The sequence below is a fragment of the Streptomyces sp. GbtcB7 genome (assembly GCF_019091445.1).
Taxonomy (GTDB): Bacteria; Actinomycetota; Actinomycetes; order Streptomycetales; family Streptomycetaceae; genus Streptomyces; species Streptomyces mirabilis.
In genome coordinates this window covers 1-54,852 of the sequence record NZ_JAGXJM010000041.1, presented here as the reverse complement: position 1 = coordinate 54,852, position 54,852 = coordinate 1, and the positions used below count along the sequence as shown (strand labels likewise).

General features: G+C 73.7%; 52 protein-coding genes and 2 pseudogenes. 16 read left to right on the top strand and 38 right to left on the bottom strand.

The genetic code is table 11. From position 1 onward, the window contains the following. Window positions 1-197 precede the first annotated feature (197 nt). Window positions 198-1,541 (bottom strand): aminotransferase class V-fold PLP-dependent enzyme, encoded by a 1,344-nt coding sequence (locus tag KVT44_RS60285; RefSeq protein ID WP_302832186.1) that lies wholly within the window; start codon window positions 1,539-1,541, stop codon window positions 198-200. A 334-nt stretch (window positions 1,542-1,875) separates the two neighbouring features. Between KVT44_RS60285 and KVT44_RS45025 the strand changes: the two genes are divergently transcribed. Further along, on the top strand, window positions 1,876-2,373 hold the full coding sequence (locus KVT44_RS45025) for a hypothetical protein (RefSeq protein WP_217573860.1): 498 nt from the start codon (window positions 1,876-1,878) through the stop codon (window positions 2,371-2,373). A gap of 267 nt (window positions 2,374-2,640) precedes the next feature. Then, a complete protein-coding gene (locus KVT44_RS45020; protein WP_254650762.1) occupies window positions 2,641-2,964 on the top strand; it encodes an acyl carrier protein in 324 nt (107 codons plus the stop codon). 57 nt (window positions 2,965-3,021) lie between these two features. Here the strand turns inward: KVT44_RS45020 and KVT44_RS45015 are convergent, their stop codons facing one another. After that, window positions 3,022-3,690, bottom strand: a complete 669-nt coding sequence (locus KVT44_RS45015; RefSeq protein WP_217573858.1) for a nitroreductase — start codon at window positions 3,688-3,690, stop codon at window positions 3,022-3,024. Between the two features lie 140 nt (window positions 3,691-3,830). Between KVT44_RS45015 and KVT44_RS45010 the strand changes: the two genes are divergently transcribed. Next, the gene (locus tag KVT44_RS45010) at window positions 3,831-4,280 is read left to right on the top strand and encodes an NAD(P)H-dependent oxidoreductase (RefSeq protein ID WP_217573911.1); all 450 of its coding nucleotides are present in this window, start codon (window positions 3,831-3,833) and stop codon (window positions 4,278-4,280) included. Between the two features lie 162 nt (window positions 4,281-4,442). Here KVT44_RS45010 and KVT44_RS45005 read toward each other — a convergent pair whose 3' ends face one another. Next, window positions 4,443-4,889, bottom strand: coding sequence for a MarR family transcriptional regulator (locus tag KVT44_RS45005; protein ID WP_308314287.1), 447 nt, complete (start codon window positions 4,887-4,889; stop codon window positions 4,443-4,445). A gap of 260 nt (window positions 4,890-5,149) precedes the next feature. On the opposite strand from KVT44_RS45005, the gene KVT44_RS45000 reads away from it, so the two are divergent. After that, on the top strand, window positions 5,150-6,682 hold the full coding sequence (locus KVT44_RS45000) for a condensation domain-containing protein (RefSeq protein WP_217573856.1): 1,533 nt from the start codon (window positions 5,150-5,152) through the stop codon (window positions 6,680-6,682). Window positions 6,683-6,798: 116 nt separating this feature from the next. Here KVT44_RS45000 and KVT44_RS44995 read toward each other — a convergent pair whose 3' ends face one another. The 3 genes from KVT44_RS44995 to KVT44_RS44985 are packed head-to-tail and all read right to left on the bottom strand — an operon-like array spanning window position 6,799 to window position 9,186. Then, window positions 6,799-7,677 carry an ABC transporter substrate-binding protein gene (locus tag KVT44_RS44995; protein ID WP_217573854.1) on the bottom strand — a complete coding sequence of 293 codons (879 nt, stop codon included), beginning with the start codon at window positions 7,675-7,677 and terminating at the stop codon, window positions 6,799-6,801. A gap of 58 nt (window positions 7,678-7,735) precedes the next feature. Continuing rightward, a complete protein-coding gene (locus tag KVT44_RS44990; protein WP_308314286.1) occupies window positions 7,736-8,470 on the bottom strand; it encodes an SDR family oxidoreductase in 735 nt (244 codons plus the stop codon). 26 nt (window positions 8,471-8,496) lie between these two features. Then, a complete protein-coding gene (locus tag KVT44_RS44985; RefSeq protein ID WP_217573850.1) occupies window positions 8,497-9,186 on the bottom strand; it encodes a TetR/AcrR family transcriptional regulator in 690 nt (229 codons plus the stop codon). A gap of 159 nt (window positions 9,187-9,345) precedes the next feature. Here KVT44_RS44985 and KVT44_RS44980 point away from each other — a divergent pair. After that, a pseudogene (locus tag KVT44_RS44980) lies at window positions 9,346-10,041 on the top strand (RNA-guided endonuclease TnpB family protein); the annotation flags it as partial. A gap of 29 nt (window positions 10,042-10,070) precedes the next feature. Here KVT44_RS44980 and KVT44_RS44975 read toward each other — a convergent pair. Then, complete coding sequence (locus KVT44_RS44975) at window positions 10,071-10,208, bottom strand: hypothetical protein (RefSeq protein ID WP_159055364.1); 138 nt, start codon at window positions 10,206-10,208, stop codon at window positions 10,071-10,073. Window positions 10,209-10,419: 211 nt separating this feature from the next. Here KVT44_RS44975 and KVT44_RS44970 point away from each other — a divergent pair, with 211 nt between their 5' ends. Further along, window positions 10,420-10,881, top strand: coding sequence for a DUF2871 domain-containing protein (locus tag KVT44_RS44970; protein ID WP_217573848.1), 462 nt, complete (start codon window positions 10,420-10,422; stop codon window positions 10,879-10,881). A 171-nt stretch (window positions 10,882-11,052) separates the two neighbouring features. Here the strand turns inward: KVT44_RS44970 and KVT44_RS44965 are convergent, their stop codons facing one another. Further along, window positions 11,053-11,658, bottom strand: a complete 606-nt coding sequence (locus tag KVT44_RS44965) for a TetR/AcrR family transcriptional regulator (RefSeq protein ID WP_217573846.1) — start codon at window positions 11,656-11,658, stop codon at window positions 11,053-11,055. A 173-nt stretch (window positions 11,659-11,831) separates the two neighbouring features. On the opposite strand from KVT44_RS44965, the gene KVT44_RS44960 reads away from it, so the two are divergent. Beyond that, window positions 11,832-13,451, top strand: coding sequence for a condensation domain-containing protein (locus tag KVT44_RS44960; protein ID WP_217573844.1), 1,620 nt, complete (start codon window positions 11,832-11,834; stop codon window positions 13,449-13,451). Window positions 13,452-14,049: 598 nt separating this feature from the next. Here the strand turns inward: KVT44_RS44960 and KVT44_RS44955 are convergent. Continuing rightward, window positions 14,050-15,234, bottom strand: a complete 1,185-nt coding sequence (locus KVT44_RS44955) for a glycosyltransferase (protein WP_217573842.1) — start codon at window positions 15,232-15,234, stop codon at window positions 14,050-14,052. A 194-nt stretch (window positions 15,235-15,428) separates the two neighbouring features. Between KVT44_RS44955 and KVT44_RS44950 the strand changes: the two genes are divergently transcribed. After that, window positions 15,429-16,829 (top strand): NDP-hexose 2,3-dehydratase family protein, encoded by a 1,401-nt coding sequence (locus KVT44_RS44950; RefSeq protein ID WP_217573840.1) that lies wholly within the window; start codon window positions 15,429-15,431, stop codon window positions 16,827-16,829. Between the two features lie 29 nt (window positions 16,830-16,858). Then, window positions 16,859-17,824 (top strand): Gfo/Idh/MocA family protein, encoded by a 966-nt coding sequence (locus KVT44_RS44945; RefSeq protein WP_217573838.1) that lies wholly within the window; start codon window positions 16,859-16,861, stop codon window positions 17,822-17,824. A gap of 109 nt (window positions 17,825-17,933) precedes the next feature. On the opposite strand, the gene KVT44_RS44940 is transcribed toward KVT44_RS44945, so the two are convergent. After that, window positions 17,934-18,356, bottom strand: coding sequence for an ester cyclase (locus tag KVT44_RS44940; protein ID WP_067383410.1), 423 nt, complete (start codon window positions 18,354-18,356; stop codon window positions 17,934-17,936). A gap of 166 nt (window positions 18,357-18,522) precedes the next feature. Between KVT44_RS44940 and KVT44_RS44935 the strand changes: the two genes are divergently transcribed. From KVT44_RS44935 to KVT44_RS44925, 3 genes are all read left to right on the top strand, one after another. After that, window positions 18,523-19,590 carry a glucose-1-phosphate thymidylyltransferase gene (locus tag KVT44_RS44935; RefSeq protein ID WP_190173745.1) on the top strand — a complete coding sequence of 356 codons (1,068 nt, stop codon included), beginning with the start codon at window positions 18,523-18,525 and terminating at the stop codon, window positions 19,588-19,590. Between the two features lie 236 nt (window positions 19,591-19,826). Next, complete coding sequence (rfbB, locus tag KVT44_RS44930) at window positions 19,827-20,819, top strand: dTDP-glucose 4,6-dehydratase (RefSeq protein ID WP_217573836.1); 993 nt, start codon at window positions 19,827-19,829, stop codon at window positions 20,817-20,819. 127 nt (window positions 20,820-20,946) lie between these two features. Further along, window positions 20,947-21,420, top strand: a complete 474-nt coding sequence (locus KVT44_RS44925; RefSeq protein ID WP_217573834.1) for a carboxymuconolactone decarboxylase family protein — start codon at window positions 20,947-20,949, stop codon at window positions 21,418-21,420. 27 nt (window positions 21,421-21,447) lie between these two features. On the opposite strand, the gene KVT44_RS44920 is transcribed toward KVT44_RS44925, so the two are convergent. Further along, complete coding sequence (locus KVT44_RS44920) at window positions 21,448-22,680, bottom strand: hypothetical protein (protein WP_217573832.1); 1,233 nt, start codon at window positions 22,678-22,680, stop codon at window positions 21,448-21,450. A 277-nt stretch (window positions 22,681-22,957) separates the two neighbouring features. On the opposite strand from KVT44_RS44920, the gene KVT44_RS44915 reads away from it, so the two are divergent. Further along, window positions 22,958-23,611 carry a hypothetical protein gene (locus KVT44_RS44915; protein WP_217573830.1) on the top strand — a complete coding sequence of 218 codons (654 nt, stop codon included), beginning with the start codon at window positions 22,958-22,960 and terminating at the stop codon, window positions 23,609-23,611. A gap of 270 nt (window positions 23,612-23,881) precedes the next feature. Here KVT44_RS44915 and KVT44_RS44910 read toward each other — a convergent pair whose 3' ends face one another. The 21 genes from KVT44_RS44910 to fabD all read right to left on the bottom strand — a co-directional run bounded on the left by KVT44_RS44910 (window position 23,882) and on the right by fabD (window position 45,961). After that, complete coding sequence (locus tag KVT44_RS44910) at window positions 23,882-24,328, bottom strand: NUDIX domain-containing protein (protein WP_217573828.1); 447 nt, start codon at window positions 24,326-24,328, stop codon at window positions 23,882-23,884. Between the two features lie 32 nt (window positions 24,329-24,360). Next, complete coding sequence (locus KVT44_RS44905) at window positions 24,361-24,975, bottom strand: dTDP-4-dehydrorhamnose 3,5-epimerase family protein (protein WP_217573826.1); 615 nt, start codon at window positions 24,973-24,975, stop codon at window positions 24,361-24,363. Between the two features lie 94 nt (window positions 24,976-25,069). Further along, window positions 25,070-26,533, bottom strand: a complete 1,464-nt coding sequence (locus tag KVT44_RS44900; RefSeq protein ID WP_217573824.1) for a DHA2 family efflux MFS transporter permease subunit — start codon at window positions 26,531-26,533, stop codon at window positions 25,070-25,072. Window positions 26,534-26,763: 230 nt separating this feature from the next. Beyond that, window positions 26,764-27,234, bottom strand: a complete 471-nt coding sequence (locus tag KVT44_RS44895) for a nuclear transport factor 2 family protein (RefSeq protein ID WP_190173736.1) — start codon at window positions 27,232-27,234, stop codon at window positions 26,764-26,766. 106 nt (window positions 27,235-27,340) lie between these two features. Further along, window positions 27,341-27,910, bottom strand: a complete 570-nt coding sequence (locus KVT44_RS44890) for a cupin domain-containing protein (protein WP_190173735.1) — start codon at window positions 27,908-27,910, stop codon at window positions 27,341-27,343. A gap of 44 nt (window positions 27,911-27,954) precedes the next feature. Continuing rightward, window positions 27,955-29,436, bottom strand: a complete 1,482-nt coding sequence (locus KVT44_RS44885; RefSeq protein WP_217573823.1) for an MFS transporter — start codon at window positions 29,434-29,436, stop codon at window positions 27,955-27,957. Window positions 29,437-29,541: 105 nt separating this feature from the next. After that, window positions 29,542-30,450, bottom strand: a complete 909-nt coding sequence (locus tag KVT44_RS44880; protein ID WP_217573821.1) for a TauD/TfdA family dioxygenase — start codon at window positions 30,448-30,450, stop codon at window positions 29,542-29,544. Window positions 30,451-30,778: 328 nt separating this feature from the next. Beyond that, complete coding sequence (locus KVT44_RS44875; RefSeq protein WP_217573819.1) at window positions 30,779-32,404, bottom strand: AMP-binding protein; 1,626 nt, start codon at window positions 32,402-32,404, stop codon at window positions 30,779-30,781. Next, on the bottom strand, window positions 32,394-33,047 hold the full coding sequence (locus KVT44_RS44870) for a thermostable hemolysin (RefSeq protein ID WP_075032267.1): 654 nt from the start codon (window positions 33,045-33,047) through the stop codon (window positions 32,394-32,396). The genes KVT44_RS44875 and KVT44_RS44870 overlap by 11 nt, the downstream gene beginning before the upstream one ends. A 44-nt stretch (window positions 33,048-33,091) precedes the next feature. Continuing rightward, the gene (locus KVT44_RS44865) at window positions 33,092-34,327 is read right to left on the bottom strand and encodes an FAD-dependent oxidoreductase (RefSeq protein ID WP_302832187.1); all 1,236 of its coding nucleotides are present in this window, start codon (window positions 34,325-34,327) and stop codon (window positions 33,092-33,094) included. Beyond that, window positions 34,324-35,316, bottom strand: coding sequence for an aldo/keto reductase (locus tag KVT44_RS44860; protein ID WP_217573909.1), 993 nt, complete (start codon window positions 35,314-35,316; stop codon window positions 34,324-34,326). Before KVT44_RS44860 ends, KVT44_RS44865 begins: the two co-directional genes overlap by 4 nt. A gap of 127 nt (window positions 35,317-35,443) precedes the next feature. Beyond that, complete coding sequence (locus tag KVT44_RS44855; RefSeq protein WP_217573815.1) at window positions 35,444-36,310, bottom strand: ester cyclase; 867 nt, start codon at window positions 36,308-36,310, stop codon at window positions 35,444-35,446. Window positions 36,311-36,388: 78 nt separating this feature from the next. Further along, window positions 36,389-37,522, bottom strand: coding sequence for a 3-oxoacyl-ACP synthase III family protein (locus KVT44_RS60280; RefSeq protein ID WP_217573814.1), 1,134 nt, complete (start codon window positions 37,520-37,522; stop codon window positions 36,389-36,391). A 2-nt stretch (window positions 37,523-37,524) separates the two neighbouring features. Then, window positions 37,525-39,894 (bottom strand): beta-ketoacyl-[acyl-carrier-protein] synthase family protein, encoded by a 2,370-nt coding sequence (locus tag KVT44_RS44845; RefSeq protein WP_217573813.1) that lies wholly within the window; start codon window positions 39,892-39,894, stop codon window positions 37,525-37,527. Between the two features lie 44 nt (window positions 39,895-39,938). Next, complete coding sequence (locus tag KVT44_RS44840) at window positions 39,939-41,228, bottom strand: beta-ketoacyl synthase (protein WP_217573812.1); 1,290 nt, start codon at window positions 41,226-41,228, stop codon at window positions 39,939-39,941. Next, window positions 41,225-41,713 carry a 3-hydroxyacyl-ACP dehydratase FabZ family protein gene (locus tag KVT44_RS44835; RefSeq protein ID WP_217573811.1) on the bottom strand — a complete coding sequence of 163 codons (489 nt, stop codon included), beginning with the start codon at window positions 41,711-41,713 and terminating at the stop codon, window positions 41,225-41,227. The genes KVT44_RS44840 and KVT44_RS44835 overlap by 4 nt, the downstream gene beginning before the upstream one ends. After that, window positions 41,710-42,987 (bottom strand): beta-ketoacyl synthase, encoded by a 1,278-nt coding sequence (locus KVT44_RS44830; protein ID WP_099918206.1) that lies wholly within the window; start codon window positions 42,985-42,987, stop codon window positions 41,710-41,712. Before KVT44_RS44830 ends, KVT44_RS44835 begins: the two co-directional genes overlap by 4 nt. After that, complete coding sequence (locus tag KVT44_RS44825) at window positions 42,984-43,436, bottom strand: 3-hydroxylacyl-ACP dehydratase (protein WP_075032274.1); 453 nt, start codon at window positions 43,434-43,436, stop codon at window positions 42,984-42,986. The genes KVT44_RS44830 and KVT44_RS44825 overlap by 4 nt, the downstream gene beginning before the upstream one ends. Before the next feature lie 33 nt (window positions 43,437-43,469). Further along, window positions 43,470-44,237, bottom strand: coding sequence for an SDR family NAD(P)-dependent oxidoreductase (locus tag KVT44_RS44820; RefSeq protein WP_075032275.1), 768 nt, complete (start codon window positions 44,235-44,237; stop codon window positions 43,470-43,472). Window positions 44,238-44,367: 130 nt separating this feature from the next. After that, a complete protein-coding gene (locus tag KVT44_RS44815) occupies window positions 44,368-44,790 on the bottom strand; it encodes an acyl carrier protein (protein ID WP_225900738.1) in 423 nt (140 codons plus the stop codon). Between the two features lie 202 nt (window positions 44,791-44,992). Next, window positions 44,993-45,961 carry an ACP S-malonyltransferase gene (gene fabD / locus KVT44_RS44810; RefSeq protein WP_217573810.1) on the bottom strand — a complete coding sequence of 323 codons (969 nt, stop codon included), beginning with the start codon at window positions 45,959-45,961 and terminating at the stop codon, window positions 44,993-44,995. Window positions 45,962-46,196: 235 nt separating this feature from the next. Between fabD and KVT44_RS44805 the strand changes: the two genes are divergently transcribed. Next, a complete protein-coding gene (locus KVT44_RS44805; RefSeq protein WP_179436231.1) occupies window positions 46,197-46,793 on the top strand; it encodes a TetR/AcrR family transcriptional regulator in 597 nt (198 codons plus the stop codon). 531 nt (window positions 46,794-47,324) lie between these two features. Here the strand turns inward: KVT44_RS44805 and KVT44_RS44800 are convergent. Next, entirely contained in the window at window positions 47,325-48,536 is a 1,212-nt protein-coding gene (locus KVT44_RS44800) for an FAD-dependent monooxygenase (protein WP_217573809.1), read from the bottom strand. Between the two features lie 232 nt (window positions 48,537-48,768). On the opposite strand from KVT44_RS44800, the gene KVT44_RS44795 reads away from it, so the two are divergent. Next, the gene (locus KVT44_RS44795; RefSeq protein WP_097281949.1) at window positions 48,769-49,242 is read left to right on the top strand and encodes a DUF1772 domain-containing protein; all 474 of its coding nucleotides are present in this window, start codon (window positions 48,769-48,771) and stop codon (window positions 49,240-49,242) included. A gap of 138 nt (window positions 49,243-49,380) precedes the next feature. Here the strand turns inward: KVT44_RS44795 and KVT44_RS60275 are convergent, their stop codons facing one another. Beyond that, a complete protein-coding gene (locus tag KVT44_RS60275) occupies window positions 49,381-49,509 on the bottom strand; it encodes a hypothetical protein (protein WP_257040037.1) in 129 nt (42 codons plus the stop codon). A gap of 305 nt (window positions 49,510-49,814) precedes the next feature. After that, window positions 49,815-51,041, bottom strand: a complete 1,227-nt coding sequence (locus KVT44_RS44790) for a helix-turn-helix transcriptional regulator (protein ID WP_099918212.1) — start codon at window positions 51,039-51,041, stop codon at window positions 49,815-49,817. Between the two features lie 256 nt (window positions 51,042-51,297). Here KVT44_RS44790 and KVT44_RS44785 point away from each other — a divergent pair, with 256 nt between their 5' ends. Beyond that, on the top strand, window positions 51,298-51,468 hold the full coding sequence (locus tag KVT44_RS44785; protein ID WP_164405877.1) for a hypothetical protein: 171 nt from the start codon (window positions 51,298-51,300) through the stop codon (window positions 51,466-51,468). Between the two features lie 130 nt (window positions 51,469-51,598). Here KVT44_RS44785 and KVT44_RS44780 read toward each other — a convergent pair whose 3' ends face one another. The 3 genes and pseudogenes from KVT44_RS44780 to KVT44_RS44770 all read right to left on the bottom strand — a co-directional run. Beyond that, window positions 51,599-52,384, bottom strand: coding sequence for a response regulator transcription factor (locus KVT44_RS44780; RefSeq protein WP_217573808.1), 786 nt, complete (start codon window positions 52,382-52,384; stop codon window positions 51,599-51,601). Window positions 52,385-52,636: 252 nt separating this feature from the next. Further along, window positions 52,637-54,271 carry a fatty acid--CoA ligase family protein gene (locus KVT44_RS44775; RefSeq protein WP_217573807.1) on the bottom strand — a complete coding sequence of 545 codons (1,635 nt, stop codon included), beginning with the start codon at window positions 54,269-54,271 and terminating at the stop codon, window positions 52,637-52,639. A 313-nt stretch (window positions 54,272-54,584) separates the two neighbouring features. Further along, a pseudogene (locus tag KVT44_RS44770) lies at window positions 54,585-54,852 on the bottom strand (hypothetical protein); the annotation flags it as partial.

Genomic DNA, 54,852 nt, shown 5'->3' with positions numbered 1-54,852 from the left:
CCGCCGGAACCGACTCCCGGAGCGGGTCCCGGCGCAGCCGTGTGGACGGGCCGCTCACCCATGCCCGAATTCTATCCAGCGCTTTCTCCGGGCGCTTGATCACGCCCGTCCGCGGACGGGCGTCCCGGACGCATCCTTCGGATTCGGATTCGGGGTCGGGGTCGGGGTCAGGGTCAGGGCGGGGGTCAGGGTGGGGGTCAGGGCGTGGGGCACAGGGTCAGGTGGCGGCGGGCGGACGGCCGGGGCCGGGGCCCCGCGGGCGGGACCGGGGCCGGGGCAGAGGCAAGGGCCGGAGTGGGGGCGAGGGCGGGAGGGAGGGTGCGGGCGGGGCGGGGGCGTTGCGCGGCGGTCTCCTCGCGGACGACTTCCCGCAGGGCGTGGCCGAAGCGGGCGATGTCCTGGGGGGTGGTGTCGGGACCGAGGGAGGCGCGCAGGGCGGTGGTGGCGCCGGAGCGGGGCAGGTGGAGCGGGGTTTCCTGCGCGACCGTCTTCCATACGACGACACCTCGGGCCGCCAGCCGGCGGCGGACGAGCGCGGCGGGCAGGTCGCGGTGGCGGAAGGCGAGGATGGCGGACTGGACCCGGCCGGGGGCGATCAGTTCGGTGCCGGGGCACTCCTCGACGGCGGCGCGCAGGGCGGGCAGGAGCCCCTGCCCGGCCAGGCCGGCGGGCCCGTCGGTGGTGGCCGTGGCGGTGGTGGCGGTGTGGTGGGCCAGGGCGGCGTTCAGGCCCGCGACGGCCGCGTTCGGCGGCAGGGGGCGGTGGGCGGCGGCGTCCTCGAACGCGGCACGCAGCCGGGGCGCCAGGAAGGCGAACCCGACGGCGTAGGGGCCGCGCAGGAACCGCCAGCCGTCCCCCGTCAGCAGCTGGCAGCCGATGCGGCCGGCATCCACGGGGAGCTGGCCGACGGAGTAGGAGGCGTCGACGGCGTACACGCACCGGTACGGGGCGAGGATCTGCCCGATCTCCTCGACCGGGTTGACGATTCCGCAGCCGGAGGGGACGTGGACGACCGAGACGAGGGCGACGTCGTCGTCGATGTGCCGGGCCATCCACTCCAGGTCCAGGTCCCCGTCCTCGCGCAGCGGGACGACCTCCACCGTGCAGCGGGTGCGGTCGCGCAGGGCGTAGAGGGCGGTCAGGCGGGCGGCGCTCTCGTAGGGGGTCGTCCAGACGCGCTCGCCGCGGCCGGGGGCGAGGCGGGAGACCAGCGCGTCGAAGGCGCCGGCGGCGTCCGTGACGACGGCGGTGTCGGCGGCCGGGACGCCGAGCAGGGCGCCGAGGCGCTCGTGGACCTCGGTGCGCAGGATGTCCTCGAGGTCCTCCTCGAGTTCGTGCGGGCCGTAGCGGTCCTCGCGGCTCGCGCAGTCGGCGACGAGTGCGCGGACGGGGGCGGGCATGGTGCCCCAGCCCGCCGTGTCCAGGTGGACCGTCCGGCCCTCCTGGTCCGCGGGCTCCATGCCGTCCGTGGCCGTGCCGTACGCGTGGTCCGTGCCGTACGTGTGGTCCCTGTGGTCCGTGGATGACGGCGTCGCGTTCATTTCCGGGGCCTCCCCCCGCTGTCGCCAAATATTGCCAACTCGCTTGGCAATACATTGCCTAGCGTGAGGCCGTGATGGCAACGGGGGCTCCGGCGGCGCTCTAGCGGAGGGGCCGCGAAAGTGCTGTTCAACCCCCTCGGGTCCGGCTCCGTACGGCCCTCGGAGCGGGGTGTTTGACAAACATTGCCAGGCATCCGCGCAGGCGGTACGGCGTCTCTCGCCGGCCTCCAGCCCATCTCCAGCGAATACCGAGCAGATCCCGAGGAGGCGTTGCCAAGCTTCTTGGCAAGAAGTTACCAACGCAGATTCGCTTCATTGCCACGGAGGAGCTGTCATGAAGAACCTCGTCGCCCGCCTCGCCGTCACCGCCGCCGTCGCCTCCGCCGTACTCACCGCCGGCGGCATCAGCACCGCCGCGGACGGCATCGGCTGGCCCAAGGCGGCGAGCACCACGACCGCCTCCTCCTCCATCGGCTGGCCCAGGACGGCCGGCACCGTCTCCGCCGCCTCCGCGGAGGGCAACATCGGCTGGCCCAAGGCCACCACCACCGTCTCTGCCACCGACGACATCGGCTGGCCGAAGGTCACCGTCGTCTCGGCGAACGGCGACATCGGCTGGCCCAAGGCCACCGCCACCACCGTCTCCGCCACCGACGACATCGGCTGGCCCAAGGCCACCACCACCGTCTCTGCCACCGACGACATCGGCTGGCCGAAGGTCACCGTCGTCTCGGCGAACGGCGACATCGGCTGGCCCAAGGCCACCGCCACCACCGTCTCCGCCACGGACGACATCGGGTGGCCGGTCGCGGGCGGCAGCGCGGCCGTCTGAGGATGCCGCCCGCCCTCGTGCGGCCGCCCCGTCCCCGCGCGTGCGGAACGCTTCTCCGCCGCCGCTCCCCGTACGACGTCCACCGGACGACCACCCGCCGAACCCGTGAGGCCCCCGCCGGCAGCAGCACCGTGGCGGGGGCTTCGGTCATGTCCCGGGGCGGGCATGCGGCCTGAGCGGGCGTCCACGGCAACTCGAGCGGGATGCGGCACGGTGCTGCCCGGAGCACCGCTTCGCCTCTCCCGTGTCCCGGAAGGAAGTCGCCCAATGGCCCACGCACCGTGGAACGCGAAATTCGAGGACGTCCTGCGCCAGGGCCTGCCGGGACTCGGCAAGGACAAGGAGCCCGCCGCCGACGTCCCGATGGAGGCCTACGGGCTGGACTCCATGGCGCTCATCGGCATCGTCAGCGCGCTGGAGTCCGCGTTCCGCATCAGCCTCGCCGGCCAGATCGTCGTCCCGGTGCACGCCCTGACCGCCGGCCAGCTCTGGGGCATCCTCTCCGCCGCGCTGGCCCCGGCATGGGACGAGAGCCGGCCCGCCGCGGCCGCCCGCCGCACACGCGACCTGGGCCCCTGGGCCGTGGCCTGAGCGCCGACGGCATACCGGCCCGCACGTGGCGGGAAACGGCGCCTTGCCCGGCCGGTGTCAGTGATCACCGACGAACGTGACCGTCTCGTCGAGCGGCGCGCGGCCCGTACGGGCGTAACCCGCCGTGACGTCCTCGAACCCGATCGACATGCCGCAGAAGAGGATGAGCTCGTCCGGGGGTGACAGGACCTCCGCGACGGTCTTGCGGTACTTCGCCCATGCCATCTGCGGGCAGCTGTGCAGCCCTTCGGCGCGCAGCAGCAGCATGACGGTCTGCAGATACATGCCGGCGTCGGACCATTGGGCCGGGCCCAGGTCGCGGTCGATGTAGCAGAACAGGGCGGCGGGGGCGCCGAAGCAGTCCCAGTTCGCGGAAGCGGCCCTCTGGCGTGCCTCCAGGTCCTCGCGCGGAATGCCGAGTGCGCCGTAGCGCTGCTCGCCGAAGGCGGATCGGCGTTCGCGGTACGGGGACTTCAGTGCGGGCGGGTACTGCTCGTACTCCGGCTCGTCCCAGGGGTCGCCCGCGGCCAGGCGCTCGCCGGCGCGCTTCTTGAGTTCGGCCAGCGGTCCGCCGGTCAGCACGTAGGTGTGCCACGGCTGGAGGTTCGATCCGGACGGTGCCCAGGCCGCGCCGGACAGCACCCGCTCCAGCACCTCCCTCGGGACGGGCCGGTCGGTGAATCCGCGCACCGCCCGCCGGCTCGTGACCGCCTCGTAGACGTCCACGATCGCCCACCTCCCTCCGCTCGACGCGGCACTTTCGTTTCACTCAATATGGTATCACTCAATACCATCTCGCGTTTAACTATCATCGCGTACAAATCCCCCTGGTTCCCCGCCGCGGACACCGCTCCTGGAGAAAGCCCCTGGCCACGCTGCTGCACATCGACTCGTCCGTGTTCCCCGGCGAGGCGTCCTCGTCCCGTTCGGTCGCGGACGCCTTCCGCAGGGGGCCTGGGAGGAGCAGCACCCGGAGGGCACCGGGCACCGTCATCTACCGCGACCTCGCCGCCGCCCCTGTCCCGCACATCACCGCCGACGCCTGGTCCGCCGGATACGCCGCCCCGTGCGAGCACACCCCGGAGCAGTCCGCCGCGTTCGCCGCGCGCGTGAAGCTCATCGAGGAGCTGGAGCGGGCGGACGCCGTCAAGGACACCCTCGGCCTGGGCCTCGACTTCATCGTCCCCGAACTCGCCATGGCCCCCCGCAGACCGGCCATGTCCGAGCTGGTCCCCCTCTACGAGGCCTCCCGCAAGCGCGCCTTCGAGGACACGACCGCCAAGGCCAGACAACTCGCCGAGCACCTCGCCGCGTAACCCCCGGTCCATGGACGCCGCGTGACGCCTCACCCCGGGACGTCACGTGGCGTTCTCGTCGCCTGCGCCCTGTCCGGCGGTGACGGCGGCGATGCGTGCAGGAGTGAAGAGCACACCGCCGGCCAGGTATGCGGCGCAAGAGCCGTGCGGATGCGGGCGTGCTTACGCCTCGTCGCCTGCGGGGTGGGCAAACCGGGTCAGCAGATCCGTCAGCTGCTCGGGCTCGCCGGGCGCCAGGTCGGCAACCAGACGCTCAGCCAGCGGGGCCGCCGCCACATGGGCCGCGTCGAAAAGCTCGAGGCCCTCAGGCGTGATCTCCACCGCCCGCACCCGCCGGTCCCCCGGAACGTTCCTGCGTACGGCCAGCCCTCTGCGCTCCAGGTCGTCCACGACCCGCATGATTCCCGCCTTGTCCGACCCCGTCGCCGCCGCCAAGTCCCGCTGCACCGTGGGCCCGCGGTCGACCAGCACGATCAGCACGGCAAAATGCCGCAGCTCGATGCCGAGCGGCCGAAGCGCCTCCTCCATCACCGCGGCCGCGTGCCAGTGCGCCCGGCGCAGCAGCAGGCCGAGAGCGAAAGGCGAGGCATCCCCGGGGCGGTCGGTCACACGTGAGGGGGTGGTTCGGTGAGGAACGTCGGCGTTCATGGGGCCACATTACAGCCATGGATTCGTTCGATACGGTCTCATTTGAAACTAAATGCGGTTCCGTCTGCCGCGGCCCTGTCGCCTCACGCCGGTACGGCGGGGCAGGGGCTCGAGTGGTGCTCCAGTGGTTCGAGACGGCCCCTCAGGATCCCGTTGCCAGGATCTTGGCAAGGTTTTGCCAAGCCTTCCTTCTGTAGCCGCTGTCGAAGGAGCGAGCCGCGATGTCACTCTCCGGTCAGAAGCCGCCCGACCGCCTGGTCCCCTCCGCACGGACGGCGCTCACGGCGCTGCCGGCGCTGCCGCGGGGCGCGGGCGGCAGCGGCGACGGCGGCGCCGAGCACGCCGCGCCGCCCGCGTCCGGCGCCGAACCGCCCGGCACTCCCCTGCAGGAGATCGTCCGCGACCTGTTCGCCGAGGCGATCGGCGTGCCGCGGCGCACCGTCCACGCCGACTCCGACTTCTTCCGCCTCGGCGGGCATCCCGCGGCCGCGGCCCGGCTGCTGGCCCGGACCCGCCGGGTGCTGGGCGCCGGCCTGGACGACCGCGCCCTGCACGAGGCGCCCACCCCGGCCCGTTTCGCCGCGGCGGCCGGCGAGCGGCCGGCCGCCGCCACCGGGCCCGCCGGGGCGCTCGACGGGACACTCGACGGTGAGGGCAGCGCGGTCCTGCCGCTGCGGCTGCGCGGGGCGCTGAACGCAGGGGCGCTGCAGGAGGCGCTGGGAGATGTGGGGCGCCGTCACGGGGCGTTGCGCAACAGCCGGCTGGGCTCGGCCGGCACCCGGCTGCGCGCCCTGGCCGCCGGGGACCACCTGCTGGAGCTCACCCTCCCGGCCGACCTGGTCGACCTGTGGTCGCACACTCCGCTGGCCGCCGAACTCGCCCTGGCCTACCGGGCACGGGCCGCGGGCCGGGCGCCGCGCTGGGAGGGTCCGGTGCCCGAGGCGGCGCCCCGGGCGAGGGCCGGCGACCTGGCGCCCACCGTGCCGCCGGGCAGCCGGCCCGCCCCGGCCGACGCCCGCGTCGGCCGCCTCGCCCTCGACTGGGACGCCGGCCTGCACCAGCGGCTGGCCCACCTGGCCGCCGCGCAGGGCGCCACCCTGTTCATGGTGGTGCACGCCGCGCTCGCGGCCCTGCTCACCCGGCTCGGCGCGGGCCCCGCCATCACCGTGGCCGCGCCGGTGCCGGCCCGTGACAGCGCCGCCCTGCGCCGGGCCGTGGGCCCCTACGGGCGGGTGCTGGCCCTGTCCGTGGACACCTCCGGCGACCCGGCCTTCACCGCGCTGCTGCGCCGGGTACGCGCCGCGGACCTCGCCGCCTACCGCGCCGGCACCGCGGCGCTGGCCCGGCCCGGCGGCATCGCGCTGAGCGTCCTGGCGGACAGCGGCGAGGCGTACGAGGCGGCCGGGCTCACCGTGCGGGCGGCCCCGCCCCTGCTCCCCCTGCGGGCCGCGGCCCTCGGCCTGATCCTGACCGAACGGCACACGCCGGCCGGCGCGCCCGCGGGCATCGCCGTCACCGCCGCCTACCAGTACGACGCCGTCGGCGAGACGGCCGCCGCCCACCTGACCGGGCAGCTGACCGCCCTGCTCGATGCCGCCCTTGACACCCCCGCCGCCGCGCTGAGCCGGCTGGGCGGCGGGGCGAGGCCGCCGCTCGCCCCGGCCGGGACCGGGGAACACACCGCCCCCTCCCCCTCCCCCGCCCGCCGGCCCGCACCCGCACCCGCGGCGGTGCCGGTGCCGGTGGCCGGGTGAGCCCGGGCGGCTCTCCGGCCTGCGGTTCCGGGGCGGGCCGAGCCCGGTCCTCCGGGTGCTCGAGAAGCCTTGCCGGGCATCCCACGCGCTGGGGCAGCGCCAGTGCCACCGGCCTCCTAGGGTGCGGTGGCTGCGGTGCGGTAGAACTCGGCCGCGGTGACGGTGGCGGGAACGCCGAGTTCGGTGGCGACCGCGGTGATCGCGCCGGCGCCGACGGCGGGGTCGGCCTGGCCGCCGGTGGTGAAATACGGCGCGACGAACGTCTCGTAGTGGGCCCGGACTTCGTCCGCGGTGTGCCGGCCGAGGAACGTCTGCATGTGCCGCACCGTGGTGTCGGGCTCGTCGTGGATCACCCGCAGGGCGCGCCGGTGGGCCCGTACGACGGCCTGGACCGCGGGGTCGTCCGGGTGGATGCAGGTGGGGTCGACGGCCACGCCCACGGTGGGGATCCGGAAGTGGTCGCCGACCCAGGCCAACACTTGCCAGCCGTGCTCGGCGGCAATCGCCTCCGGCGCCATGGTGCTGCCCACCAGGGCGGCGTCGATGCTGCCGTCGTGCAGCCGGCGCAGGTCCATGCCGTAGTCGCCGGGCGGGCGGACGACGGTGAGGATGTCGCGGTCCGGGTCGAGGCCGGCCCGGCGCAGCACGATCCGGGTGAAGCACCCGGGTGCGGTACGGGGGGCGTGTACCGCCAGCCGCCGGCCGGCCAGGTCGGCCAGCGAGGCCAGGCCGGGACGGGCGAGGAACCAGAACAGCGGGCGGACGGTGTTGACCTGGAGCGCGACCCAGGGGATGCCGTCGGTCAGCCGGGACAGCAGTGCCCGGCCGAGCCCGATGGTGGCGCCGCGGCGCAGCCGCTCCTCGTCCCAGGAGCAGCCGTCGCGCAGCGCGACGTGGACGCCCTCGTCGGCGTAGTAGCCCTGCTGGTCGGCGATGTGGGCGACCAGTTCCTCGTGCAGGCCCCGCCCGACGTAGGCGAGATCGACCGTGTACATGAACGTGTCCCTTGATCGTGTCCAGGGCAGCAGGGCATCAGTACATGGAAGCGGGGCGTCAGTACATGGACATGCCGCCGTTGACCGCGGCCGTGGTGCCGGTCATGAAGGCGTTGTCCTCGCCGGCGTAGAAGGCGACGGCCTGGGCGACGTCGTCCGGGTGTGCCAGACGGCCCAGCGGGGTGGCGGCCACCTGGCGCTGCTTGTGCTCGTTGTCGAACACATCCGTCATGTGGGCCATGCGGGTGTCCTCCACCGGGCCGGGCGCGACGATGTTGACCGTGATGCCCTGCGGGCCCAGTTCCTGGGCGAGGTAGCGGGCGAACTGCTCCAGTGCGGCCTTGGCGGTGCCCAGCGCGATCATGTGCTCCCGGGGCCGGCGGCTGAGGCCGGTGCCGATGTAGATGATGCGTCCCCAGCCCTGTTCGGTCATGGCGGGCAGGACGGCTTTGGTGACCGCGAACGCCGCACGCATCTCGGCGTCGAGTTTGCCGCCCAGTTCTTCCCACGTCATGTCCTGGAACGACTTGACCGCATACGGGATGAGCGCGTTGTGCACGAGCACGTCGATGCCGCCCCATGCCGCCTGGACGTGCCCGACCATGTTCTCGACCGCCGCCGCCTCGCGCACGTCGGCCTGCACGGCCATGGCCTGGCCGCCCGCGGCCTCGATGCCGGCCACGATCTCCCCGGCCGCCGTGCCGCTGCGGAGGTAGTTGACCACCACGCGCATCCCCCGGGCGGCCAGAAGGCGCGCGGTGGCCGCACCGATTCCGCTGCTGGCCCCTGTCACCAAGGCCACCCTGCCGCCTGTCCCGGTCACGGGCCCACCTCCTGTTCCTCGTCGCGGGCCGTCGGAATGACCGCCTCGAGTTGTTCATCGCCGATGCCGGGGTGTCCGGAGTGTGCCGGGCGGATCGCCCCGTAGAGCACGGTGTCGACGCTCGCCCGCAGCAGATCGGCCGCGGTCCGGTCGAGTTCGCGCGGCAGCCGCGAGGTGAGCAGCCGCTCCAGCGCGCCGCGGGTGATCTCACTCAGCAGCTCGGGCGGCGCCGACAGCAGTCCCTGCCGGTGGCCGTCCCGGAACAGTTCGTCGAGCCGCCGGTAGACCACCGCGTCCACGCGCTGCTCCACGTACTGGCGCAGCACCGCATCGCCCCGCCCCACCGCGAGCCGGGCCGCGCCGATCCGCCCGAGCTCACTGCCCGCCGCGAGCAGAAACCGCTGGACCCGCACACCGAACGGCTGCCCCTGCGCGTCCTGGGCGGCCGCCGCCAGCGTGCGCTCCACCGCCGCGAACTGCCGGTCCAGCACCGCGGCCAGCAGGCTGCGCTTGTCCGGGAAATGACGGTAGATCGTCTTCTTGCTCATCCCGAGCTCACGGGCGAGATCGTCCATGCTCACCCGCACGGAACCCGGCGCGAAGAACAGCCGGCCGGCCGCCTCCACGATCACGTCAGCACGCTGCCCGCCGTACTCGGAAACCTGGGAAACTGATTCGGTTTCCATAGTTTCCAGGGTGGCTCTCCGCCTTTGCGCTGTCAAAGCGCGCCTTTCGGACACGCAGAAAGCCGGCTCGCAGGGCGGCGCACACCTCGACGGCCACTCGTCCCGGCCCGGACGACGACCGGCATCACCGGCCGCCGTTCCGGCACGTCACCAGGCGAAGTGTTCCTGCTGTGCGACGACCCCGGCGTCAAGCCGCTGTCCGCGAACGCGGATGCGGTCGGCATCGACGCCGGGCTGGACCGTCTTCTGACCCTCTCGACCGGGGAGAAGATCACCAATCCCCGGCACGAGCGCCGTGACCGTGCCGCTCTGGCCAGGGAGCAGCGTCGTCTTGCGAAGAAGGAGAAGGGCTCGGCGAACCGGGCCAAAGCCCGACTGAAGGCCGCGAAGGTCCACGCGCGGATCGCTGACCGGCGCCGCGACACGCTGCACAAGATCACCACTCGGCTCGTCCGTGAAAACCAAACGATCGTGATCGAGGACCTGATCGTGCGCAACATGGTCAAGAACCGGAAACTGGCCCGCGCCATCAGTGACGCGGCGTGGAGCGAGTTCCGGAGCATGCTGGAGTACAAGGCCGTCTGGTACGGGCGCGAGGTGATCGCCGTGGACCGGTGGTTCCCCTCCTCCAGGCTGTGCTCCGCCTGCGGCACCCTGCAGGACAGGATGCCGCTGAACGTCCGCACCTGGACGTGCGACTGCGCAACGACCCACGACCGCGACGTGAACGCGGCGCACAACCTTCTGGCCGCCGGGCCGGCGGTGACAGTCTGCGGAGCCGGCGTAAGACCTCAACGGAGTACTCCGGACAGGCAGTCGGCGACGAAGCAGAAACCCTCACGGCGCGAGCCGTAAGAATCCCCCTCCTTCAGGAAGGGGAGAAGTCAAACGGCCTCTTCCGGGTCCTTGGGGGACGGCGGGGTGACGGGTCCGGGTGTGACCTGTGCGCTCGCCGCGCCCGCAGCGGCCAGGAAGAGTCCGGTGACCGCGGCGACGGCCGCGACCGTACGGGAGTGCCTCATGGGGGGGGTGCCTTTCGTCTGCGTGGGCTTTGCCGTGGACGAACCTCGACGCCCCAGCCTGGCCCGGGGCGTCGCAGGGGTCCTCGAGTCCTGCTCGAGAAGGGCTCGAACGATCTCCCGAATCGGGCGAAGCGTTCGTTCCGGAGTGCTTCAATGGCCCCCGGCAGAGCCTGAATTGACCAGCACTGACCGGCAGGGAGCGAGCACGGGGATGCGGAAGTCGTACTACGCGGCACACGTCTACATGATCCTGGGAGTGGTCTCCGGGCTGTATTACCGGGAGTTCACCAAAGCCAACGATTTCACCGGCGACACCCAGCTGGCACTCATGCACACCCATCTCCTCGCGCTGGGCATGATGGGTTTCCTCATCGTCCTCGCCCTGGACAAGCAGTTCACCCTGTCCGGGACGAAACTGTTCACGTACTTCTTCTGGTTCTACAACGTGGGCATCGCGATCACCGTCGCCATGATGTTCGTCCACGGCACCGAGACCGTGCTCGGCGACCATGTCCCCGAGGCGGTGCCGCTGACCGCGGGCCTCGGGCACATCCTGCTCACGGTGGGGCTCATCCTGCTGTTCGTGCTGCTCGGCAAGCGGCTGAACGAGTCCGCCGGGGCGGGCCCCGCCGAGCCGGAGCAGGAGAAGGAGACGGCCAAGAGCCCCGTCTGAGAGCCCCGTCTGAGAGCCCCGTCGACAGTCCGGTCCGGGAGTCCGGACCGGCTGCGGCCCCGGCGCATCCGGCTCGTCCCGGCGGACGGAGGGGCCGCTGTCCCAGGCTGGGCGGGCCGGGCGGCTGTTCGGGGCTGGACGGAGCGGTCCCGCCGGGTTGGTCCCGCCGGGTCAGACGGGCTGGGCCGCCGGGCCCAGCAGCGTGTCGGTCAGGGCGGCCAGCCGCTGGCGCGCCGGATCCGGGCTCAGGCGGCCCGCCCGGGTGAGGGCGGCCAGGCCGTGCCAGGCGCTCCACAGGACCTCCGCGAGCAGCCCGCCGTCGCGGCCGGCCGCGAGGGGCTCGACGGCCTGTCTGATCTCGGCGAGGACGTCCGCGAGCGGCGCCGGCGTGCCGGCCGCCCCGGTGGTGTCCTCGCCGGTGTCCTCGCCCGGGTCGAGGGTGAGCATGGCCTCGTAGAGGACCGGTCCGTGCTCGGCGAAGTCGGCGTAGGCGCGGGCGACCGCGCCCAGTGCCTCCTGCGGGTCACCGGCTTCCTCGCGGGCGGTGCGCAGCGCGGCGGCGAGTTCGGCGAAGCCTTCCAGGGCGACCGCGTGGACGATGGCGTCCTTGTTCTTGAAGTGCTGGTAGAGCACCGGCTGGCTGTATTCGATACGGTCCGCCAGGCGCCGTGTGGTGACGTAGTCCCAGCCTTCGGACTCGGCCATCTCACGGGCTGTGGTGAGGATCAGCCGGTGGCGCTGGGCCTGCTCTCGAAGGCGTCGCTCTCGGGGCGTCATGGACCGAACTTTAGCACTTTCGGCGAAAATCCAGCTGTCAGTGATAGAGTCCCTGTCTTTGAAATCGGCTGCCGTCGTACGGGAACGGCGGCTCTGTGCGGGGCGGGTTCGAGCGGTCTTCGAGGCACGGGCGCCAGCATCGGGGCACGACTGCCCACAGAGAGGGCCACCCCATGCTGACCCCGACTCCCCTGGAGGAGCTGCTCGACCTGGCCGCGGACGTCATCGGCTGCGACCGGCGCACCCTGCCGGCCGGGGCCGCGGGTTCCCCCTTCATCACGCTGGGCGGCGGCCTCGCGCAGGCCGTGCGGCTGCAGGCGCGCGCCGGCCGGCAGCTGGGCCTGGCCGTGGACCTGGCGCAGCTGCTGGGCCCCGCCCCGCTGGCGGACGTACTGGCCCGGGCCGTGCCCGTCCCGGCCGCGGTGCCCGGACCGCCCGCGGGCGCGGGCGCGGTGCGGGCGTTGCTGCCCGGGCAGCGGGCGGCGCTGGCCGCCGAGCGGGCGGCGGGTGCCGGTGCGGTGTGCCGGGTGCTCAGTGCCGAGCTGGCCGGGCCGCTCGACGCGGGCGCGCTGCGCCGTGTGCTCGCCGCTCTCGGTGCGCGGCACGAGGGCCTGCGGACCGTGTTCGCGGATGCGCCGCACGGCCCGGTGCGGCGGGTTCTCGCCGCCTGCGCCCCGCCGCTGGTCACTCTGGAGGCGGCGGGAGCGGGCGCGGGCGGGGACCCGGTGGCGGCGGTGCACGGGTATCTGGCCGCGCGGGCGGGGCAGTTGGTCGGCCGGCCGGGCCGGCCGCCGCTCGTCTTCGCCCTGGGCCGTCTGGCCGGGGGTGCGCATCTGCTGTCGTTCGTGTACCACGACGCGGTGGCCGACAGCTGGTCGGCGGCGCTGCTGTGGCAGGAACTGCTCGCCGACTACGACCGTGCCGTGCACCGGCGCCCGCTGGTGCGGGGGTTGCGTCCCGGGCCGGATACGGCGGGGCGCGCCGCGGTGGCCGGGCGGGCGGGCGGGCTGCGGGCGGCGGGCGAGCGGGCCGAGCGGCTGCGCGGTTTTCCCGCCGTCGTGGACCTGGCGGAGGGTGCGCCGCGGCCCGCCGTGTTCGATGTCCGCGGCGAGCGGCTGCACGTCGGCCTCGACGTGCGGCTGCGGGACGCGGCCGATGCGACGGCCCGGCGGGCCGGTGTGCCGCACGGCACGGTGCTGCTGGCGGCGTGGGCGCTGGCCGTGGGCCGGCGCGCGGGCCTGGAGCGGCTGCTGGTGGGCTGCGAGGTGCCGCGCCGTGCCACGGCGGCGCTGCTGGGCACCCTCGCGCCGTGCTCGGCGACGGTGCCGGTGGGCTGTGAACTGGAGGGCGGCGTCGACTACTTCCTGCGCGGGGTCGCCTGCGCGTTCAGCGAGGCCCTCGGCTGCGCGGACCTCGACACCGCCGAGCTGGCGCGCGAGCTCGGGGTGCGTCCGGACCGTTCCCGGCCCGTCCTGACACCGGTGACGTTCGCGGCCCGCGACGAGCTGCTGCCCGCGCGCGTGCGGGCGGGCGACTTGAGCGCGCGTTTCCACCACGGGCACGCGGGCGCCGTCACGGCGGACGCCGCGCTGACCGTGCTGCGCTGGCGCGAAGACCCGCTGCTGCGCCTGGAGTTCGCCCCCGCGGTGCTCTCCCGCACGCGGGCCGTGCGGCTGGCCCGCGAGCTGCGCGGCGCGCTGGCCGCGCTGACGGCGGCGCCCCCGCACACCCCGGTCGACGACCTGCTGCCCGCCCCGGCCGGCGCGCGCGACCTTGCCCTGCCGCTCCCCTAGGGGGTGTCCGTACGGCGACGGGGGCGTCCGGTGCGCGCGTGCCGGGGGAATGCACGCGCGCACCGGAGCCGGTGCCCGGGCGGCCGGCGGGCCGGCGCCCGGGGGGCGGGGTGCGTATCCCTCCGGGGGTTGGGCGGGATACGCACCCGAGGCGGACTCGGCCGGGCGGACCAGGGCCTCGGGGAGGGGATGGCTCCCGGGAGCGGAAGCCGTCCCCTCCCGGTGTGCGGGAGTCGGTCCTGCGGCGGATCGGGAGTCACTCCTTCTACGGACGGGACATCCCCCCCGGGGGGGTGGCGGTGAGCGCCCCGGAGGCGGGGCCGGGAGCCCCGGGCACCTTGCCCCCCACCCCCGGGAGCCTGGTCCGCAGGCCCCGGCCGGGGGCCGAGTCCCGCCCTGGGGACGGGAACCAGGCACCCGCAGGCCGGGGCCAGGCACGCCGGACCGGGGATCCGGCACCCAGGACCGCGGGCGGACACCCGCAGGCCGGGGCCAGGCACGCCGGGCCGGGGATCCGGCACCCGGGACGGGGCCGGACACCCACGCCGGGGGCGGACGCCCGCAGGCCGGGTGCGGACGCCCGGGATCGCGGGTGCCGTCAGGTCGTGAACTGTGGGAGGCGGGTGGCGGTTTCGGTGGGGGCGGGCATGGAGGCGATCTCGGTGGCGACCTTGCGGGCCGCGTCGCGGTAGGTCTCGTCGCCCAGGATGCGGCGGGCCTGTGCGGTGACCGCGCCGGCCGACAGGTCGGCGGCGTGGACCACCTCGCCCGCGCCCGCGTCGCGTACGGCGGCGGCGTTGGCGGGTCCGTCGGCGCCCTGCGGGAGGATCAGCTGGGGCAGTCCGGCCGCGAGCGCGGCCAGGGTGGTGCCGGCACCGCCGTGCTGGACGACCAGGGCCGCCCGCTTCAGTGCCTCGGGCTGGGCCACCCACGCGGCCGCCACCACCCGCTCGGGCAGTTCGCCCAGGTCGGCGACGTCCACCACCGGGCCGGTGGCCACCAGGACCGGCACCTCGAGCGGCAGCAGCCCCTCGATGACCGTGCGCAGGACGTCCACCGAGCCCAGTGCGGTGCCCAGGGTCAGGTAGACGAAGGGGCCGTCCGTGTCCCGGATGGCCGCGGGCAGTTCGCCCGGCTCGCCGTAGGCGACGGGGCGCTGCTCGACGCGGGGCAGCGGGGCGGCCAGGAAGCCGCGGTCCTGCAGGGAGGGCGGGCAGATGTCGATGTAGGTGCGGGCCAGGGCCAGCAGCTGGCCGCCGGGCACGTGCACGCCCAGGTCGGCGGCGGTGGCCAGCAGTTCCTCCTGGATGCGGGCCTCCTCGGGGCCCATCGCCATCACGCCCACGCCGTGCGCGACGGCGGGCACGCCCGCCAGGTGCGCGGCGAAGGCGGCGCCGGGGTTGAGCGCCTCGTAGACGACGAGGTCGAAGCTCCCGCCGGCCAGGACGGGGGCGAGGTCGGCGGCCACCCAGCGGGGCAGCACCGAGCCGAACACCTTCACATGCAGGTCGGCCAGTACCTCGGGCGGCACGTCCTGGGCGCCCAGGTCGCCGTCGCCCTCGCCGTGTTCGAGGCCGGCACTGCCGCGTACTGCTTCCATGAACGCCTCGGGAACCGAGCGGCCCGCCGTCACCGGCTCAAGGCCGGCCGCCCGCAGGGCCGGGTGCAGCTGCTCGCCGGTGGCGAAAGCGACCTCGTGGCCCGCGGCGCGCGCGGCCTTCGCCAAGGGAAGCAGGGGATACACGTGCCCGAAGTTGCCCGCGCTGGCAAAGAGGATTCTCATACCGCCCCACGGTAGGGACGCCCCCACCCTTTGTCTAGCAGTGACAGGAGACATAGCACCGGCAGGCACGGGGGTTCGAGCGGGCGTGCGGGGCGTTTCGAGGCGCTCTCCAGTCACGGCCGATCGCCCTGGCGGATCGTCGTGGCGGCGGCCTGGCCCCGGGCGCGCGGCACACGGCGAAGGAGTCACGACTGATGACCATCACCCAGGCGGTACCCCCGGGCACCCTCACCCGTCTGGGGCGGCGCTTCACGCTGTCGGCCCAGACCCTGGACAGCCCGGTGACGCCCAATCCGGTCTTCCGCGAATGGTTCGCCGAACAGCGCCGCACCAACCGCTACGAGGTGCGGCGCATCCCCTTCCGCGACCTGGTCGGCTGGCGCTTTGCGGACTCCACCGGCAACCTCGTGCACGACAGCGGCCGGTTCTTCTCCGTGGAGGGCCTGCAGGTGCGCGCCGAGTGGGAGGGGCACGCCGCGTCCTGGTCGCAGCCGATCATCAACCAGCCCGAGATCGGCATCCTGGGCATCGTCGTCAAGGAGTTCGACGGCGTCCTGCACTGCCTGATGCAGGCCAAGATGGAACCCGGCAACCTCGAGACCGTCCAGCTGTCCCCCACCGTGCAGGCCACCCGCAGCAACTACACCGGCGTACACAAGGGCGCCCAGGTGAACTACATCGAGTACTTCGCCCCGCCGCGGACCGGCTCCCGGGTGCTGTTCGACTCCCTGCAGTCCGAACAGGGCTCCTGGTTCCTGCGCAAACGCAACCGGAACATGGTGGTCGAGGCCCTCGGCCCCGTCCCCGCGCACGAGGACTTCGTCTGGCTGACCCTCGGCCAGATCCACCAGCTGCTGCGCGAGTCGAACGTAGTCAACATGGACGCCCGCACCGTGCTGTCACTGATCCCCTCGTACGCCGACGAAGGACCCCCGCTGCACAGCATGGAGCACCTCCTCAACCGGCTCACCGAGATCAAGACCCACCGCGAACTCGTGCAGACCAGCATGCCGCTGGCCGCCGTGCGGAACTGGCGGCGCACCGAGGACGCCATCGCCCACGACAGCGGCCACCACTTCACCGTCATCGCCGCGTCCGTGACCGCCGCCAACCGCGAGGTCACCCGCTGGACCCAGCCCCTGCTCGCGCCGGCCGAACAGGGCCTGTCGGCGTTCCTGGTGCGCCACATCGGCGGCGTGCCGCACCTGCTCGCCCACGCCCGCTCCGAGGCCGGCGTCCTGGACGTGGCCGAACTCGGCCCCACCGTGCAGTGCCAGCCCGGCCGCGCCCTGACCCTGCCGCTCCCCCGCCGGCCCCGCTACCTCGACCTCGTCCTGCGCGCCGATCCCGGCACGCTGCTGTACGACACCGTGCAGTCCGAGGAGGGCGGCCGCTTCCACCACGCCGGCAACCGCTACGTCCTGATGGAAGTGGGCGGCGAGTTCCCCGTCGACGTACCCGGGGACTTCCTGTGGGTGACCGCCGGCCAGCTGTCCGCCCTGCTGCGGCACAGCAACTACCTCAACATCGAGGCCCGGACCCTGCTGAGCGCACTGCGCGCGGCCTGGGCCCGCGGCGGGGCGTACGCCCGGTGAACGGGCCCGTGCGCGCACAAGGAGCGGGCGTGCTGCGGATCGGGGTGCTGGGCTGCGCGGACATCGCCGAACGGCGCATGCTGCCCTCGATGGCCCGCCAGCCGCTCGTCGAGGTGACCGCGATCGCCAGCCGCAGCCTCGCGAAGGCGCGGGCGTTCACCGGCCGGTTCGGCGGCACGCCGGTGGCCGGCTACGCCGGGCTGCTGGAGCGCGACGACGTGGACGCCGTCTACCTGCCGCTGCCGCCCCAACTGCACGCGGAGTGGACCCTGCGGGCCCTTGAGGCCGGCAAGCACGTGCTGTGCGAGAAGCCGTTCGCCGCCCGCCTCGCGGACGCGGACAAGGCGGTGTCCCTCGCCCGCGAGCGCGGCCTGCTGCTGATGGAGAGCTTCATGTTCCTCCACCACTCCCAGCACGCCCGCCTCCAGCAGCTGCTCGGCGACGGGCTGATCGGCGAACTGCGCCTGTTCGGCTCCGAGTTCGGCATCCCGCTGCGCCGCGACGCCGACGGCACCCTGCGGCGGGCCAGCACCCTGCCCGAGGTCGCCGCCTACCCGCTGCGCGCCGCCCAGCTCTTCCTCGGCCCGCACCTGCGGGTGGCCGGCGCCCACGTGAGCCCCGCCACCGCGCACGGGCCGGCGCCCGCCGGCGGCGCCCTGCTGACCGCCGCCTCCGGGGCGGCCGCCCAGCTCGCCTACGGCGTCGAACACGCCTACCGCAGCGGCTACGACCTGTGGGGCAGCCAGGGACGGCTGCGCCTGGAACGCGCCTTCAGCACCCCCGACGAGCACGTCCCCGTCCTGCACGTCGAACAGGGCGGCGCCGTCCGCGAGATCCGCCTCGCCCCGGACACCCACTTCACCAACATCGCCGGCGTCTTCGCCCGGGCCGTCCTCGACCGCGAGGACTTCACCCCGCACACCGAGGCCCTCCTCGCCCACGCCCGGCTCACCGACGCCGTCGAACAGGCCGCGGCCCGCCCCGGCCCCGTATAGACAACACGCGGACGGCCCAGCCCCGTACCAGCTCACGTACGGGCTCACGCACGGGCGGCCCGGCGCGCACACGGTGCGCGCCGGGCCGCCCGCCCGCGCCCGACGACGGCTACCGGCCGTCCTGGCCGGCGTGGATGTCGACGCCGAGCTGGCGGAACAGCCCCGCCATGTCCAGCTGGTCCCAGTGCTCGGCCAGCAGGCCGTCCTCGACCCGCCAGAAGTCGATCGACTGGAAGTTCAGCGGCCGCCCGGTGGCCTCGACGCCGAAGAACGTGCCCTGGTGGGTGCCCGAGTACTCGAAACGCCCGGCGATGCGGTCCCCCTCCACGACCAGGTCGTGGGTGACGACCTTGACGTCGGGGAACGCGGCGAAGATCTGCTCCCAGAACGCCGTGTTCGCCTCGATGCCGTCCTCCACGACCGGGTTGTGGTCGATGTGCCCGGGCGCGGTGTGCTCGCTCATGGTGCTCACATCATGAGCGTTGATCATGTCGACGAAGCGCTGGACGAGTTCACGGTGGTTGTCTGCCATGCCTCAAGCCTTCCTGGGCTCGCGTCACCGAAGCGGGCAGGCGCAGCCGCCCGCCCCGCCGTGTCACCCGAGGATCCCCACCGCCTCTCGAGCCGCCCTGGAGGGGGCCTGTGGGCGCGGCCCATCCCCCATCCCGGCTCAAGTGCCCGCTCCTAGCCTCACCTTCATGAAGGCTCTCGTACTCTCCGGCGGGGCCGGAACCCGCCTGCGCCCCCTCACCCACACATCCGCCAAGCAGCTGGTGCCCGTGGCCAACAAGCCGGTGCTCTTCTACGGCCTGGAAGCGATCGCGGACGCGGGCATCACCGAGGTCGGGATCGTCGTCGGGGACACCGCCGACGAGATCATGCAAGCCGTCGGCGACGGCTCCAAGTTCGGCCTCACCGTCACCTACATCCCCCAGGACGCGCCGCTGGGCCTGGCCCACGCCGTCATCATCGCCCGCGACTTCCTCGCCGACGACGACTTCGTCATGTACCTGGGCGACAACTTCATCGTGGGCGGCATCTCCTCCCTCGTCGACGCCTTCCGCGCGCAGCGGCCCGCCGCCCAGATCCTGCTCACCCAGGTCCCCGACCCGCGCCAGTTCGGGGTCGCCGAATTCGGCGCGGACGGACGGGTCATAGGGCTGGAGGAGAAGCCCAAGGCCCCCAAGAGCGACCTCGCGCTGGTCGGCGTCTACCTGTTCACCCCGGCCGTGCACGAGGCCGTCCGCGCCATCACGCCCTCCTGGCGCGGCGAACTGGAGATCACCCACGCCCTGCAGTGGCTCATCGACCAGCAGCGCGACGTACGCTCCACGACGATCTCCGGCTACTGGAAGGACACCGGGAACGTCGGCGACATGCTGGAGGTCAACCGCTCCGTCCTGGAGCACACCGAGCCGCACATCGAGGGCGACGTCGACGACGCCAGTGAGATCATCGGGCGGGTGCAGATCGACGAGGGCGCCCGGGTGAGCGGCTCGCGCATCGTGGGCCCGGCCGTCATCGGCACCGGCAGCGTGATCGCCGGCTCCTACGTCGGCCCGTTCACCTCCATCTCCCACGACTGCCGCATCACCGACAGCGAGATCGAGTTCTCCATCGTCCTGGACGGCTCCTCGGTGCGCGGCGCCCGCCGCGTGGAGGCCTCGATCATCGGACGCAACGTGGAGGTGACCCCCGCACCCCGGGTCCCCGCCGCCCACCGGCTCATCCTCGGCGACCACAGCAAGGTGCAGATCTCGTCTTGACTTCTCCCTCCCGTGAACGAGGGGGATTCTCACGGCTCACGCCGTCAGGGTTCGTGCTTCGTCGCCGACTGCCCGCCCGGAGTTCTGCCGTTGAGGCCCTGCACCAGCTCCACACGCGGACACTGCCGGCCCGGCAGCCAGAAGGTTCTTCGCCGCGTTCACGTCGCTCCTCGCCCTGCTCCGCAGGAGTCCGTTTCCTCTCCGCCTGAAGAGCGGAGTATCCACGGAGGGATCAGATGACCACCACACGCATCCTCGTCACCGGCGGAGCGGGGTTCATCGGCTCGCACTACGTACGCACCCTGCTCGGCCCGGACGGCCCCGGCGGCGTCGAGATCACGGTGCTCGACAAACTCACCTACGCCGGCAACCCCGCCAACCTCGACCCGGTCCGCTCCCACCCCGCCTTCCGCTTCGTGCACGGCGACATCTGCGACACCCGGCTCGTGGCCGGTCTCGTCGCCGGCCACGAGCAGATCGTGCACTTCGCCGCCGAGTCCCACGTCGACCGCTCCATCCTCGGCGCCGCCGAGTTCATCACCACCAACGTGCTGGGCACCCAGACCCTGCTGGACGCCGCGCTGCGCCGGCCCGGCGGCCCGGCCCGCTTCCTGCACGTCTCCACCGACGAGGTCTACGGCTCCCTGGCCGAGGGCTCCTGGCCCGAGAGCGACCCGCTGCGCCCCAACTCCCCCTACGCCGCTTCCAAGGCCTCCTCCGACCTCGTCGCCCTCTCCTACCACCGCACCCACGGCCTGGACGTCCGGGTGACCCGCTGCTCCAACAACTACGGCCACCACCACTTCCCCGAGAAGGTCATCCCCCTGTTCGTCACCAACCTCCTCGACGGACACCGCGTCCCGCTGTACGGGGAGGGGCTCAACGTCCGGGACTGGCTGCACATCGACGACCACGTGCAGGGCCTGGAACTGGTGCGCACCGGCGGCCGGCCGGGCGAGGTGTACAACATCGGCGGCGGCACCGAGCTGAGCAACAAGGAACTGACCACCCTGCTGCTCGACCTCGCCGGGGCGACCTGGGACAGCGTCGAGCACGTGCCCGACCGGCTCGGCCACGACCTGCGGTACTCGGTGGACTGCACGAAGATCTCCCGCGAGCTCGGCTACCGCCCCCGCAAGGACTTCACCCAGGGCCTGGCCGAGACCTTCGCCTGGTACCGCGACCACCGCGCCTGGTGGGAACCCCTGAAGCACAAAGCCGCCCTGTGAGCCGGTGAGCGCGCTCCCGGGGGCGGCACCGGGCCCGGAGAAGACGCCTTCCCTGCGTTCCTGTCACATCCTGCCGGGCTGATCCGTCAGGAAGGTGTCACCACCGCCAACGGCACAGGAGCTCACCATGGACGCCCGCTTGAACCTCTTCGGCAACCCGGTCGCAGGCAAGGTCCTCAGGCACATCAACTCGGCAGGCAAGGCAGTCTCGGACGCGGCGCTGCCGGCCGCGACGCAGGAACTGGTGAAGATCCGCGCCAGCCAGATCAACGGCTGCGGTTTCTGCACCGACATGCACACCAAGGACGCCGCGCACGCCGGGGAAACCCCGCAGCGCCTCCACCTGGTCGCGGCCTGGCGCGAGGCCACGGTCTTCACCGACGCCGAACGCGCCGCCCTGGAGCTGACCGAACAGGGCACCCGCATCGCGGACGCGGCCGGCGGGGTCACGGACGAGGCCTGGGCGAACGCCGCCAAGCACTACGACGAGGACCAGCTCGCCGCGCTCGTCTCCCTCATCGCCCTCATCAACGCCTACAACCGCGTGAACGTCCTCGTCCGGCAGCCCGCCGGCGACTACCAGCCCGGCCAGTTCGGATGACCGGGCGCCCGTTGCGGCACGGGACGGTCACGGGATGTACTCCACGGTCACCGGGGCTGTGTTGTTGTCCTGGTCCGGGTCGGCGGCGGGACCGGGCGGGACCGTGACGCTGCCGCGGGCCCCTTCGACGCGCTTGTCGATACGCACCAGCAGGACGACGGCGTAGGGCTCGGCCCCCGGCCCGCAGGCGACGGGGCCGCCCTTCGCCGGGCCCTTTCGGCAGTAGGAGTCCTCGCTCTGCAGGTCTTGCGGTGGCCGGGTGACGAGGCTGACGCCGTCGGGGAGCGTCACCCACATCGTGTCGCCCCTGTAGCCCCTCGGATACGGCACCTCGGTCCGGACCTCCTCGCCCACCCTGCCCCGGATGGTGAAGCCGACGGCCTCCACGTCGTCGACCCGCGTGGTCTCGAAGTCCAGTGCCCCGGCGGCTCCCCGGCTCCTGTGCGACTCGCTCCCGGTGAACGCGCCGCCGTTCACCGGCCGAAGCCGCAGCACTTCACCGGTGCCGCGCACAGCCCGCCCGGGAAGTTGTGACGGACCGTCGATATCGGCGGTGGGCCACACGCTGTAGTGCAGGCTGCCGCTCCTCGTGTCCTGGCCGGTCACGGCGATGACCGGATGGTCCGTCTCGTACGCCGTCCCCGCGGGCAGCGGGCCGGGAAAGTCGCACTGTGCCTCGGTGGCCGCTGCCGCCTTGTTGTAGCGGCAGTTGCCGTACCGGGGCAGCAGGGTGCTGCCGTCCGCCACCACCACGACGGTGATGCCACCGTCGACACCGGTGTCCCCCCGATTGCCGAAGGCGGGTATCAGCCGCACCTCGCCCCCGGGGCGCACCCCCGTCAGTTTCCTGTTCCGGGTGGTCAGATACGGCGAGCCGACCCTCACACGGGTGGTGTGCCGGATGGTGGGCGCGTCGGCGCTGTGCACGGTCACCACGATGGATCCGGCCGGGCCCAAGGCCGTACCGGGCTTCGGCTTCACCTGGAAGGGAAGGAAATCAGCTCCCTCCCCGTACTTGATGTCCGGCAGCGCGCAGGTCACGCGAAAGCCCGACCGGGCGCAGCCGTAGCCCTTGTTCTCCCCCCAGATGTCGGCCTTCCCCTTGAAGACGGACAGGTCGAAATCCGCCTCGACCTGCCTGGCGAACCCCTGGCTCCCTCTGGACGGGGCCGCGGCCGCCGCCAGGCGGATCCGGTATTCGGGGGCCCAGGGGGCATGGCCGGGCGCGGTGTAGCGCGGCAGGTAGAACGTGTTCAGCACGGACCGGAACGTCAGCACGGCCCCGGGCGCCCGCGCCGGGTGACGGGTTTTCAGGGCGACGGCGCCTGCCCCGGCCGCCGCCAGTACCACTGCACACACCACGGCCGCATACCGCCGCTTCCTGTCCGTCCACCACGCCCTCATACCGCATCAGACGTACCGGACGCCGGATGGTTGTGCGAGGGGGAGGGCGAAGGCTCCGGCAGACACGCCCGCGCATCAGGGGCGCGGGCGTGTCACTTGCCCCGGCGGTCAGGGCTAGGAGGTCTTGGTCGGCTTGGCGGTCATGGTCGGGTGCGCTGTCTTCGACGGCTTCGGCTTCGGCGTGTACTTGTGGGTCTTCGACGGAGTCGGCTTCGGCTTCGGCGTGTACTTGTGGGTCTTCGACGGAGTCGGCTTCGGCTTCGGCTTCGGCGTGTACTTGTGCGTCTTCGACGGAGTCGGCTTCGGCTTCGGCGTGTACTTGTGCGTCTTCGACGGAGTCGGCTTCGGCGAGTATTTGTGGGTCTTCGTCGGCGACGGTTTCGGCGAATGCTTGGTGGTCGTCGTGGGCGACGGCTTGGTGGTTGTCGTCGGCGTCGGCGCGGTGGTCGTCGTCTTCGACGTTTCCGGCGCCGATGTCGAAGGTGTCGCCGCGGGTGCGGCCGGGTGCTGGGATCCGGTGGCCGCTATCGCGGTACCGCCCGCTGTTCCCCCGGACAGCAGGGCCGCTGTCAGGGTTCCTACGGCGAAGGTGCGCCCCCAGTGGCTGCGGAATGTGTCATTCACGATGTTCTCCCATCTTGAACAACTGCCCCATTGGTCACTGTCGGCCTCAACCGAGGTTAGGTCGGTGCCCCCCGATCGGCGACCGGAGCAAACCGGTTCGCACTTTCAACAGAAGTGGCGAGTGCCCGTGCGCGGCCGCACTCCCCGGGCAGGCAGGAGTTGACGCCCCCCTCGCCTCCCGCCTGCGGAACGATGGCCTCCGCCACAGCGTGCGGGGTCCGCGCCTGATCGACTGGCCGGATGCTGATCAACCTGATTTCTCCGCGCCCTCCCGTTCCGGGGTGAGTGGAGATCCCGCCAGGCCGCGAGAGGAAGCGTGTGAGGCCCTGCGCCGGGCTCGCTCCAACCTGCGGACAGGGCAGGCCGGTTCACACCCGGCGGCCGCCGACGGCCAGGCTCCTGGCGGAGGGGTTCCTGGTGCCGGCCGCCGGACTCACCGTGCCGGATCCGCCAGGGCGGCCAGATCGGTCCCGGCCGTCACCGCGGCGCGCAGCAGTGCGGCGATCTCCTCCGGCTCCAGGCTGAGGGCATCGAGCGCCTGCACGCTCAGCGGGACTTCCTCGAGCCGGTACTCTCCGCGGTCCGGGTCGGCGAACTCCGGACCGGTGCGGTCCGCCTCGGACCATGACCGGATACGGGCCAGGTAGAAGTACTGGCGCTGGTGTGCGTCGGCCAGCACGTGCAGCAGGCCCGTGATCTGCGGCTCGGCGCCGGTCTCTTCGCGTATCTCACGGACCAGGGCCGCGCGCAGGCCCGGATCGTCCGGTTCGACGTGCCCGCCGGGAAACACCCGGTAGGGCGTGGCGCCCGGCCAGGTGCGGCGGATCAGCAGCAGCCGGCCGGCGGGCGTGACCAGTACCGCCCGGACACACTCGATCACCGCACCTCCCGCTGCCGGCGCCACCTGTCAGGTTACGGGCGGGGGCCGGCGGGGGCGGCGGTGTGGTAGGAGGCGAGGGCCTGTTCGTAGGTGGGCAGCAGGCCGCGGGCGGCGGCCTCGGAGAGGCTGGGGGCGTGGGTGTCCTTGTCGGAGCGGATGAGTTGTCCGGTGGTGTTCCAGGGGATGCCGATGTCGGGGTCGAGGGCCTGGATGTCGACCATGGTGCCGGGCACGTACTCCTGGGAGCACAGGTAGTTCATGCAGGTGTCGTCGCTCAGGGCGAGGAAGGCGTGGCCGAGGCCGTCGGCGAGGTAGACGCCGATGCCGGAGCCAGCTTCCTGCAGGGTGGTGTCGAACATGCCGAACGTCGGGGAGCCGACGCGCAGGTCGACGACCACGTCCAGGGCGGCGCCGCGCACGCAGGTCACCAGTTTCGCCTGGCCCGGCGGCAGGGTGGTGCCGTGGATGCCGCGCAGTGTGTTGCGCCGGGAGACGGAGAAGTTGACCTGCCGGACGATGAACGGCTGGCCGCTGGCCGCGGTCAGGCCGCCCAGCCGCCAGGCCTCGAAGAACAGGCCCCGGTTGTCCGGCAGTTGCGACGGTGTGATCCGGAAGGCGTCGCGGACCTTCATCTCCTCAATGGCCATGCGTCCTCGGTTCGTCGGGGCGTCGGGGTGCCGGTTCGTGGGACGGCGCCGGGGCCGGCGTCACCCGTGGGGTGGCGCCGGCCCCGGTGCCAGGTCAGTGCAGGGGGGCCGGTGCACTCTCCTGCGCGGGGGCGGCCTGTGCGACGGGGGCGCTCGCGGCGGCGCGCCGGCGGGAGGGGGCCCCCAGCATGGCGAAGGTGGCAAGCGCCACCGCGGTGGCGCCCACCCACATGGCGGGCACCAGGCCGTCGACGAAGTTGCGCGGTGAGGCGTAGCCGCCGTTGGCGCTGAAGATGGAGGCGAGCAGGGCCACGCCGAGGGCGGCGCCGACCTCGCGGGTGGCGGCGGTGACGCCGGAGGCGATGCCCTGTTCGTGTTCGGCGACCGAGCCCATGGTGAGGTTCATCAGCGGGGCGTAGAACAGGGCCATGCCGGCGCCGCAGATCATCAGGGAGGGCAGCTGGGCGGCGTAGGAGACGTCCGGCTTGAGGACGAACGCCCAATAGACCATGCCGGCGGTCATCATGGCGAGGCCGAGGGTGACCACGGGTTTGCCGCCGATGCGGTCGGAGACCATGCCGCCGATGGGGGCGACAACCATCGGCATGGCGGTCCAGGCCAGCAGCCGTACGCCGGCCTGCATGGCGGTGTAGCCCTGGATGTTCTGCAGGAACTGGGTCATCAGGAAGATCGCGCCGAACATGCCGACCGACATGAGGGCGCCGGCCAGGTTGATCGCGGTGAAGGCGCGGTTGCGGAACATCCGCATCGGCACCATCGGGTGTTCGGTGCGGTTCTCCCACACCACGAACAGGGCCATCACGGCGGTGCCGCCGATCAGTGCGCCCAGGACCTGGGGGGATGTCCAGCCGTCTCCGTGGCCCTTGATGAGGCCCAGCACGATGCCGAACAGGCCCAGGCTGGCCAGGGCGGTGCCGACGGCGTCCAGGCGGGAGTGGGCGATGCGGCTCTCGGCGAGCTTGCGGAAGGACAGCGGGGCAAGGGCCAGGCCGATCGGCACGTTCAGCCAGAAGATCCACTGCCAGGACAGGTGCTCGACGATGGCGCCGCCCACCAGCGGGCCGGCGGCGATGGACAGTCCGTTGACGGCGCCCCAGATGCCCAGGGCCGCGCCGCGTTTCTCGGCGGGCACGGCGGCGGTCAGCAGGGTCACCGACAGCGGCATGATGATGGCCGCGCCGACGCCCTGGACGGCGCGGGCGGCGACGAGTTCGTTGATGCCGGGCGCGAGGGCGGCGGCCGCGGAGGCGGCGGTGAACAGCAGCAGGCCCAGGCTGAAGACCTTGCGGCGGCCGAAGCGGTCGCCGAGGGCGGCGCCGAACATCATCAGGACCGCGAAGGACAGGGTGTAGGCGTTGACCGTCCATTCCAGGTCGGTGAGGCTGCCGCCGAGTTTCTCGCGGATGGTGGGCAGCGCGGTGATGATGACGAGGTTGTCCAGTCCCGCCATGAACGAGGCGAGGCTGGTGGTGAGAATGGCCCAGAAGACCACCCTCCTGGTTTCACCGCCCGGGGATGGGGGGTTGACGGTGCTCATCCGAGCATCCTTTCTGGAGGCGGGTCGTGCGAGATGCTCATCGCCGTGACCGGTCCGGCCCGCGGCGCCCTGGTGCCCGCGCGCGGGCCGGTACGGCGCCGCCGACGCTACGGACGCGCACTCAAGTCCTCCTCGAGCCCCGCTCGGCACACGGGCGCGGCACGGCGGGGCCCGGACACCGGCCACACCGGTGTCCGGGCCCCGCCGCGCCCGCGGAGAAGGGGGGAGGGTCAGGCGAGCTGGCGCTGGAAGGTGGCGATGTCGAAGTAGAGGGTCTCGTCGATCAGGACGTCGCCGTCGAAGTGGAAGAAGACCGCGACGGGGGCGTCGATGGACTTGCCGCGGTTGGGGATGCCGCGCCAGTCGGCCTCCTGCCTGCCGCGGGCCTGTGCCTCGAGGATCACGGCGGTGGGCGTGTGGTGCACGTGGTGCAGTTCGTGCTCGAGGTCGGGGAAGGCGGCCTTGAGGTCGGCGAAGTAGCCCTTCTTGATGGCTTCTTCACCGATCAGCGGGCCCTCTTCGAAGGCCTGGATGCGGTAGACGCCGCCGCGCGGGAAGGTGGCCAGCACGCCGTCGATGTCCCAGGCGATCTCGGCGACCGTGTGCTGCAGGACGACCGCCTCGCGCTTCTTGCGCAGTTCGGCGTCGGGCTGCGGGAGATCCGCGCCGGGCAGGGTGAATTCGTGTGCTTCGGTGGCCATGACCATTCCTCCACGCATCGGCCGTGTTCGGTTGGGGCCGACGCTAGGGCGCACGGCTCGCTGCGCCCTTGGGTCCGGCTCGAACTCCGGGCTTGTGCGGGTGTGTTCAGGCGGTGGGCTGGAGGGTGGCGGTGTTCTGGGGCGGGCGGTAGGTGGGGCGGTAGCCGCAGGCCAGGGAGAGCGGGGAGAGCAGCAGGCACAGGGCCGTGTCGAGGGGGTAGGGGCGGCCGGTGACGACGCGGTACTCGTCGCGGAAGGCGAGGGCGAGCAGCGGCATCTGCAGGCGGGGGGTGCCGTCGGGGCGCAGCCGGCCTTCGTTGGTCAGGCCCCAGAGGGTCTCGAAGACGGTTTCGGTCCGGTAGGCGGGGGTGGTGCGCCAGATGACCCGGGTGGGTTCGGGGCCGGGGTTCCACATGGAGTGGACGGCGCCCGGCGGGATGTAGAAGTCGGCGCCTTGTTCGTACTCGTGCAGGACGCCGTCGAGCTGGAGGTGGAGGCGGCCGCTTTGAAGGCGCATGTGTTCGGTCTGGCGGGGGTGGTAGTGCTGGGGCGGTTTGATGACGGCGGGGGCGTATTCGACTTCGACTTCGACGAAGGCGCCGTCGGTTTCGGCGGCGGTGGTCAGGAAGGTGAGCTTGTCCTTGCCGAGGTGGAGGGTGTCTCCGGGGCGTGCCATGGGCCTCTCCGTGTCCGTTGGGGGGCTGGGGGGTTGGGGGGTGGTCAGGTGGTGCGGGGGCCGGCCGGGGCGGGGGCGCGGCGGTGGCGGGGCAGTCCGAAGTAGGCGGTGAGCAGGTTGAGGACGCCGATGCCGGTGGCGATCCAGAAGCCGAGGTGGAGGCCGTCCAGCCAGGCCAGGGCGGGGGTGGTGTGGTGGGTGAGTTCGTGGGTGGTGCGGGTCAGGGCGCTGGTGGCGACGGTGGCCACGCCGAGGGAGGCGCCGACCTGGAAGGCGGCGACCAGGACGCCGGAGGCGATGCCCTGCTGGCGGGCGGGGATGTCGGAGACGCCGTGCACGTTGACGGGGATGCCGCAGCACTGCATGGACGCGCCGAGGATGAGCAGGGCGGGCAGCAGGTGCAGCAGGTAGGTGCCGTTCTGCGGGGCCTGGGTGAGCAGGAGGAGGCCGAGGACGGAGCCGGCGGCGCCGGCGAGGTAGACGGGGCGGGGGCCGGCCTTGTGCATGATGCGGGTGGCGGGGGCGGTGACGAGGATGGCGACGACGCCCAGTGGCAGGAACGCGAACCCGGACTTGAGGGTGGAGTAGCCCAGGGTGCGCTGCAGGTAGTAGCTGCACAGGAAGAGCACGGACGCCTGTACGCCGCTGGTCAGGACGCGGCCCAGGCCCGCGGTGGCCAGGGAGCGGGTGGCGAACAGGTGCAGCGGCATCAGCGGGTCGGGGGTGCGGCGTTCGATGAGGAGGAACGCGGCCAGCAGGGCGAGGGAGGCGGCGGCCGGGGCCAGGACGTAGGGCGTGGAGGCGGCGCCGTGGTCCTGGATGTTGACGATGGCGTAGACGAGGGCGGCCAGGCCCGCGGTGACGGTGACGGCGCCGGCGATGTCGGGGCGTGAGCCGCGGATGCGGGTCTCGGGGCGGCCCCGGGACAGCAGCAGGACGCCGGTGACGGCGACGATCCCGAAGGGCAGGTTGATGTAGAAGATCCAGCGCCAGCTGAGGCTGTCGGTGATCAGGCCGCCGGCGATGACGCCGAGGGTGCCGCCGAGGCCGGCCAGCGCGGCCCACACGGCGAGCGCGGTGGTGCGTTCGCGGCCCTTGGGGAAGGTGGTGGTGACCAGGGACATCGCGGCCGGTGAGAGGAAGGCGGCGCCGCAGCCCTGCAGGGCGCGGGCGGCGATCAGCAGGCCGGCGCCCTGGGCGAGTCCGCACAGCAGGGAGGCGGCGGTGAACAGCAGGGCGCCGAGCAGGAAGGTGCGCCGCCTGCCCCAGCGGTCGGCGGTGCGGCCGCCGAGCAGCATGAGGCCGCCGAAGCACAGGATGTAGGCGGTCAGCACCCATTCGACGGCGGTGGCGCCGGCCTTGAGGTCGGCCTGGATGGCGGGCAGGGCGAGGTTCACCACGGTGGTGTCGAGGAGCACCATGAACTGGGCGAGGGCGACGAAGACGAGCAGGCGCCAGCGGCGGGGATCCGCGGCGGCGGGTGCGGTGTCCGTCGTGCGGGGGGCGGCGGTGTGGTCGGTGGTCATGGCTCCCTCTCGGATGAATCTGCCTCCCGCCCCCCTTGCCCCCCTCCTCCTCCTGCTGCTGCTTCTTCTTGCGCCGGCGGGGTGGGGGCGGCAGGGGCGGCCCGGTCAGGCGGCGGGTGCCTCGATGTAGCTGAGGGCGTTGTAGATGGTGCGGTCGGGGTCGGTGATGGCGCGCCGGCCGTGCATGACACGGGTGTTGTCGATGACGGCGGCGTCGCCGTCCTGCCAGTCGAGGTTCTCGGTGAGGCGGGCGGTCACCTCTTCGACCTCGGCCAGCAGCTGCGGGGACAGGGCGGTGCCGTCGGCGAAGGTGATGGTGGGCTTCTCGTAGTTGAAGGAGGGGCCCAGGATGCTGTTGGCGAAGGAGGGGCGCGGCCCGAACACGGTGGTGCCGGCCGCGGGGGTGGTGAAGGAGTAGCGCACCCCGCCGTCGTCCTGCGGCACGATCTCGGTGCCCGGCAACTGGCCTGCCAGCGCGAGGAGTTCTTCGACGCCGATCTCGTCGGCGGGCTTGGTGCGGCCCAGCAGGTGGTGGGCCATCGCCCGCCACTGCGGCTCGGCGACGTAGCGGCTGTAGACGATGTCCTGGGCCGCGAACGCGGTACGGGCCTGGGGGCTGAGGGCGTCCCAGACGCGGTAGCCGTCGCAGACGGTGGTCTGGGAGCCGGAGGAGGCGGCCTTCTCGCAGAAGAACCAGGCGAGGTGGGAGCGGAAGGGGCTGTTGCCGTTCTCGGTGTGCAGGCCCACCTCGTCGAAGCCGGCGTCGACCTTCTGGGCGACCTCGGAGTAGAAGTCGCGGGCGGGGTCGAGGGTGGTGGAGGTGGAGGTGTGCTGCACCAGGGCGGTGAAGGCGTCCATGTCCGCGCCGAAGCCGCGCAGCAGCAGGAAGCCGGCCTGGGAGAGCAGGTCGCGCAGTTCCTTGGGGTCGACGCCGTCGAGGCCGCCGGGGCCTGCGGGTTCGACCAGCAGGCCGCTGCCGGTGCCGTAGGGGGTGGTCTTCATAGCCGTGCTCATCTGGATTCCTCCGTGGATACCCCAGCCTTCGGGCTGGGGAGGAAACGGACTCCTGCGGAGCAGGGCAAGGGAAGACGATTCGCCGCCAGGGCGGATCGTCGTTCACCAGCAACTGCCCGCGGATGCAGTAGCGTTGCCACGCTCGGCCGGTGATAACCAAGCTGGCCGGGCCTACCGCCGGGCTGGCGGGATGTCAGGTCTGTGGAGCTGGCGTAAGACTGCTGGGCGTACCAACGTCCCCCGCCGTTGATTCGGGGCAGCTGCTGTCTGAGAAGCGGAAAGCTCAACCCGCGAGGGAAGAATCCCCCTGCTTCAGCTGGGGGAGATGTCAAGCCTTCTCCTTGGTCTCGCCGCCGCGGGGGGCCGGGGTGCGGGGCTGCTTGAGGACGTGCGCGCGCACGACGTCGCGGCGGGGGCGTCCGGTGACGGTGAAGCAGGTGGCGTAGGCGGGGTCGTCCTCGGACATGAGGTGGACGACGGCGGCGCGTTCGATGCCGGAGAGTTTTTGCCGGCCGAAGTCGGTGATCTCGCGGCGGGCGGCCTGGGGGTCGAGGCCGGCGTCGATGACGAACAGGCCGTGGACCTGGTCGAGGCCGTCGGCGACGACGGCGGCCTCGCGGACGAAGCCGAGTTCGCGGTAGCGGGCCTCGACCCATTCGGGGGCCACGTTGCGGCCGCCCGCGGTGATGACGAGGTTCTTCTTGCGTCCGGTGATCCGCAGATAGCCGTCGGCGTCGATCTCGGCGAGGTCGCCGGTGTGCAGGCGGCCCTGGTCGTCGACGACGACGCTGGAGGGGTCCTCGCGGGTGTAGCCGGCGAACAGGGAGGTGCTGCGGATGAGGAGTTCGCCGTCGTCGGCGAGTTCGGCCCGCACGTGGTCCAGGGGGCGGCCGACGGTGCCGAAGCGGACGGCGCCGGGGAAGTTCCAGGACACCACGGAGGAGTTCTCGCTCAGCCCGTAGCCCTCGTGGACGGTCAGTCCGTAGGCGTCGAGGCGCTGGAGGATCTCCGGGGGGACGGGGGCGCCGCCGCAGGCGATGAAGACCGGCCCGTCGTGTCCGAAGATCCGCCGGTGGCGCTCGGTGACGCTCTCGGCGGGCTGCTGGTCGCACAGGGCGAGGAAGAGGCCGGCGACGGTGGGCGGCACGACCAGGGCGGTGGGGCGGGCCGCGCGCAGCAGGGTGAGCATGCGGGGGGCGGCGTCGGCGGCGGTGCCGACCAGGGCGGTGCCCGGCGGCAGGAAGGACACCGAACCGCCTGCCAGGAAGGGCATGTAGAGGCCGGCGACCTGCTCGATGAGGAGGCTGAGCGGGACGATGGACAGGTAGCGCTCGAAGATCTCCGGGCGGGTGCGGGCGCGCAGGGAGGTGAGGAGTTCGTCCAGGCCGTGGCGGCGGATCTGTACGCCTTTGGGGGCGGAGGTGGTGCCGGAGGTGTGGATGACCTTGACGATCTGGTCGTGTGCGGGGATCTGCGGGGGCGCGGCGGGGCGGGGTGCGCGGGCAAGGTCGGGCAGGTCGAGGGCAACGGCGGGGCAGCCGTCGGGGAGGACGGGCTGGGGGGTGCTGGTGCGCCAGCGGGCCAGGGCGGCTTCGCCCGCGCTGTCGGTGAGGCACAGGTCGGCGCTCTGCAGGAGGGAGGCGGCCTGCTGGGCGGTGAAGGCGGTCGGGACGGGGATCTCGACGGCGCCGGCGAACAGGGCGGCCAGGTCGGCGGCGACCCATTCGGGCGAGTTCTCCGCGAGCAGTCCCACCCGGGCCGGCCGGCCCAGCGCCTGGGCCTGTTCCTGGAGCCGGGCGGCCAGCGTGAGGGCGGCGCCGGTCAGGTCGCGGTAGCTCCAGGCGGCGGGCGCCGAGCCGTCGGCGGCCAGCACGCGGACCATGACGGCGTCGCTGCCGGCCCGCTCCAGGAGCCCCTGGGCGAGGGAAAGACGGGTGGGGGTGTCAGGCGGCACGGGTGAGCACCCCCTGCTGCGGGCGGTTGCTCAGCAGCCGCATGTCGACCGAGGTGAAGCAGTAGCGGCCGATGGCGGCCAGCAGCAGGGTGGACTGCTCGGCGGCCTCGGCGTAGCCGACGACGGGCCGGGTGTCGTAGTAGGAGCCCCACGCGGCCCGTTCGCCTTCGGGCAGGCGTTCCGCGCTGGCGTCGGCGAGGGGGTGGAAGACGCAGCCCAGGCGCTGCATGAGGGCGGCGAGCCGGCCGGTCATGGTCATCACCGCGTACGGGCGGCCCAGGCAGGCCATGATCAGCGGGATCGCCTTGATGATCTCGGCGCCGGCGGCGGCCCGTACCGAGGCGATGGAGCCGATCTGCAGGACCTGGGAGCGTTTGACGGGGGCGCCCACGGCCCGGGTGATGACGTCTTCGACGGGGGCGTCGAGGTAGCGCTCGAGCAGGATGCTCTCTTCCTCGGGGAAGGACAGGCCCGCGCAGGCGAGGACTTCCTCCTGGCCGTCGGCGGCGGTCTCGAAGAAGGCGAGGAAGCCGTCCGGGTCGGGCGAGATGCTCGCCTGGTACTGCTTGGCGAACACCAGCCGGGCAAGGTCCGCGGCGGTCTGCCAGTCCGGGGTGCCGCGCTCGGACAGGGTGATTCTCATGTGCTGCGCTCCCTAACAGGGTGGGGTGGGACGCGAAGGGGGACTCATCGCCCGAACACCGCGGAGCGGTGCGCCGCCGGCCGGGCGTGCACGGCGAGTCGGGCGGCCCGCAGGGCGCTGTTGATGGAGGTCTCGGCGAGGATGCCGGGGGCGGCGACGCTGTCGCCGGCCAGGTACACGCCGTCCCCGCGGTCGATGGCGGGCCGGTCCCGCCAGCTGAGGCCGGGCAGGTCCAGGGCGCCGGTGCGGCCGCGGGAGACGCCTTCGCGGCGCCACAGCAGGCGGGTGCGCCAGCCGGGGGTGGTCAGGTCGAAGAGTTTCTCCAGCCGGGCCAGGGCGTCGGCCTTCGACTCGCCGGGCCGCAGCGGCATCTGTCCCTGGAACAGGGCCTGGCCCTTCGGGGCGAGGGAGGGGTCGTGGTCGGAGTACTGGGAGGTGAAGCCGCCCTCGTCCATGTCGAAGGAGACGTTGCCGTCCTTCTTGGAGTGGGTGACGGCCATGTCCAGCAGGGCGGCGGTGCCGCTGGGCCATTCAAGGCCGGGGTCGCTGAGCAGGCTGCGCGCGGAGGCCAGCGAGGTCGCCACGATCACCGGTCCGCCGGCGGGCAGTTCGCTCAGCCGTGAGCCGGTCTCGATGACCACGCCGCGGGCGCGGGCGACGCGTTCCATGCGCTCGATCAGCGCGCCCCAGCCGCCGATGAAGTAGCGGCTGGGCAGCGGGAAGCGGGGGGTGCCCACGCGCAGCAGCCGTTCCCACACGAAGGCCGCCGACAGGCGTCCGGGGTCGCCGTCGAAGAGGATCGGGCCGAGGAAGCCGAGGGCCTCGTTCACGGTCTGCTGGGCGAAGCGTTCACTGGCCCAGTCCTGGAAGGAGCGGTCGACGGGGACCTCGATGCCGCGGTGGCGCCAGGTCATCTTCATGTAGCCGGACGGCAGGGTCATCCGCAGCCGGCCCTGGTGGCGGAAGCGCATCCGGGTCCACTCGTGGAAGGACAGCCGCACGTAGCGGCCGGCCAGTCCGCGCTGCAGCAGCCAGTGCCAGGCGTCGCCGTTGTCGAAGAAGGTGTGCGGCCCGTCGTTGGTGACGTAGGGGCCGGCGGCCGAGCGGGCGCGGCCGCCGGTGTGGGAGTGGGCCTCGTGGACGGTGACGCGGGCGCCCTGTTCGGCGGCGGAGATCGCCGCGGTCAGGCCGGCCAGTCCGCCGCCGATGATCGTGATGTTCGCCATGGTTATCGCACTCACTTCGCCTTCGAGGGCCCGCGGGCCGGGGTCGGGGGTCAGCCGTCGAGGGTGGCCATGGCACCGACGGGGTAGCGGTCGCCCGCCGTGGAGCCGTGGGGGGCGATCTCGTCGAGGGCGGCGAGGTCGGCCGCGCTGAGCTCGACGGCGGAGGCGGCGAGGTTCTCCTCCAGGTAGGTGACGCGTTTGGTGCCGGGGATGGCGACGACGTCGTCGCCCTGGGCGAGCACCCAGGCCAGCGCGAGCTGTCCGGCGGTGATCTGTTTGGCGGCGGCCAGCGCCTGCAGCCGCTCCACGACGTGCAGGTTCCTCTCGAGGTTGCCCTGCTGGAAGCGGGGCACGACGCGGCGGAAGTCGTGTTCGGCGAGGGCGTCGAGGCTGCGGATGGCTCCGGTGAGCAGGCCGCGGCCCAGCGGGCTGTAGCCGACGAAGCCGATGCCCAGCTCGCGGACGGCCGCAAGGACGCCGTTGGCCTCGACGTCGCGGGTGGACAGGGAGTACTCGGTCTGTACGGCGGTGAGCGGGTGCACGGCGTGGGCGCGGCGGATGGTGGCGGCGGACGCCTCGCAGATGCCGAGGTGGCGGACCTTGCCGGCGGTGACGAGGTCGGCGAGTGCGCCGGTGGATTCCTCGACGGGGACGGCGGGGTCGACGCGGTGCAGGTAGTACAGGTCGAGGCGGTCGGTGCCCAGCCGGCGCAGGGTGGCGTCGATGGAGGTGCGGATGTAGTCGGGGCGGCCGTTGAGGCGGCCGGTGATGGTGCCGTCGGGGGTGACCTCGTTGCCGACCTTGGAGGAGACGGTGATGCTGTCGCGGCGGCCGGCGATGACGCGGGCGACGAACTCCTCGTTGCTGTGCGGGCCGTAGAAGTCCGCGGTGTCCAGGAGGTTCACGCCCAGTTCCAGGGCGCGGTGCGCGGTGCGCAGGGCTTCCTGGTCGTCGGCGGGCCCGTAGGCGAAGGTCATGCCCATGCAGCCGAGTCCCTGCTCGGAGACCTCCAGCCCCTGGCTGCCGAGTTTTCGTTGCCGCATCATCGGTTCCTTCCTGAGCCGTGCACGGGGCGGTTGTCGTCTAGCAGTGACCGTCTAGCAGTGACAGTGTCGGTGTCTTTGCTAGAGAAGTGGTGGGGTGCCGGTCCCCCGGTGCTCGGACGGCCCGTCAGTCGGCGGTGGTCAGTTCGCTGGTGACGGACATCCAGGTGTGGCTCGCCGGGGTGGCGTTGGCGGCCAGGTGGGTCCACGGGTCGGTGCCCAGCACCGCGGCCGCTTCCTGGCGCAGCCAGGAGTCGAAGGGGTCGGCGGAGGCCGCCAGCCGGCGGGCGGCGCCCTGCGGGTCGCGGGCCTCGATCCGGTGGACCAGCACGTCCTGGCCGCCCAGGGGCTGGAGGGCGAAGGACTCCTGGAGGATGCCCGCGCGGCGCCGGGAGGCCTCGTAGGCGCGCAGCCGTGCTCCGGCGAGCTCGGCCTGAAGGGCGTGCCAGGCGCCGGCGGCGCCGGGCGGCAGCGGCAGCAGGGCGCCGGCGCTCGTGACGGTGCGGCGGGCCGCGGCGCGGGCGCCGTTGCGGGCGGCGGGGGCGAGCCGGCGCAGGCCGAGCACGGCCAGCATGTTGGACTCCACGCCGATGCCCCAGCGTTCGGCGATCAGGCCGTCGGCCAGCAGCCGCCACACCACGACGCCGGTGAACTCGATGGCCTGTCCGGTGGGCGGCGCGCCGAGGAAGTCGCCGAGGTGGGTGCCGCGCCAGGTGTTGTGGATGACGACGTGGTCGCCGTGGGCGCTCATGTCCTCGATGGTCACGTGCAGGTCGGGGAAGCCCTCGCGCAGGCCGGCGATGGTGTAGCGGACGCCTTCGAGGCCTTCGGGGGCGCCGGGCAGCGGCTGGTGGTCGATCATGTCGGGGCTGTAGATCTCGTCGACGACGGAGAAGTCGCCCTGGTTGACGAAGGCGTCGAAGACCCGGCGGATGGTCTTCTTGTTGCGTTCCTCCACGCTTTGGGCGGTGCGCTCCGTCTCTTGTATCGACACGTTCTCTCGTCCTTCGGTCTCGGCGTCCCGCGGGTGCGGGGCGCAGGTCACAGGGGCGGGGTCGGGGGCGCGGGGCGGTCAGTGGCCGGGGAAGGGGGCGTCCCAGGTGAGGGTGAGGCCCGCGTACAGGTAGCGGCTGGCCTCGATGGCCAGCAGCAGGACCGTGTCGCCGGGGCGGATGCGGCCCTCGCGCCAGCCGGCGTCGAGGGCGAGGGGGACGGCGGCGGAGCCGGTGGCGCCGACGTCGGTGAGGTTCTCCACGATGGTCTTGCTCAGGGCGGCCTGGTCGGCGGCCGACAGCCCGGCGGCGGCGTACTCGCTGGCGAAGTACTCGGCGTTGCCCTCGGGCAGCACGCACGCGTCGAGGTCGGCCAGGGCCAGGCGGGAGCGGGTGAGCAGGTCGTGGATGCCCTCGACGAAGACGCGGGGGCCGAACTGGGCGGTGCCGGGGATGTCGAGGCGGATGTCCATCAGGCGGGGGCGGCGCTGCTGTTCGGCGAGGGGGGCGTCGGTGCCGCCGCCGACGATGAGCATGCCGGGTTTGCGGGCGCCGCCCAGGGAGCGGGTGGCGAAGACGGGGCGGCGGCGGCCGTGGGCGGAGCCCTCCTCGCCGGCGCGCAGCACCAGGGCGCCGGCGCCGTCGCCGAAGGTGTAGACGGTCAGCCGGTCGCGCATCCGTACGCGTTCGGGGTCGCGGCCCAAAAAGACGGGGGCCAGCAGCGGGGAGACGGCCTCGGCGCCGATGACCAGGGCGGTGGTGTAGGTGCCGTCGGCGAGCAGGCGGCGGGCGATGTCGTGGGCCTGGACGGCGCCCACGCAGCCGGCGCGGACCTCGATGACCGCGCAGTCCTCCAGGCCGAGCTGCTGCTGGACGTAGGTGGCGGCGACGGGCAGGAGGTAGTCGGGGCTGGCGGTGGACAGGACGATCAGGTCGATCTCGTCCGCCTGGACGCCGGCCCGCTCGAGGGCCTGGCGGGCGGCGGCGGTGGCCATCTGCGAGGTGCTGGTGGTGTGGGCGCCGGTGGCCGGGTCGACCATCCAGTGCCGGCGCTTGACCTGGATGCCGTCCAGGACGTCGGCGGGCAGCGGGCCGCAGAAGCGGGCCAGGGTGTCGTTGTCGAGGGCCTCGCCCGGCAGGTGGGCGCCGGTGGCCAGGACCGAGACATGGCGGGCGCGGGGTTCGGCGGGCGGGGCCGGCGGGGTGTGGGGCATGGTCAGTTCTCCGTTGCGGGACGCAGGACGAGGCTGATGTGGGTGCCGCCGAGCGAGGAGCTGTTGATGAGCACCGGCCCCGCCGCCGCCCCGCTTGCCGGGGTGGTCCAGGCGGTGAGGGCGAGGAGGGCGGCCAGCTGGGCGCCCGCGCCGACCGGTTCGCCCAGGGTCTGTTTGGGGGTGTGCACCGGGCAGCGGGCCTCGGCGGCCAGCCGGCCGGTGGCGAGGGCCTCGGGGGCATCCGCGCGGGTGAGGCCGGCGGCGTTGGCCCAGATGCCGGTCAGCTCGCCGGGGGTGAGGCCGGCGTGGGCGAGGGCGGCGCGCATGGCGCGCTCGACGCCCTCGCCCTGGGCATTCCAGCGGCCGATGCCGGCCGCGTCGCCGGCGGCGGCGTGGCCGGCGAACTCGGCCAGGATGCGGGCGCCGCGGGCGAGGGCGCTGGATTCGCGTTCCAGGACGAGGGCGATGCCGGCCTCGGCCAGGGTGTAGCCGGCGTCGCCGAACAGCGGCAGCTGGCGGTAGGCGGCCAGCACGCCCGGGGAGAGGTCCTCGACCGCCGGGCACAGCACCGCCTCGGCGCGGTGCTGCAGCAGCAGGTCGTGGGCGACGGTCAGGGCGGAGGCGCCGGCGGCATGTCCGGTGGTGACGGTGGAGGTGGGGCCCTTGGCGCCGACGTGCATGGCGACCTGGCCGGCGGCGGCGTTGAAGACGGTGTTGGGGAAGACGGCGGGGCTGCCGTGGGCGGGGCAGCCGCCCAGCACCGGCAGCAGGAAGTCCTCGATGCTGCGCATCGGGCCCAGTCCGGTGCCCAGGACGACCCCGGTGTGCTCGTCGGCCTTCAGGCCGGCGTGGGCGAGGGCGGCGCGGCAGGAGGCGACGGCGAGCTGGGAGAGGCGGTCCATGCGGCGCCGGTCGCGGGCGCCGATGTGGGCGGCGGGGTCGAAGACGGCGCGGGCCACGCGCAGGCCGTCCTCGTCGGCGCCCAGCCGCCGCCCCTGCCGCCAGGCCTCCCACAGCGCCTCCAGGCCTTCGCCGGCGGGGGTGAGGGCGGCGCCCCCGGTGATGACGACCTTCTCGGCGGCGGGCGGGGCGGGGACGGTGAAGCGCCGTCCGGAGGGCCAGCCGAAGGCGACGCAGGCATTCGCGCCGGCGAAGGCGAAGTTGTTGGACAGGGCGGCGTTCATGGCCAGTTCGCGGCCGGTGTCGGGGACCGCGTCCAGGCCGCACTTGGGGTCGGTGCCGGTGAAGTTGGCGGTCGGCGGGGCGATCTGTTCGACCAGGGCCTTGACGGTGACGATGGCCTCGACCGCGCCGGCCGCGCCCAGCAGGTGGCCGATCATCGACTTGGAGCTGCTCAGGGCGGTTTTCTGGGCGGCCTCGCCGAACGCGGCGCGCACCGCGTTGGACTCGGCGGAGTCGTTCTTGGGGGTGCCGGTGCCGTGGCCGTTGATGTAGCCGACGTCCCCCGGGGTGATGCCGGCGGCCTTCAGGGCGCCGCGGATGGCGCGGGCGGCGCCCTCGCCCTCGGGGTGCGGGGCGGTGGCGTGGTAGCCGTCGGCGGACAGGCCGTAGCCGAGGACCTCCGCCAGGACGGGGGCGCCCGCGGCGCGGGCCACCGACTCCTCGGCCAGCACCAGCATGCCCGCGCCCTCGCCCAGGGACAGGCCGTCGCGGTCCTTGGAGTAGGGGGCGGCGGGTTTGGCGGACAGTGACTGGAGGCTGGTGAAGCCGGCGAACGCGGTCTCGGTGAAGGCGTCGCTGCCGCCGGCGAGCATCGCGTCCGCGCGGCCCGCGGCGATCGCCTCGGCGGCGTGCGCGATGGCGTGCGCGCCCGAGGCGCAGGCGGTGTTGACGGACAGGGCCGGTCCCTTGAGAGCGAAGGCGGCGCTGAGTGCCTCGGCGATGGCCTGCGGCGGGACCAGCAGGTAGTGCAGGGCGTCGTCGGGCAGGGTGGTGCCCTCGCGGCTGCGGCGGGCGAGTTTCTCGGCGCTGCGCAGGCCGCCGTTGCAGGAGCCGAACGCCACCCCCCAGCGTTCGGCGGGCAGTCCCGCAAGGCCCGCCTGCTGGAGGGCTTCGGCGGCGGCGGTCAGCGCGAAGTCGACGGCCGGTTCCCGCTCGCTGCCGCCGAAGGCGGCCAGGTAGTCGTAGGCGGGCCGGGACAGCGGGGGCACTTCGCCGCCGATGGCCGTGCCGTAGCCGTCCATCGGCATGCCGGTGACCGGGCCGATGGCCGAATGCCCGGCCCGGATGCCCTCCCACAGCGCGGCGGCGCCCTCGCCCTGGGCGGTCACGGCGCCGACACCGCAGACCACCACGGTCCGGGGCCGGGCCGCGGTGTCCGGCCGTACGGCGCGGTCGTGGACGTCGGTCATGGCCGCACTCCTTTCGGATATGGCGGGTGTTGCGGGTGTGTCGGTCATGAGGTCCGTCCCAGGGCGACGGCGACGGCCTGGCCCTCCAGGCCGCGGGCCAGGGCCAGGGCGCTGTCGGGCCGGGTGTGGCGGGGGGTGAGGGGGACGTAGTCGAGGTCGCACTCGGCGGCGGGGTGGTGCAGGTTGAGGGTGGCGGGCACGGTGCCGCTGTCCAGGGCGAGGGCGGCGACGGCCGCGTTCAGTGCGCCGGCGCCGCCGACGAGGTGTCCGGTCTGCGGTTTGACGCTGCTGATCTGGGCGGACTTGGCGGCCGTGCCGAGGGCGTCGTGCAGGGCGACGGTCTCGCTGGCGTCGCCCTGCAGGGTGGCGCAGCCGTGCGCGGCGATGTAGCTGCCGTCGGGGAAGGGCCGTGCGGCATCGGCGAGGGCGCGGCCGATGGCGCGGGCCAGGCCGCGGGCGCGGGGCTGGGGGCTGGGCGGGCGGACGCAGTCGTTGCCGGCGCCGAAGCCGGTGATCTCGGCGTAGCAGCGGGCGCCGCGGGCCAGGGCGTGTTCGCGTTCCTCCAGGACCAGGAGGGCGGCGCCCTCGCCGAAGACCGAGCCGGAGCGGTCGCGGTCGAAGGGCCTGAAGGCCTCGGTGCCCAGGTCGGTGCGGGTGCTCAGGACGCCCAGGCCGTCCATCTTGGACATCGCCCACCAGCCGGTGGCGTCGTCGTAGCCGCCCGCGAGCACGAGGTCGGCCTCGCCGCGGCGTACGGTGCGCATGCCCCGGCCGATCGCCATCGCGCCGGAGTCGGCGGTGCCGGCGAAGTAGGCGTTGGCGCCGCGGATGCCGTACTTCTCGGAGATGTGGAAGGCGGCGGCGGGCTGCAGTCCCTCGACGAAGAACAGCGGGGCGATCACCGAGGAGGCGCTCTGCCCCAGCCGGTGCAGGTCGGGGGTGCCGTCGTCGGCGCGGACGGCCTGCAGCTGGGCGATGAGCTCGTCCATGCGGGGCATTTCCTTGTTGCTGCCCAGGAACAGGCCCGCGCGGTGGCCCAGGTCGCTCCCGTCGTCCAGGCCCGCATCTTGCAGGGCGAGGGTGGCGCCGGCCAGGGCGAGCTGGTCGCCGCGGCACAGCATGCGCAGGGTGCGGCGGGAGGCCCACTGGGCGGGGGTGAAGGAGGGGATCTCGGCGCCGATGCCGGTGCGCAGCGGGGCGGGGTCGTAGGCGCGCAGCGGTCCGATGCCGCAGCGGCCCTCCAGCAGGCTGTGCCAGGTCTCGGCGGCGCTCTGGCCGATCGCGGTCATCAGGCCGATGCCGGTGACCATCACGCGGCGGCGCTGCTCGCTCATGCTGTGCCCTCCCGGGTCGTCTCGTCGCTGACCAGGGCCAGGACGCGGGCGGTGGCGACCACCCGGCCGCCGGCCCGGGCGGTGGCCCGGCACTCGGTGCGGTGCGGGCCGTGAGCGCTCACCTCGACGGTGAGGTGGACCTGGTCGCCGGGGCCGACGAAGTGCTTGAAGCGCACGCCGCGCACGGCGGCCAGGCGCCAGGTGCCGGGGCCCGCGGCGGTACGGGCGAGCGCGGCCATGCTCTCCAGCAGCAGCACGCCGGGCAGGACGGGGTGGCGCGGGAAGTGGTCGGTGAAGCAGGTCAGGGTGGCGGGCACGTTGCGCACGGCCGCCGCCCGCTCGCCGACGACGGCCTCCAGCAGCCGGTCGAAGCCGCCCGGCCCGCCGCCGGAGACAGGGGCGGGGGCGGGTCCCGCGGCGGGGACAGGGCCGGGGGTGGGGGTGGGGGTGGGGGTGGGTCCCGCGGTGGGGACGGTGGTGGTCATGTGTCCTCCCGCGGGGCGCCGACGACGAGGCTGGTGTTGCTGCCGCCGAACGCGAACGCGTTGATCAGGGCCGCCGCCACCGGCATCGGGCGGGCGGTGTGCGGCACGTAGTCGAGGTCCAGGCCGCGGTCGGGCCGCTCGAGGTTGACGGTGGGCGGGACCAGGGAGTGGCGGATCGCGCCGAGCGCGGCCAGCACGCCCAGGCCCAGGCTGGCGGAGGTGAGGTGGCCGGCCATCGACTTGGGGGCGCTGACCACCAGACGGCGGGCGTCGTCGGCGAAGACCTTCTTGATGGCGACCGTCTCGGACTGGTCGTTGCCGTGGGTGCTGGTGCCGTGTGCGACGACGTAGTCGATGCCGGCGGTGCCCAGCCCGGATTCGCCGATCGCCGCCTCCATGGCCTGGACGGCGCCGGAGCCGTCCGGCGGGGAGTCGGTGATGCGCCAGGCGTTGAGGGTGGAGCCGTAGCCGAGGACCTCGCCCAGAATGGGCGCGCCGCGCTCGCGGGCGGCGTCGAGGTCCTCGAGGACGACGGCGACGGCGCCCTCGCCGATCACGAAGCCGGAGCGGTCGGCGTCGAAGGGCCGCGAGGCGTGCTCGGGATCGTCGTTGTGACGGTCGGTCAGCGCGCCCAGCAGGCTGAAGCCGAGCAGGTCGAGCCAGGTGGTCAGGGAGTCGTAGCCGCCGGCGACCATCAGCCGGGCGTCGCCCTCCTGGATGGCGCGGTAGGCCTCCCCGATGGCGTGCCCGGAGCCGGAGCAGGCGGTGGAGATCCCGATCATCGGCCCGGTCGCGGACATCATCCTGGCCATCGCGCTGAGCGGCACGTTCTGGTCGTCGGTGAGGGTGACGGCCGGCGGGTGGCACAAGAACGCGTCCGCGCGGCCGGTGGTGGCGCGCAGGTGGCCGACGTCCAGGAGGGCCTGCAGCTCGGGGCGGCCGACACTCGCGCCCATCGCCACCCCGCGCTCGCCGAAGTCGTACACCTCCTCCCCCAGGTCCTCGGCCCGCGCGGAGCGCAGCGCCTCCCAGGCGGCCGCGACACCGAACAGGCCCACCCGGGAGAGGTGTTTGCGCCCGATGCGGGCCGGGATCGCCGCGGCCGGGTCGAAGTCCTTGACCTGGGCGGCGATACGCACCGGGAAGCCGGCCGCGTCGAAGGTGGTCAGCGGCCCGACGCCGCTGCGGCCGGCGGCCAGGCCCTGCCAGGTGGTGCCGGCGTCGTTGCCCAGCGGGGTGACGGCGCCGACGCCGGTGATGGCTACTCGGGTCATCCCACCGGCCCCCCGCCCTGCAGCTGGTGCGCCATGCGGCGGGTGGCGGCCGGGTCGTCGAGGCGTTCGGCGTCGATGAGCGCGCACAGGATGCCGCTCGCCTCGAGGACGTTCTCGCCGTCCACGGTGACGGTGCCGTCCAGCAGGGCGGCCTCCTCGGTCATCGACTCGACGGTGGCGTGCATGCGCAGCACCTCGCCGGGGCGCACCGGGCGGTGCGCGGTGGCCTCGCCGACCGCCAGCAGCGCGGCGCGCAGCCGGTGGTCGGTGGAGAGCATGATCAGCCAGGTGGCGGACTGGCACAGGGCCTCCAGGGCCAGCCCGAAGGGCAGCGCGGGTCCGTCGCCGGTGTCCTGCCAGTAGGTCTCCTCGGCGGAGGTGACCTTGCGCGCGGTGATGTGCTCGCGGGGCGCGCAGGTCTCGATCCGGTCGATCAGATGGAATCGCATCGTCGTCTCTTCTTCCGTTCCCTCACGCGTCCGTTACGGGCGGCCGATGCCCAGCTGGGCGGAGAACCCGCCGTCCACGCAGAGCAGTTCGCCGGTGGTGTAGCCGGAGTCGGGGCCGGCCAGGAACACCGCGGCCGCGGCGACCTGATCGGCGGTGGCGAACCGGCGCAGCGGGATCTGCCGCTTGATGCTCTTGCCGCCGTCGCGCTGCAGCACGCCGTCCACGAGTTCGGTCGGGGTGAACCCGGCCAGGACCGCGTTGACCCGTATGCCGAAGCGGGCGAGTTCGACGGCGGCGCAGCGGGTGAAGGAGTTCAGCGCGCCCTTGGAGGCCGAGTAGTTGGCCTGGCCGATCCAGCCGCGTTCGCCCATCGCGGAGGAGATGTTGACGATGGTGGCGTCGCCGCGGGCCATGAACTGTTCCAGGACGGCGTGGGTGCAGTGCCAGGCGCCGCCGAAGTTGGTCTTCATGACGTTCAGCCAGGCGTCCGGCGGCGCGTCGTAGATGAGGCCGTCGTCGCTGGTGCCCGCGTTGTTGACGAGGATGTCGAGGGGGCCCAGGAGGCGGGTGGCCTCCTGTACCAGGCGGGCGGCCTGCTGCGGGTCGGCGACGTCGGCGCCGACGGCCGCGGCCCGGCCGCCCGCCGTCTCGATCTCCTTGACGACCGCGGCGGCGTCCTCCTGGCGGGAGCGGTAGTTGACGGCGACGGCCGCCCCCTGTTCGGCCAGGGCCAGGGCGATGGCCCGGCCGATGCCGCGTGAGGCACCGGTGACCAGGGCGGTGCGGTCCTTCAGCTTCATCTGTCTCTTCCCGTTTCTGCTACGAGGGGGCGGTGGCCGGCCGGGGCCCGCGCGGGCGGGAGGGGCGGCGGGGGTGCGGGACGCCGTTGGCCCGCACCGCCACCGGCCCCCGGAGGGGAGGGGTCGGGGTTCAGGCGGCGTGCTGGGCCGCGGCCCGCTCGGTCAGCAGGTCGGTGAGGTTCTGCACGGTGAACAGGCCCAGCACGCCCTCGGCGGTCAGCGGCTCGCTGAGCTGGCTGCGGTCGAACTGCGGCAGGACCTTCTCCAGGTGGGTGAGGCCGGTGTCGTTGACGACCTCGTTCTCGTCGCCGAACTCCTCGTCGGGGATGCCGCCCTGCAGCAGGGCGGCGATGTCGGCCACGGTGATCTTCACCTTGGTGGCGCGCTCGATACGGAAGAGGATGTCGAGCAGGTCGATCGACTCGGCACCCAGCTGCCCGAGCAGGGTCGCCTCGGGCACGGCCTCGGCCTCGTCGATGCCCAGGGCGTCGGCGATGGCGGCCTGGACCGCGGAGAAGTAGTCGGTCGAGGTGGGGGTCAGGGTTTCGGACACCGTTGGCTGCCTTTCGGATGGGTCGTTCCGCCGGTACCGGCCCGGGGGCCCGCACCGGACGGACGGGAGAGGAAAAGAAGAGAAGGAGAAGGAGAAGGAGGAGAGGAAAGAGGAGGAGAAGGGAAGAGGCGGAGGTGGAGAGGCGGAGGGAGCGGGCGGCGGGGGCGGTGGGGGCGGGCCGGGGGCCGGTCCGCGCGCCGGGTCAGGCGGCGGCGCCAGGGGCGGGCTCCTGCCCGAGCTCGCGCAGCAGTGCGGAGATCCGGCGCGCGTCGTGGGTGCTGCGCACCACGGAGTGGACGCCGGTGCGGTTGGCGAAGCCGCTGAGCACCCGGCCGGGGCCGACCTCCAGGCAGCCGTCCACGGCGTGCGCGGCCGCGGCGCCCAGCACGTCCACCCACCGCACCGGTCCGGCCAGCTGACGGCGCAGCAGATCGCGGGCGTGGCCGCCGTCGCGCACCAGGGTGCCGGTCACCGAGCTGATCACGGGCAGCCGGGGCGCGCTGAAGCGCACGCGCTCCAGTTCGGCGGCGAACTCGTCCTCGATCGCCCGCATCAGCGAGCAGTGGAAGGGCGCCGAGACCTTCAGCGCCACCGCCCGCTCGGCGCCCGCGGCCAGCGCCCGGCGGGCGGCCTCCTCGACCGCGGGGCGCTGCCCGGAGATCACGGTCTGGCCCGGCTCGTTGTAGTTGGCGATCTCCACCACGCCCAGGGGGGCGCAGTCCGCGCAGATCTCCTCGATCCGGGCGGCGGCAAGGCCCAGTACGGCCGTCATCGCGCCGCCGACCTGTCGGGAGACCCCCGCCATCAGCTCGCCCCGGCGGCGCACCAGCCGCAGCGCCGCCTCGGCCTCCAGCACCCCGGCGGCCACCAGCGCGGGGTACTCCCCCAGGCTGTGCCCGGCCACCACGGCGGGCACGAAACCCGCCTGCTCGCGCAGTACCTCAAGGACCGCGAGGCTGGTGGCGACGATGGCGGGCTGGGCGATCTCGGTCGGGGCCAGCTCCTCTTCCGGCGCGGTGCTGCACAGCGCGGTCAGCGGCAGGCCGGTCGCGTCCTCGGCGCGGGCCAGGACGCGTCCGGCGGTGCGGGGGTGTTCACGCAGCAGATGCCCGGCCATGCCCGCGCGCTGCGAGCCCTGCCCGGGAAACATCGTGAAGAGATTGTCGATCATCCCCGTTCCTGCCTCACTGAGTTGTCGGAAGAACCGTCGGAAAAACTGCCGGAAGAGCTGTCCGAAGAGCTGGAAGAACGGTCCGGGAGAGCTGTTTTCAGAGCCGGAGAAAGGTCATCGAGCGGTCGGCGAGCGGTGCTCGATTCTGTGAATCTGCCACGGGGCTCTGGCGCATTCCTTGAATGCGTCTGGACCGGCACTACGGCGCCCGGCAATCAGCAACTAACGTGCTGGCATGGTGAGGATGAGTGCAGACGAGCGGCGCCGGAGCGTCATCCGCGCGGCCGTGAGCGAATTCGCCCGGGGCGGGTACGACGGCACGTCCACCGAGGCCATCGCCCGGCGTGCGGGGGTGTCGCAGCCGTACCTCTTCCGGCTCTTCGCGGGCAAGCGGGCGCTCTTCCTCGCGGCGGCGCGGTGCTGCCTGGCCGACACCGCCCGGCTGTTCACCGAGGCCACCGAGGGCCTGGCGGGCGAGGAGGCGCTGCGCGCCATGGCCAACGCGTACACCCGCGTCATCGTCAAGGAGCCGGAGCGGCTGCTGATGCAGATGCAGGTGTACGTCGCGGTGGCGGCGGGCGAGGCGGACGGTGACGCGGCGTTCGGGGAGGCGGTGCGGGCCGAGTGGCGTCGGCTGTGGGACACCGTCCACCGGCCGCTCGGCGCGGACACCGGCCAGACCACCACGTTCATGGCCTACGGGATGCTGGTCAACGTCCTGGTCTGCCTGGGGTTTCCGCCCGGGGACCCGCTCTGGGACGGGCTGTATCCGGCGGCGCGGGCCGGGGCACGGCAGCCGGGCGCCCTGCAGCGGCGGCCGGCGCCCGGCTGACGCCCGCCGGGCGGGCGGGACCGGTGGGACGGTACGGCGCCGGGCTTGACCGGGCTGGACCGGGCTGGACCGAAAACCGAGGGGCCGGATCCGGGCCGGGGCCGCGGGGTGCGGCCGGGACGCCAAGCCCAGGGCCGAGGACCCAGGCCCGCGGTCTGTCCTCGTGACCCGTGGCTCGTGAGCCGTGGCTCGTCAGCCGTGGCTCGTGAGCCAGAGGCGGCGGGTACGGGGCCGGTCCGCCGGACCCGGAACCCGGGACCCGACCCCCAGACCGCCCGTGGCCCGTGAGCCGGGGGCCGCGGGCAGGACAGCCGGGGCTGGATCTCCGGTCCGGGACCGGGCTACGGGGCCGGGCCCGGCCCCGTAGGGCCGGGCCCGGCCCCGTAGCCCCGCAGTCCGTGGTTCAGGGGCCGTGGGCCTGGTCCGTCCGCGGGGCCCCGGGCCCACGGGCACGACAGCCGGAGACGGGGCCCGCAACCGGGCCTGGAACGGGGGGTTTTGGGGCGGGGGCCGGGGCCGCGAGGGCGGGCGTCAGTCCACGGTGGCAGCCGGGGCGGGGGCCGGGCGGCGGGCCGGGGCCCAGCGGGTGCCGTAGGCGACCTGGCCCTTCTCCGCGGCGGCGAAGGCCTTCGTGTTCCAGTTCTTGCGCATGAACGCCTCGCGCGCCCGGATCAGCAGCGGATTCCGCACCGCGCCCATCCGCCCGATCCGCCAGGCGATGCGCTGCAGCGGCGCGGTACGGGCGCGGCGTTCGCGCTCGTAGCGGCGCAGCGCGGCGATGGGGTCGTCGGCGTGCTCCAGGTGCTCGGCGAGGACCAGGGCGTCCTCCAGGGCCTGGCAGGCGCCCTGGCCGATGTTGAAGGTGATGGGGTGCGCGGCGTCGCCGAGCAGGGTGACGCGGCCCTGGCCCCACCGGCGTTCGGGGCTGCGGCCCTCGACGTCGCCGCGGATGATGCCCTCCTCCGGGGTGGCGGCGAGGATGTCGGCCACCGGGCCGCCCCAGCCGCGGTGGCGGCGCAGCAGCATCTCCCGCACGCCGGGCGCGTCCCGGCCGCCCGCGGGCCCGTTGGCCACGCTCATCCAGTGGACCAGGCCGGGTGCGACGTCGTAGTAGGTGAAGCGGGTGCCGGGCCCGAACATCGCGTTGAAGGTGCCCGGCGGGATGTCCGGGTGCTGCAGGGGGGAACGGCCGCGCCAGGCGATGTAGCCGCTGTAGCGGTTGCGGGCGGGGCCGAAGAGGGCGTCGCGGACCGTGCCGTGGATGCCGTCGGCGCCGATCAGCAGGTCGCCCCGTTCGCTGCCGCCGTCCGCGAACCGTACGGTGACCCCGTCCTCGTCCTGCTCGAAGCCGGTCACGTGGGCCCCGGTGCGCACCGGGGAGCCGTGCAGGGCCTCGCGCAGCACGCCGTGCAGGACGGAGCGCTCGACGGCGATGGTGGGTGCGCCGTAGCGCTCGACGAAGTCGCCGACCGGCCAGGCGCCCAGCACCTCGCCGCGGTGGGTGCTGAAGTGCGCGACCTGCTGGGCCGGGGCCGTGCGCAGGACCTGTCCGGCCACGCCCAGGCAGTCCAGCGCGAGCACGCCGTTGGTCCAGATGTGCAGGCCCGCGCCGCCGTCGCGCAGTGCCTCGGCCCGTTCGAAGACGACGGGCTCAAGACCGGCGCGCTGGAGCGCGAGGGCCGCGGCCAGGCCGCCGATCCCTCCGCCGGCGATGAGTACGCGACGGGCACGTCCAAGGGCCATGGGTCTGTCTCCTCGTGGCTGTCCGGGCGGATGTCCCCGCGGGGAGGGGACGGCACTCCGCTGCGGCCCGGGGTGCTCCCTCGTCCTTGCGGAATCCCCTGCGGACCACTGAAGTTGTCAACGCTAGCATTCCAAGCAGTGAACTTGATAGTGTCGGCAGGACATCTAGCGTTGATAAATCCACGTGGCGGCAGGCCATGTGGCAACCGGCAGACGGACAAGGGTGGTTGTGATGGAAACCCTCGTACAGACCCTGGCCGTGGTGGCCACGATGGCCAACGCGGTGGTCTACGGCACCGACGTCTTCTCCGCGATCGTCCAGCGGCCGGCCCTCGCGCACGTCGACGACGCGGTGCTGACCAGCACCATGGGGCAGATCCACCGTTTCGGGGACCGCCGGATGCCCGTCCCGGGCGTCTTCGGCCTGCTCGCCACGGTGGCCACGGCCGTCGCGGCCGGGTTCGGCGGCCGCGTGACGGCGGCCGTCGCGGCGGCCGTCGCGGCGGCGGCCCTGGTGGTGTGGCTGGCCGTCTACAACAAGGTGAGCGCGCCGGTGAACAAGGAGCTGACCGACGCGGCCCTCGACTGCCGCACCGCGCCGAACGCGCGGGGCCTGCAGCGCACCTGGGACAGCGTCATCAACGCCCGGGTCGTGCTGCAGGCGGTGGCGCTGGGCGCGATGTGCGTGGCACTCGTGGCGTCCTGACACCGCGGGAGGCGGCCGCCGCGGAGACGGGCGCCGCGGAGACGGGAAGGGGGTGGGGAAGGGAAACCCGCGGGTCTCCTGCCCCATCCCCTTCCCGCCTCCCGCCTCCCGCCTCCCGCTTCCCGTCCGCGGCGGCCCCTACTGCAGGGCGATGCTGCCCAGGACGGACATCTCGGTGTCCTCGTCCGGGCCGTCGGTGATCTCACTGCCGAATGCGGGGCTGAGCTCCGGCTCGTTTCCTGCGGGATTCTTCTTCTTGCTGACCACGGTGGTGTCCCTTCGGGCGTGAGCGGCCAATACCGTACTGAGATTCACGAAGGTCCGCACCGCGCGTCAAGGCGCATTGCGCCGCGTCCACCGGAATGCGAGGCGCCCTCGAGAAATCCGGTAAAAGACATACGCATTCCGCACCGCACTCCCCCGCGGCCGGCGGGAATCAGCGCGCCGCCCGCCCGCCCGAATTCCCCCACTCCCCCGCCCCCGCCTTCCCCGCCCTTCCCTTCCCTGCCCCGCCCCTTCCCCTTCCCCGTCCCTTTCCTCCCGCAGTGGTCCGGCCGGGCGCGGGCGGCGGGTCACGCCGGTTCGGCCGGGGCGGGCCGGGACTGGGCGAGGGCGTCCGCGAGGGTCCGCCAGATCTCCGCCGCGAGGTCGATGTTGGCGTCCGCCTGGGCCTGCTGCGCCAGGGTGCGCAGCCCCTCCACGCCGGAGGCGTCGCCGCCCAGGATCAGCAGCTGCTGGCGCAGGATCTCCAGCCGCACCCGGTCGCGGTAGGTCATCCTCGGCTCGTCCCCGGCCAGGTCGCCCAGCAGGGCGCGGGCATCGTCGTAGCGGCCGGTGGCGAACGCCAGATCGGCCTTCAGCGCGGTCAGGTCCTGGCGCAGGGCGGGCGTGCCGACGAAAGCGAGGGCGGCCTCGGCCTGGGCGGCGCACGCCTCGGCCCGCGCGGGGTCGGGGGGCAGGGTCTGCAGGTGCAGCCGGCCCGCGGCCAGCCGGAGCCTGAGCCACAGCACCAGGTCCTCCTGGCTGCTGAAACGCTCCAGGGCCGCGTCCAAAAAGGCCTGCGCCCCGGTGTGGTCGCCCTGGCGCACCCGGACGGCGGCGGCCGTCCACATGGCCTCGGCCCACAGCGCGTCGGTGCGGCCGGCGACCAGCGCGGCCAGTTCGTCGGCGTGCACCCGCGCCTCCGGCACCTGCCCGGCCTCCGCCTGCACCGACACCAGCGCCAGCAGCGCGGCGGCCCGGTCCTCCACGCCCAGGTCCTCGCCCAGGGCGAGCCGGTGGGCGGCGACGGCCGCGTCCAGGGCGGGGGTGATCTCACCGAGCGAGCGCAGGCAGCGGGCCAGCCGGGTCAGGCCGCGCACCCGCAGCTCGGCCGATCCCACCTCGTCGCCGAGCGCCACCAGCCGGTCGAGGTCCGCGCGTTCGGCGGCGTGGTCGCCCTGCAGCCGGGCGGCCCGGGCCAGCAGCCACAGCGCCTGCCAGCGCAGCACCGCGCTCTCGTGGCCCTCGGCGGCCAGCGCCGCGCGCAGCGCCCCGATGGCGTCCGCGGAACCGGTGGAGGACGCCAGCGTCAGCGCGTGCGCCAGGGAACCGGTGACCGGCTCCTCGAAGTCGGCGACGTCCAGGCCCAGCCGGCCCGCCAGATAGCCCACGGCCCGGTCGGTGGGCTGGCGCGCCCCCGATTCCAGGCGGGAGAGATAGCCGGTGGACATGCCCTCGCCGGCCAGCGCCGTCTGCGACAGCCCCTGGGCCGTCCGGAGCTTTTTCAGGCGGTGTCCGAACGCGGGCTGTCGCAGCATGACCGAATCCCCTGGGGTGAGCGGGCAAGAAAGTTTCGCCGGGAGCCGCCCCGAGCGTAGGGCGCCGGGCAACACGCGGGCAAACCTTTGCCAGGCCCCCGCCGGGAATCTCGTGCCGCTCTCACGCGTCTCTCACGCGCCTCTCGTGGACTCCTCCAGCGTTCCTCCAGCGCGGCGGGGCACGCTCGGCAGGACCCGGCCGGCGCACCCGGCCGGGTGCGGAGTCCTTGTGCAGGTCAACGCCCGGGAGTCGACGATGAGGCCATCGGTGTGCGCACCACCCCGGGCGGCGTGGACGGCCACCGCGGGACACGGCAGCGGCCCCTCCCCGGCGGCGGACACCGGCCACCCCGCCCCGCCGGCGCCGGACGCACCGTCCGACGAGGACATCGGCTGGCCCAAACGCTGCGCCCCGCCCGCCCCGTAACCCACGTAACCCCCGTAACCCCGTGCCCCTTTGCACCCCTGGTGCGGGTGCGACGGATCAGGACAGCGGCGCGGCATGGCCGGAGACGGGCGTGCGCGGGAGGCTGGCGCTGCTGCGGTGGGCGGGGCGGTCAGCCGGAGGGGGCGTCGGCTGCGGCGGCGGCCGGACGCAGGGGGGCGGCCGGGGCGCGCAGGCCGGATTCGAAGGCGTAGATCGCGGCGTGGACCCGGTTGCGCAGCCGCAGCTTGTGCAGCAGGTTCTGCACGTGGGTCTTCACGGTGTGCTCGGACAGGGTCAGCGCCCGGGCTATCTCCCCGTTGGACAGGCCGCGGGCCAGCAGGTCCAGGACCTGGCACTCGCGGTCGGTGAGCCGGTCGGGGCTGACCGGCGAGATGGGCGCCGGCGGCCCGGCGGCCGGCCGGCGACCGGGCGGGGGCGAGGTGGGGCCGTGCACCAGGGTGTATCCGGCGGCGGCCAGGACGACCGCGGAGGCCAGCTGCCCGGCGGTGGCGGTGGCCGGCAGATGGCCGCCGGCCGCCCGGCCCGCGGCGTCGGTGCGGCCCGGGCCGCCGAGGGTCAGCAGCGGCAGGTCCCCGCCGCCGAAGGCCTGCGCGGCAAGCTGTCCGCCGCCCGGTGCGCCGTGGGCGACCAGGACGTGCGGGGGCCGGGCGGCCAGCGCGCGCAGCAGCGGTGGTCCCGGTTCGCTCTCGCCGGTGACGCGGATGCCGGGGTGGCCCTCGAGGAGAGCGGTGATGCCGCGGCGGGCGAGCGGGTCCTCACCGATCACGTGCACGCGCACGGCGGCCGGCGCGCCCGGGCGGGGGGCCGGGACCGGGCCGGCCGCCTCACCGGGGCCTGGGTCAGGGCCGGGGGCCGGTGCGGGGAGCACGCGGAGTGTGGCGTGCCGCTCGTCCATGGCGGTCTCCTCCCTGTCTCCCGGGATGTCCCACCGGTCCCTGGACGTCCTGCCGGTCCTTGGATGTTCAGCCGGGTCCTGGATTGTCCTGCCGGTCCTTGGATGTTCAGCCGGGTCCTGGGTTGTCCTGCCGGTCCTTGGATGTCCCGCCCTGCTCACCGTAGGCGGCGGGCGCGGCCGTGTCCGGTGCGCTCCAGCGGGCCACGACCCGTCCGCTACCCCCCCCTCTGACTCCCGCGCCCCCCGGGGGGATCAGGCGGCGGCCTCCACGGCGGCCAGGGCGTGCAGCCGGCGGCGCAGTTCACGGCGGGCGGGCCGGCCGCCCGGCCGGCGGGGGACGGCGTCGAGGGCCTCCAGGCGGCGGATCTGCTCGCCGGGGCCGAGCCGGGCGTTGGCCTGTTCGGCGACCGAGTCGAGGATGTCGAGCAGGCCGCGGTCGTCGCCGGGGGGCCTCTCGCGCAGGACCACGCCGGCCCAGACCAGGGCGCCGCGTGCCGGGTCGGGCCAGTCCGCGACGATGCAGTCGGCCACCCGCGGGTCCTGGCCGATGACCCGTTCCACCACGGCCGGGGCGACCAGGGCGTCGTCGCAGGCGAACACCGCCCCGGACGCGTCGACCAGGTGCAGTCCGCCGTCCGCGTCGAGATAGCCCGTATCGCCGGTGGACAGCCAGCCGTCCGCGTCCGGCACCGCCCCGGCCGGGCCGGCCGGGGCGGTGGGGCTCAGCTGCGGTCCGCGGATCTGCACCTCGCCGGTCGACCACACCGGCGCGGGCAGCGTGCCGCCCGGCAGCACGACCCGGCACTCGGTGCCCGGCAGCGGCACCCCGACCGCGCCCAGACCGGGCCGCGAGCCGGGCGGCTGGTGGTGGGAGAGGGTGCACACCTCGGTGAGGCCGTAGCCCTGCAGGACCGGCACGCGCAGCGCGTCGCGCAGCCGGCGGGCGCGGTCGGGCTCCAGCGCGCCGCCGCTGACGTGCAGGGCGCTCAGCCGGCGGGCGCCCGTCCGGGCACCGGCGCCGCCCAGCCGGGTGTCGCCGGCGAGGCGGTGCAGCCGGGCGGGCGGGGCGTAGAAGTGGGTGGCCCCCGCCCGCGCGGCTGCTTCCAGCGCCCCGAAGGGATCCGGGCCGGGGCACAGCACCTGCCGGGCCCCGGCGTGCACGGCCGAGTTGAGGTGCACGGCGTGGTACTGCGGCAGGTGGTTGAGGACGACGGAGGAGGGGCCCAGGCGGTGGGCGAGGGCGGTCTGGGCGGCGCCCGCGAGGAGGTTGCGGTGCGTCAGCCGCACCCCGTTCAGCCGGCCCGCACCGTCCGGGGCGAACTGCAGGCACGCCACCGCGTCCACCCCCGGCGCCGGTGTCCGCGCGGGCACACCGGCGGGCACCGACGCCAGCGCCCGCGCCAGCGGCACACCCCCGCCCGCACCCGCTGCCCCGCCCGCCGGCCGGTCCGTTGCCGCGTCCGCCGGGGTGTCCGTGAGGACGACGGTGTGCAGCAGGGGCAGCCGGTCACCAAGCCCGGCGAGCAGCCCGGCCAGCGCGGCGGGTACGAAGGCGATCTCGGCCCCGGCCGCCGAGCACACCTCGTACAGGGCGGCCGGCCCCATCAGCGGGTCGAGCAGGGCGAGCGGGTGGCCGCTGCGGACGGTGCCGTAGTACACGGCGGGGAAGACCGCATCGAGGGTGGTGGCCGCGGCGACGACGGCGCCGGCCCGGCCCGCGGCGCGCCGTACGTAGTGGGCGATACGGTCCGCCTCCCGGTCCAGGGCCGCGAACGTCACCCCGGCCCCTGTCCCGGCCACGGTGAGGGCCGGGGCGTGCGCGTCACGGGCCGCGGCCCGCCGCAGCAGGTCGTCCAGCGGGCTCTCCAGATACCTGAGGATGGGCACGGCACGACCTCCCGGCGGCAGACGGCACGAACAGCGGATGTCCGGATGCCCCACGGTCGGCGGCCGGGCTCGAGACCCCTTCGAAACCCGCTGGAGATCGGCGCGCCCCCGCGCCCCCGCACCGGCCTCAGCCCCTGCAGCCCGTGCGGGCGGTGCGGGCGGTACAGGCGGGGCGGGCGGGGCGGGCGGGGCGGGCATCCGCGCCTGCAACCTGCCATTTCCCGGCAAGGACGACGGTCCCGAACGGGGGGGCCTGGTTTCCGCGGTGGCTTCTGCCGGGACGCGTCCGGCCGCAGGTGGGGTGAGAGCCGGGTCAGTGCTCGTGCCCGGCGGCTTTTTCGGGCTGGATGTGCGTGTTGTCGGCGGTCCAGCTCGCGAGCATGCGCAGGGCGTTCTCCGATGGTGATCCGGGCTCGACGGTGTACAGGCCGAGCGTCTGGTCGGGGTCGCCCATGGGTGTGAAGGCTTCGAAGCCGAGGGTGAGGTCCCCGACGAGCGGGTGGTGTTGACTTGCTCTCCCTGCTGTAGCAGGGAGATTCTGGTCTTCCTCACCGGGTGCTGTGCCGCTGCGCGGCACGAGT

What these genes read in the sequence shown, in the direction of transcription:
- KVT44_RS44925 (WP_217573834.1), top strand. Translation starts at nt 20,947, where the DNA reads ATGGACGCCCGCTTGAACCTCTTCGGCAACCCGGTCGCAGGCAAGGTC.
- KVT44_RS60280 (WP_217573814.1), bottom strand. Translation starts at nt 37,522, where the DNA reads ATGCCCCACACCCCGCCGGCCCCGCCCGCCGAACCCCGCGCCCGCCAT.
- KVT44_RS44795 (WP_097281949.1), top strand. Translation starts at nt 48,769, where the DNA reads ATGGAAACCCTCGTACAGACCCTGGCCGTGGTGGCCACGATGGCCAAC.
- rfbB (WP_217573836.1), top strand. Translation starts at nt 19,827, where the DNA reads ATGACCACCACACGCATCCTCGTCACCGGCGGAGCGGGGTTCATCGGC.
- KVT44_RS44800 (WP_217573809.1), bottom strand. Translation starts at nt 48,536, where the DNA reads ATGGCCCTTGGACGTGCCCGTCGCGTACTCATCGCCGGCGGAGGGATC.
- KVT44_RS44965 (WP_217573846.1), bottom strand. Translation starts at nt 11,658, where the DNA reads ATGACGCCCCGAGAGCGACGCCTTCGAGAGCAGGCCCAGCGCCACCGG.
- KVT44_RS44935 (WP_190173745.1), top strand. Translation starts at nt 18,523, where the DNA reads ATGAAGGCTCTCGTACTCTCCGGCGGGGCCGGAACCCGCCTGCGCCCC.
- KVT44_RS44840 (WP_217573812.1), bottom strand. Translation starts at nt 41,228, where the DNA reads ATGAGCGAGCAGCGCCGCCGCGTGATGGTCACCGGCATCGGCCTGATG.
- KVT44_RS44985 (WP_217573850.1), bottom strand. Translation starts at nt 9,186, where the DNA reads ATGGAAACCGAATCAGTTTCCCAGGTTTCCGAGTACGGCGGGCAGCGT.
- KVT44_RS44885 (WP_217573823.1), bottom strand. Translation starts at nt 29,436, where the DNA reads ATGACCACCGACCACACCGCCGCCCCCCGCACGACGGACACCGCACCC.
- KVT44_RS45000 (WP_217573856.1), top strand. Translation starts at nt 5,150, where the DNA reads ATGTCACTCTCCGGTCAGAAGCCGCCCGACCGCCTGGTCCCCTCCGCA.
- KVT44_RS44805 (WP_179436231.1), top strand. Translation starts at nt 46,197, where the DNA reads ATGGTGAGGATGAGTGCAGACGAGCGGCGCCGGAGCGTCATCCGCGCG.
- KVT44_RS44895 (WP_190173736.1), bottom strand. Translation starts at nt 27,234, where the DNA reads ATGGCCACCGAAGCACACGAATTCACCCTGCCCGGCGCGGATCTCCCG.
- KVT44_RS44955 (WP_217573842.1), bottom strand. Translation starts at nt 15,234, where the DNA reads ATGAGAATCCTCTTTGCCAGCGCGGGCAACTTCGGGCACGTGTATCCC.
- KVT44_RS44790 (WP_099918212.1), bottom strand. Translation starts at nt 51,041, where the DNA reads ATGCTGCGACAGCCCGCGTTCGGACACCGCCTGAAAAAGCTCCGGACG.
- KVT44_RS44900 (WP_217573824.1), bottom strand. Translation starts at nt 26,533, where the DNA reads ATGAGCACCGTCAACCCCCCATCCCCGGGCGGTGAAACCAGGAGGGTG.
- KVT44_RS44975 (WP_159055364.1), bottom strand. Translation starts at nt 10,208, where the DNA reads ATGAGGCACTCCCGTACGGTCGCGGCCGTCGCCGCGGTCACCGGACTC.
- KVT44_RS44950 (WP_217573840.1), top strand. Translation starts at nt 15,429, where the DNA reads ATGACCATCACCCAGGCGGTACCCCCGGGCACCCTCACCCGTCTGGGG.
- KVT44_RS44820 (WP_075032275.1), bottom strand. Translation starts at nt 44,237, where the DNA reads ATGAAGCTGAAGGACCGCACCGCCCTGGTCACCGGTGCCTCACGCGGC.
- KVT44_RS60285 (WP_302832186.1), bottom strand. Translation starts at nt 1,541, where the DNA reads ATGAACGCGACGCCGTCATCCACGGACCACAGGGACCACACGTACGGC.
- KVT44_RS44785 (WP_164405877.1), top strand. Translation starts at nt 51,298, where the DNA reads ATGAGGCCATCGGTGTGCGCACCACCCCGGGCGGCGTGGACGGCCACC.
- KVT44_RS44780 (WP_217573808.1), bottom strand. Translation starts at nt 52,384, where the DNA reads ATGGACGAGCGGCACGCCACACTCCGCGTGCTCCCCGCACCGGCCCCC.
- KVT44_RS44860 (WP_217573909.1), bottom strand. Translation starts at nt 35,316, where the DNA reads ATGCGGCAACGAAAACTCGGCAGCCAGGGGCTGGAGGTCTCCGAGCAG.
- KVT44_RS44835 (WP_217573811.1), bottom strand. Translation starts at nt 41,713, where the DNA reads ATGACCACCACCGTCCCCACCGCGGGACCCACCCCCACCCCCACCCCC.
- KVT44_RS44890 (WP_190173735.1), bottom strand. Translation starts at nt 27,910, where the DNA reads ATGGCACGCCCCGGAGACACCCTCCACCTCGGCAAGGACAAGCTCACC.
- KVT44_RS44970 (WP_217573848.1), top strand. Translation starts at nt 10,420, where the DNA reads ATGCGGAAGTCGTACTACGCGGCACACGTCTACATGATCCTGGGAGTG.
- fabD (WP_217573810.1), bottom strand. Translation starts at nt 45,961, where the DNA reads ATGATCGACAATCTCTTCACGATGTTTCCCGGGCAGGGCTCGCAGCGC.
- KVT44_RS44870 (WP_075032267.1), bottom strand. Translation starts at nt 33,047, where the DNA reads ATGAGAATCACCCTGTCCGAGCGCGGCACCCCGGACTGGCAGACCGCC.
- KVT44_RS44880 (WP_217573821.1), bottom strand. Translation starts at nt 30,450, where the DNA reads ATGAGCACGGCTATGAAGACCACCCCCTACGGCACCGGCAGCGGCCTG.
- KVT44_RS45020 (WP_254650762.1), top strand. Translation starts at nt 2,641, where the DNA reads ATGGCCCACGCACCGTGGAACGCGAAATTCGAGGACGTCCTGCGCCAG.
- KVT44_RS44845 (WP_217573813.1), bottom strand. Translation starts at nt 39,894, where the DNA reads ATGACCGACGTCCACGACCGCGCCGTACGGCCGGACACCGCGGCCCGG.
- KVT44_RS44825 (WP_075032274.1), bottom strand. Translation starts at nt 43,436, where the DNA reads ATGCGATTCCATCTGATCGACCGGATCGAGACCTGCGCGCCCCGCGAG.
- KVT44_RS44960 (WP_217573844.1), top strand. Translation starts at nt 11,832, where the DNA reads ATGCTGACCCCGACTCCCCTGGAGGAGCTGCTCGACCTGGCCGCGGAC.
- KVT44_RS45025 (WP_217573860.1), top strand. Translation starts at nt 1,876, where the DNA reads ATGAAGAACCTCGTCGCCCGCCTCGCCGTCACCGCCGCCGTCGCCTCC.
- KVT44_RS44905 (WP_217573826.1), bottom strand. Translation starts at nt 24,975, where the DNA reads ATGGCCATTGAGGAGATGAAGGTCCGCGACGCCTTCCGGATCACACCG.
- KVT44_RS44995 (WP_217573854.1), bottom strand. Translation starts at nt 7,677, where the DNA reads ATGTACACGGTCGATCTCGCCTACGTCGGGCGGGGCCTGCACGAGGAA.
- KVT44_RS44940 (WP_067383410.1), bottom strand. Translation starts at nt 18,356, where the DNA reads ATGGCAGACAACCACCGTGAACTCGTCCAGCGCTTCGTCGACATGATC.
- KVT44_RS44830 (WP_099918206.1), bottom strand. Translation starts at nt 42,987, where the DNA reads ATGACCCGAGTAGCCATCACCGGCGTCGGCGCCGTCACCCCGCTGGGC.